Origin of the sequence: Massilia sp. AB1 (assembly GCF_018119385.1) — a bacterium.
In the GTDB taxonomy this organism is placed as follows: domain Bacteria; phylum Pseudomonadota; class Gammaproteobacteria; order Burkholderiales; family Burkholderiaceae_D; genus Telluria.
Genome location: NZ_JAGKSG010000017.1, coordinates 1 through 57,425, shown reverse-complemented (window position 1 = coordinate 57,425; position 57,425 = coordinate 1). Strand labels below are relative to the sequence as shown.

The 57,425-nt window shown below is 67.7% G+C and carries 45 protein-coding genes (1 of these 45 running past the window's edge); 27 read left to right on the top strand and 18 right to left on the bottom strand.

Translation table 11 applies throughout. From position 1 onward, the window contains the following. The 3 genes from J8847_RS11965 to J8847_RS11955 all read left to right on the top strand — a co-directional run. On the top strand, positions 1 to 1,053 hold the 3' end of the coding sequence (locus tag J8847_RS11965) for an MASE4 domain-containing protein (protein ID WP_211524931.1). It extends 1,719 nt beyond the left edge of the window; only the last 1,053 of its 2,772 coding nucleotides appear in the window; the start codon falls outside the window, past its left edge; the stop codon is at positions 1,051 to 1,053. Between the two features lie 80 nt (positions 1,054 to 1,133). Next, on the top strand, positions 1,134 to 1,457 hold the full coding sequence (locus J8847_RS11960) for a hypothetical protein (RefSeq protein WP_211524930.1): 324 nt from the start codon (positions 1,134 to 1,136) through the stop codon (positions 1,455 to 1,457). Between the two features lie 57 nt (positions 1,458 to 1,514). Further along, a complete protein-coding gene (locus tag J8847_RS11955) occupies positions 1,515 to 1,754 on the top strand; it encodes a hypothetical protein (protein WP_211524929.1) in 240 nt (79 codons plus the stop codon). Positions 1,755 to 1,816: 62 nt separating this feature from the next. On the opposite strand, the gene J8847_RS11950 is transcribed toward J8847_RS11955, so the two are convergent. From J8847_RS11950 to J8847_RS11940, 3 genes are read right to left on the bottom strand one after another with little or no spacing between them, the layout of a single operon-like run. Beyond that, a complete protein-coding gene (locus J8847_RS11950) occupies positions 1,817 to 3,136 on the bottom strand; it encodes an MFS transporter (protein ID WP_211524928.1) in 1,320 nt (439 codons plus the stop codon). Further along, the gene (locus tag J8847_RS11945; RefSeq protein ID WP_211524927.1) at positions 3,133 to 5,604 is read right to left on the bottom strand and encodes a family 20 glycosylhydrolase; all 2,472 of its coding nucleotides are present in this window, start codon (positions 5,602 to 5,604) and stop codon (positions 3,133 to 3,135) included. Before J8847_RS11945 ends, J8847_RS11950 begins: the two co-directional genes overlap by 4 nt. A 52-nt stretch (positions 5,605 to 5,656) precedes the next feature. Beyond that, positions 5,657 to 8,296 carry a TonB-dependent receptor gene (locus J8847_RS11940; protein ID WP_229512749.1) on the bottom strand — a complete coding sequence of 880 codons (2,640 nt, stop codon included), beginning with the start codon at positions 8,294 to 8,296 and terminating at the stop codon, positions 5,657 to 5,659. Positions 8,297 to 8,677: 381 nt separating this feature from the next. On the opposite strand from J8847_RS11940, the gene J8847_RS11935 reads away from it, so the two are divergent. Genes J8847_RS11935 through J8847_RS24440 form a run of 3 tightly spaced genes read left to right on the top strand, consistent with a single transcriptional unit; the run spans position 8,678 to position 11,260 of the window. Beyond that, complete coding sequence (locus tag J8847_RS11935) at positions 8,678 to 9,316, top strand: choice-of-anchor J family PEP-CTERM protein (protein ID WP_211524926.1); 639 nt, start codon at positions 8,678 to 8,680, stop codon at positions 9,314 to 9,316. Between the two features lie 58 nt (positions 9,317 to 9,374). Continuing rightward, on the top strand, positions 9,375 to 9,782 hold the full coding sequence (locus J8847_RS11930; RefSeq protein ID WP_211524925.1) for a post-PEP-CTERM-1 domain-containing protein: 408 nt from the start codon (positions 9,375 to 9,377) through the stop codon (positions 9,780 to 9,782). Between the two features lie 2 nt (positions 9,783 to 9,784). Beyond that, complete coding sequence (locus J8847_RS24440; protein WP_307727515.1) at positions 9,785 to 11,260, top strand: PA domain-containing protein; 1,476 nt, start codon at positions 9,785 to 9,787, stop codon at positions 11,258 to 11,260. 9 nt (positions 11,261 to 11,269) lie between these two features. On the opposite strand, the gene J8847_RS11920 is transcribed toward J8847_RS24440, so the two are convergent. Continuing rightward, on the bottom strand, positions 11,270 to 12,646 hold the full coding sequence (locus J8847_RS11920) for an HD-GYP domain-containing protein (RefSeq protein ID WP_211524924.1): 1,377 nt from the start codon (positions 12,644 to 12,646) through the stop codon (positions 11,270 to 11,272). A gap of 169 nt (positions 12,647 to 12,815) precedes the next feature. On the opposite strand from J8847_RS11920, the gene J8847_RS11915 reads away from it, so the two are divergent. Together J8847_RS11915 and J8847_RS24435 are read left to right on the top strand one after the other, a co-directional pair. Next, positions 12,816 to 14,414 carry an FAD-dependent oxidoreductase gene (locus J8847_RS11915; protein WP_211524923.1) on the top strand — a complete coding sequence of 533 codons (1,599 nt, stop codon included), beginning with the start codon at positions 12,816 to 12,818 and terminating at the stop codon, positions 14,412 to 14,414. A 231-nt stretch (positions 14,415 to 14,645) separates the two neighbouring features. Continuing rightward, a complete protein-coding gene (locus tag J8847_RS24435; protein ID WP_307727514.1) occupies positions 14,646 to 16,259 on the top strand; it encodes a methyl-accepting chemotaxis protein in 1,614 nt (537 codons plus the stop codon). Between the two features lie 88 nt (positions 16,260 to 16,347). On the opposite strand, the gene J8847_RS11905 is transcribed toward J8847_RS24435, so the two are convergent. Together J8847_RS11905 and J8847_RS11900 are read right to left on the bottom strand one after the other, a co-directional pair. After that, positions 16,348 to 17,112, bottom strand: coding sequence for a hypothetical protein (locus J8847_RS11905; RefSeq protein WP_211524922.1), 765 nt, complete (start codon positions 17,110 to 17,112; stop codon positions 16,348 to 16,350). Between the two features lie 128 nt (positions 17,113 to 17,240). Further along, a complete protein-coding gene (locus J8847_RS11900) occupies positions 17,241 to 18,476 on the bottom strand; it encodes a serine hydrolase (protein ID WP_229512747.1) in 1,236 nt (411 codons plus the stop codon). Between the two features lie 166 nt (positions 18,477 to 18,642). Here J8847_RS11900 and J8847_RS11895 point away from each other — a divergent pair, with 166 nt between their 5' ends. Further along, entirely contained in the window at positions 18,643 to 19,629 is a 987-nt protein-coding gene (locus tag J8847_RS11895) for an LLM class flavin-dependent oxidoreductase (protein ID WP_211524921.1), read from the top strand. Here J8847_RS11895 and J8847_RS11890 read toward each other — a convergent pair. Further along, positions 19,626 to 20,216 carry an isochorismatase family protein gene (locus J8847_RS11890; RefSeq protein ID WP_211524920.1) on the bottom strand — a complete coding sequence of 197 codons (591 nt, stop codon included), beginning with the start codon at positions 20,214 to 20,216 and terminating at the stop codon, positions 19,626 to 19,628. The two genes, J8847_RS11895 and J8847_RS11890, sit on opposite strands and share 4 nt — an antisense overlap. A gap of 105 nt (positions 20,217 to 20,321) precedes the next feature. On the opposite strand from J8847_RS11890, the gene J8847_RS11885 reads away from it, so the two are divergent. Next, on the top strand, positions 20,322 to 21,404 hold the full coding sequence (locus J8847_RS11885; protein WP_211524919.1) for a serine hydrolase: 1,083 nt from the start codon (positions 20,322 to 20,324) through the stop codon (positions 21,402 to 21,404). A 12-nt stretch (positions 21,405 to 21,416) separates the two neighbouring features. Here J8847_RS11885 and J8847_RS11880 read toward each other — a convergent pair whose 3' ends face one another. Both J8847_RS11880 and J8847_RS11875 read right to left on the bottom strand, forming a co-directional pair. Next, positions 21,417 to 24,194, bottom strand: a complete 2,778-nt coding sequence (locus tag J8847_RS11880; RefSeq protein WP_211524918.1) for a pitrilysin family protein — start codon at positions 24,192 to 24,194, stop codon at positions 21,417 to 21,419. A 145-nt stretch (positions 24,195 to 24,339) separates the two neighbouring features. Next, positions 24,340 to 25,512, bottom strand: coding sequence for a PQQ-dependent sugar dehydrogenase (locus tag J8847_RS11875; RefSeq protein ID WP_211524917.1), 1,173 nt, complete (start codon positions 25,510 to 25,512; stop codon positions 24,340 to 24,342). A 136-nt stretch (positions 25,513 to 25,648) separates the two neighbouring features. Here J8847_RS11875 and J8847_RS11870 point away from each other — a divergent pair, with 136 nt between their 5' ends. From J8847_RS11870 to J8847_RS11830, 9 genes are all read left to right on the top strand, one after another. Then, a complete protein-coding gene (locus tag J8847_RS11870) occupies positions 25,649 to 26,191 on the top strand; it encodes a DUF882 domain-containing protein (protein ID WP_211524916.1) in 543 nt (180 codons plus the stop codon). Between the two features lie 5 nt (positions 26,192 to 26,196). Next, positions 26,197 to 27,006, top strand: coding sequence for a hypothetical protein (locus J8847_RS11865; RefSeq protein ID WP_211524915.1), 810 nt, complete (start codon positions 26,197 to 26,199; stop codon positions 27,004 to 27,006). Beyond that, positions 27,003 to 27,302: a hypothetical protein gene (locus J8847_RS11860; RefSeq protein WP_211524914.1), complete on the top strand. Its 300-nt coding sequence runs from the start codon at positions 27,003 to 27,005 to the stop codon at positions 27,300 to 27,302. The genes J8847_RS11865 and J8847_RS11860 overlap by 4 nt, the downstream gene beginning before the upstream one ends. A gap of 58 nt (positions 27,303 to 27,360) precedes the next feature. Next, the gene (locus J8847_RS11855) at positions 27,361 to 28,665 is read left to right on the top strand and encodes a M20/M25/M40 family metallo-hydrolase (RefSeq protein WP_211524913.1); all 1,305 of its coding nucleotides are present in this window, start codon (positions 27,361 to 27,363) and stop codon (positions 28,663 to 28,665) included. A gap of 162 nt (positions 28,666 to 28,827) precedes the next feature. After that, positions 28,828 to 30,318 (top strand): sorbosone dehydrogenase family protein, encoded by a 1,491-nt coding sequence (locus tag J8847_RS11850; protein ID WP_211524912.1) that lies wholly within the window; start codon positions 28,828 to 28,830, stop codon positions 30,316 to 30,318. Positions 30,319 to 30,333: 15 nt separating this feature from the next. Continuing rightward, positions 30,334 to 30,777, top strand: a complete 444-nt coding sequence (locus J8847_RS11845) for a thioesterase family protein (RefSeq protein WP_211524911.1) — start codon at positions 30,334 to 30,336, stop codon at positions 30,775 to 30,777. Positions 30,778 to 30,939: 162 nt separating this feature from the next. After that, positions 30,940 to 31,539 carry an RNA polymerase sigma factor gene (locus J8847_RS11840; protein WP_229429707.1) on the top strand — a complete coding sequence of 200 codons (600 nt, stop codon included), beginning with the start codon at positions 30,940 to 30,942 and terminating at the stop codon, positions 31,537 to 31,539. Between the two features lie 16 nt (positions 31,540 to 31,555). Then, entirely contained in the window at positions 31,556 to 32,059 is a 504-nt protein-coding gene (locus tag J8847_RS11835) for a hypothetical protein (RefSeq protein ID WP_229429706.1), read from the top strand. A gap of 21 nt (positions 32,060 to 32,080) precedes the next feature. Next, complete coding sequence (locus J8847_RS11830; protein ID WP_229429705.1) at positions 32,081 to 33,181, top strand: hypothetical protein; 1,101 nt, start codon at positions 32,081 to 32,083, stop codon at positions 33,179 to 33,181. 69 nt (positions 33,182 to 33,250) lie between these two features. On the opposite strand, the gene J8847_RS11825 is transcribed toward J8847_RS11830, so the two are convergent. Beyond that, positions 33,251 to 33,742, bottom strand: coding sequence for a DUF3016 domain-containing protein (locus J8847_RS11825; RefSeq protein WP_211524909.1), 492 nt, complete (start codon positions 33,740 to 33,742; stop codon positions 33,251 to 33,253). Positions 33,743 to 33,890: 148 nt separating this feature from the next. Between J8847_RS11825 and J8847_RS11820 the strand changes: the two genes are divergently transcribed. Further along, entirely contained in the window at positions 33,891 to 34,652 is a 762-nt protein-coding gene (locus J8847_RS11820) for a DNA-formamidopyrimidine glycosylase family protein (RefSeq protein ID WP_229512745.1), read from the top strand. 216 nt (positions 34,653 to 34,868) lie between these two features. After that, entirely contained in the window at positions 34,869 to 36,380 is a 1,512-nt protein-coding gene (locus J8847_RS11815; protein ID WP_211524907.1) for a DUF3369 domain-containing protein, read from the top strand. Between the two features lie 165 nt (positions 36,381 to 36,545). On the opposite strand, the gene J8847_RS11810 is transcribed toward J8847_RS11815, so the two are convergent. Beyond that, complete coding sequence (locus tag J8847_RS11810; protein ID WP_211524906.1) at positions 36,546 to 38,477, bottom strand: GAF domain-containing sensor histidine kinase; 1,932 nt, start codon at positions 38,475 to 38,477, stop codon at positions 36,546 to 36,548. A 108-nt stretch (positions 38,478 to 38,585) separates the two neighbouring features. Then, positions 38,586 to 39,086 (bottom strand): hypothetical protein, encoded by a 501-nt coding sequence (locus J8847_RS11805; RefSeq protein ID WP_211524905.1) that lies wholly within the window; start codon positions 39,084 to 39,086, stop codon positions 38,586 to 38,588. 576 nt (positions 39,087 to 39,662) lie between these two features. On the opposite strand from J8847_RS11805, the gene J8847_RS11800 reads away from it, so the two are divergent. Both J8847_RS11800 and J8847_RS11795 read left to right on the top strand, forming a co-directional pair. Further along, positions 39,663 to 40,034: a hypothetical protein gene (locus J8847_RS11800; RefSeq protein ID WP_211524904.1), complete on the top strand. Its 372-nt coding sequence runs from the start codon at positions 39,663 to 39,665 to the stop codon at positions 40,032 to 40,034. A gap of 167 nt (positions 40,035 to 40,201) precedes the next feature. After that, positions 40,202 to 42,862: an EAL domain-containing protein gene (locus J8847_RS11795; RefSeq protein ID WP_211524903.1), complete on the top strand. Its 2,661-nt coding sequence runs from the start codon at positions 40,202 to 40,204 to the stop codon at positions 42,860 to 42,862. Here the strand turns inward: J8847_RS11795 and J8847_RS11790 are convergent. Both J8847_RS11790 and queC read right to left on the bottom strand, forming a co-directional pair. Next, positions 42,859 to 43,602, bottom strand: coding sequence for a metallophosphoesterase (locus J8847_RS11790; RefSeq protein ID WP_211524902.1), 744 nt, complete (start codon positions 43,600 to 43,602; stop codon positions 42,859 to 42,861). The genes J8847_RS11795 and J8847_RS11790 overlap by 4 nt on opposite strands. Before the next feature lie 14 nt (positions 43,603 to 43,616). Continuing rightward, entirely contained in the window at positions 43,617 to 44,327 is a 711-nt protein-coding gene (queC, locus tag J8847_RS11785; protein ID WP_211524901.1) for a 7-cyano-7-deazaguanine synthase QueC, read from the bottom strand. Between the two features lie 162 nt (positions 44,328 to 44,489). On the opposite strand from queC, the gene J8847_RS11780 reads away from it, so the two are divergent. Both J8847_RS11780 and J8847_RS11775 read left to right on the top strand, forming a co-directional pair. After that, entirely contained in the window at positions 44,490 to 46,328 is a 1,839-nt protein-coding gene (locus J8847_RS11780; RefSeq protein WP_211524900.1) for an autotransporter assembly complex family protein, read from the top strand. After that, positions 46,328 to 50,779 carry a translocation/assembly module TamB domain-containing protein gene (locus J8847_RS11775; RefSeq protein ID WP_211524899.1) on the top strand — a complete coding sequence of 1,484 codons (4,452 nt, stop codon included), beginning with the start codon at positions 46,328 to 46,330 and terminating at the stop codon, positions 50,777 to 50,779. Before J8847_RS11780 ends, J8847_RS11775 begins: the two co-directional genes overlap by 1 nt. Here the strand turns inward: J8847_RS11775 and J8847_RS11770 are convergent. After that, positions 50,776 to 50,943, bottom strand: a complete 168-nt coding sequence (locus tag J8847_RS11770; RefSeq protein WP_211524898.1) for a hypothetical protein — start codon at positions 50,941 to 50,943, stop codon at positions 50,776 to 50,778. The genes J8847_RS11775 and J8847_RS11770 overlap by 4 nt on opposite strands. Positions 50,944 to 51,054: 111 nt before the next feature. Between J8847_RS11770 and J8847_RS11765 the strand changes: the two genes are divergently transcribed. Continuing rightward, on the top strand, positions 51,055 to 51,573 hold the full coding sequence (locus J8847_RS11765; protein WP_211524897.1) for a hypothetical protein: 519 nt from the start codon (positions 51,055 to 51,057) through the stop codon (positions 51,571 to 51,573). A gap of 103 nt (positions 51,574 to 51,676) precedes the next feature. Here J8847_RS11765 and J8847_RS11760 read toward each other — a convergent pair whose 3' ends face one another. From J8847_RS11760 to J8847_RS11750, 3 genes are read right to left on the bottom strand one after another with little or no spacing between them, the layout of a single operon-like run. After that, the gene (locus J8847_RS11760) at positions 51,677 to 54,499 is read right to left on the bottom strand and encodes an ATP-binding protein (protein ID WP_211524896.1); all 2,823 of its coding nucleotides are present in this window, start codon (positions 54,497 to 54,499) and stop codon (positions 51,677 to 51,679) included. A gap of 8 nt (positions 54,500 to 54,507) precedes the next feature. Beyond that, positions 54,508 to 55,236, bottom strand: coding sequence for a hypothetical protein (locus J8847_RS11755; protein WP_211524895.1), 729 nt, complete (start codon positions 55,234 to 55,236; stop codon positions 54,508 to 54,510). After that, on the bottom strand, positions 55,229 to 56,602 hold the full coding sequence (locus J8847_RS11750) for a hypothetical protein (protein ID WP_211524894.1): 1,374 nt from the start codon (positions 56,600 to 56,602) through the stop codon (positions 55,229 to 55,231). The genes J8847_RS11755 and J8847_RS11750 overlap by 8 nt, the downstream gene beginning before the upstream one ends. A gap of 244 nt (positions 56,603 to 56,846) precedes the next feature. Here J8847_RS11750 and J8847_RS11745 point away from each other — a divergent pair, with 244 nt between their 5' ends. After that, the gene (locus tag J8847_RS11745; RefSeq protein WP_211524893.1) at positions 56,847 to 57,257 is read left to right on the top strand and encodes a GntR family transcriptional regulator; all 411 of its coding nucleotides are present in this window, start codon (positions 56,847 to 56,849) and stop codon (positions 57,255 to 57,257) included. Positions 57,258 to 57,425: the final 168 nt, after the last annotated feature.

Genomic DNA, 57,425 nt, shown 5'->3' with positions numbered 1-57,425 from the left:
CCCGGCCTGCCGGCCAACGTCGAACGGGCGCTGGCCGTCATCGAGCGCCAGTCGCGGCACCTCGCGCGGCTGGTCGACGACCTGCTGGAGGTGTCGCGTATCACCCAGGGCAAGGTCTCCCTGCGCAAGTCGGAGGTGTCGCTGATCGACTGCCTGTCCGATGCGCTGCACGCAGTGGAAAGCACGCTCAAGGCCGCCGGGCATGAGGTCCTGGTGCACCTGACCGACGATCCCCTGCTTGCGTCCGCGGACGCCACCCGCATGGTCCAGTGCTTCCTCAACCTGCTGAACAATGCGATCAAGTTCACCCCGCGCGGCGGCGTGATCAGCGTGACGGCCGAGCGGCTGCCGGGACAGGCGAGGATCGCGGTCTCCGACAGCGGCATCGGCATCCCGCCGGAACACCTCAAGGATATCTTCGGCCTGTTCTCGCAAGTCACCCCCGCGCTCGAGCGCAGCCAGGGCGGCCTCGGGATCGGGCTGTCGCTGGTGAAGGGCTTCGTCGAGCTGCATGGCGGCAGTGTCGAGGCGGCGAGCGAAGGCCCCGGCTGCGGCAGCACCTTCACGGTATGCCTGCCGCTGCTCGAGCGGCCGGCCGACGCGCCTCCCGCCAGCCACGATGCCGGCCGCGATGCCGGGCGTGAAGCAAGGCATCACCCACGCCGCGTCCTGGTCATCGATGACAACCGCGATGCCGCCAACAGCATGGTGGCCCTGCTGCAGGCCGCGGGCCACGAGGTGCGCGAAGCCCACGACGGGCAAACCGGGCTCGCGCTCGCGTTCGATTTCGAGCCGGAGGTGGTCCTGCTCGACCTGGGCATGCCGGGCATGTCGGGTTTCGACGTGGCGCGCGAACTGCGGGGACGCACGGCGCAGCCGGCGCCGCGCATCATCGCCGTCACCGGCTGGGGCCAGGAAAGCGACCGCCGGCTGACACGCGAGGCCGGATTCGACTTCCACCTGACCAAGCCGGTCAATCACACGGAGCTGGACGTGCTGCTGTCGATGAGCATGCCGGCTCCGGAACAGGCGGCGGCGCCGCTCCGGCGTTAGCCGGCCTCCGTACACTGGACGGCAGCAATGAGCAGGAAGCAGACCTGAAAACGCCTGATCAGGCACCGCGCGGAGAATTGATGAGCTATTACAATTGGGTGAATTTGCAGTACATGGATGATATCGAGCTCGATTTCGCGTTGTTAAAAGAACCGCTGAGGGTTCATCTCGACGACAGCGGCATTCATCAAGCCGTCCTGAAGGATGTCGAAGAGCTGCTGGCGGCCCACGAGGCAACGTTCAAGCTATACACGCCAATGATCGATGAAATCTTTCATCTGGCTTCGCGCTTGCAGCCTGATGCAGTATTCGGCCTGCAGGGACGGGGAGAAGAGTTACGGGATGTCTGGGTCAGGGAGTACAGGGCCGGTGAGGTAACTTTCTCCCAAGGCCCGTTTGAGTAAAGGACTCGTTACGTCGCAGTATGTGGCCGACCGCCGCCATGTCTACAATGAGGCCGAATGAGAGAAATCCGCAGGCAAAACTTCGTGTACACCCTGGTGGAGGACGACGAAGGAAGATATTTTTTCGAACTGCTCCTGCCTGCGCCACGCGCGGCATGTGCACTCTACGAGATCAGGGTAAGGGCCTCGTCGTTCCAGAAATGGATGATAAAAATGCGGCCTGCCGTCGCCGATCGTATCGCCGGGCGTTTGATTCGCGAAGCACAAGATCGTCAACGCGCAGATTCATTGACTTGATCGTCAAAGAAAGCAGGCCCCTTCGCTTCGGGTCGAGACCTGCCGTCCCGGGACTTCTTTGATCACGCTTCGCCCGCATCCCTGCCGCCGGCGGCATCGGCCTCAAGCTTCATGAAGCGGCTCAGCACCAGCACCGGCAGCGCCGACGCCAGTACCCACAGGAAGAAATCGCGGTAGCCCAGCGCCTGCTGGATATCGCCGCTGATCATCTTGAACAGCACGAAGCCCAGCTGCATGAAGCCGGTGCCGAGGGCGTAATGCGCGGTCTGGTAGCGGCCGCTGGCCACCACCTGCATGATGAACAGGATCACGCCGACGAATCCGAAACCGTAGCCGAACATCTCCACGCCCAGCGCCCCGGTGATCACGGCGAGCGACGCCGGCTGGACTTCGCTCAGGTAGCAGAACACCGCGTTCGGCAGGTTCACCGCCAGGATCAGCCACAGCATGGCGCGCCGCAGTCCCAGCCAGGCGGTGAAGTAGCCGCCCGCCACGCTGCCCGCCAGGAAGGCCGCGGTGCCGACGGTGCCGTAGGCGAACCCCACTTCGGCGGTGCTCAAGCCCAGCCCCCCGACCGCGCGCGCATCGCGCAGGAACAGCGGGCCGATGCTCTGGATCTGCCCTTCGGCGGCGCGGAACAGGACGATGAACAGGATCGCCACCCAGATGCCGGGCTTGGCGAAGAAGCTGCGGATCACGTCGACCAGGGTGGCGGCGGCGTCCCTGGCCTTGCCGCCGGCCGGCTTGTCCTGCGCGCCGCGCGGGAGCGCGCGCAGGTGGTACAGGCCGAGCGCCACCAGCAGGCCGCCCAGCAGCGCGAACACGATGGTCCAGGCGGATTCGGTGCCCATGTGCTTTTCCAGGTTGCCGGCCAGGACCAGCAGGCCGCCCAGCGAGAGGAACTTGGCGGCATTGAAGAAGGCCCCCTGGTAGCCGGCATAGGCGGCCTGCTCGCGTGTCGACAGGTTGGCGATGTAGATGCCGTCGGCGACGATGTCGTGGCTGCTCGACGCCAGCGCCACCACCGCCAGCAGCGCGATGCACAGCGCGAACCAGCCGGGCAGCTGGAGCGCCAATGCGACCAGGCCCAGGGCCGCGCCGCCCAGCAGCTGGAAGGCCACCACCGCCAGGCGCTTGCTGGGCGCGAGTTCCAGGAATGGGCTCCACAGCGCCTTGAAGGCCCAGGCCAGGCCGATGGCGCCGGTCCAGTGCATGATCTGGTCGTTCGGCACGCCCATGCTCTTGAGCATCTGGCCCGCCACCAGGGCCACCGCATAGAAAGGCAGGCCCTGGGCCAGGTAGAGGGTCGGGACCCAGGCCAGCGGATGGCGGCGCGCGCCGGGCGCTGCGGTGATCGCGGGGAGGTCGTGCATAACGGTCATGGCGGGTCCAGGGTCAGGCTGACGATGCGGCTGCGGCGGCCGCGGGTATCGAAGCTGGCGATGCGAAACACCGCGCCGCGCGCGAGCGGCACCGGCGCCACATAGCGCGGACCGCCGGCCAGCGGCTCCGAGCCGTCGACAGTGTAATGCAGGGCCAGGCCCGGCAGGGCGACATTCGCATGCGCCGCGCCGTCATGCAGGCAGACGCCGGGCGGCGGCAGGCGGTAGCCGTAGGGCGTGGGCGCGCGGTCCAGGCGCGGCAGCTCGCGCCGCGCCAGGCGGTTGGCGAATTCGTTCCAGTCGGCTTCGATGGCGGCAGTGCGCGCGTCCTTGTCCACGATGCGCTGCCAGCCGGGATCGGGCGACCAGGCCCGCTCGGCCAGCGCGATCATGCGCGGCAGGGCCAGGTAGTCGATGCGGGCGGCGTCGCGCGCATTCTCGCCCCACAGCTGTCCCTGCAGGCCGGCGACGCGCTCCCGCCCGGCGGCGTCGAGCGGCTGCATGGCGGCGCGCAGTCCCGGATCGAGTGGGCGGCCCATGGGATCCAGGTCGGCGCTGGCCAGCGCGTCCAGCGGGCAGAAGGAAAAAGCGTGGCGGGTCTCGACGAAGCCGGCCCAGTAATAGCCCGGCTCCTCGGGGTGCTTGGCGTAGGCCAGGTCGAAATACAGGTTGGCGGCGTTGGCCAGCACCACGCGGTAGCCGGCATTGGCCAGCCGGTAGGCGCAGTCTTCCTGGCCGGAGCCCCAGGCGTTGTTCCACACATAGGCGTGGAAGTCCTTGCCGGCGAAGCGGGGATTCGGACGCATGCCCTCCCCCTCCATTTCCACCAGCGCGGTTTCTTCCCAGCCCGCGAATTCGACGCCGTGGCGCGCCAGGATGGCGCGGCAGCGCGCCACGAAGTCGCCGTGCAGCTGCGCGACCCGGGTCCAGCCCTGTTCGTGCATCTTCGCGGAGCAGGCGGGCGACCCGAGCCAGGCGCCGGCCGGCACCTCGTCGCCGCCGGTATGGATCGCGCGCAGGGGCACGCCCGCTTCGCGATACAGGGAGCAGACTTCCTCCACGACGGTGTCGATGAAGCGGTCCACCGACGGCAGCGCGATGCAGATCACGTTGTCCTGCCACAGCTGGACCGACTCGTACTCGGAGCGGTCGTCCGGATCGCTGAGCAGGTATTCCAGCGCGCCCCGCAGGTCGCCGGCGGCGCGCAGGCGCTCGTAGCGCGCCCGCATCGCCACTACCGCCGCGCGCGCATGGCCCGGCATGTTGAATTCTGGGATGACTTCGATGTGGCGCGCATGGGCGTAGCGCAGGATGGCGATGAAATCGTGGGCGCTGTAATTACCCGTGCCCGCCGAAGCCTCGACCGACGCCCCGGAACCGAAGGACGGCGGCAGGCAGGGCGCGCCATCGGCCGCCACGCCGCGCCGCGCACCGATATCGGTCAGTTCGGGCAGCGCGGCGATGTCCAGGCGCCAGCCCTCGTCGTCGGTCAGGTGGAAGTGAAAGCGGTTGAGCTTATAGGCGGCCATGCAGTCGAGCAGGCGCAGCACCGTGCCGACGGGCGCGAAATGGCGCGCCACGTCGAGCATCATGCCGCGGTAGGAAAAGCGCGGCGCGTCCAGTACCGTGCCGAGCGGCAGGCTGCCGTCGGCTTCCAGCAGCTGCGCCAGGCTTTGCAGGCCGTTGAAGACGCCGTGCGCGCTGCGTCCGCACACGCGCACCTTGCGCGCCGTGATCTCGAGCTCGTAGGCTTCCTCGCTCTCCCCCTCGAGCGTCACCCTGCCCACCTGCAGCTCCACGCCGGCCTCGCCCGGCGGACCGTCCGGCAGCGCGGCCAGCATCGCCGACAGCAGGGCCGCCTCGTTGGCCAGCAGCGGCCCGTGCACGATGGGCGCGCCGGGCGCCAGGCGGCAGCAGCCGCCGCCGAAGCGGACGAAGCGCGGCTGCGGCGTGATGCGCCCGGTCTCGGATTCCGGCAGCTCCCGCAGGCCCGCATTGCGCAGGTAGCGCCGGGCTGCGTCCTCGGTCGGCAGCAGGTCGAAGCCGGCGCGGCGGCGCTGTTCTTCGCGGACGAAAGGCGCGATCCGTGGGTCGCCCAGGTCGATCGCCCTGCCGTCGGCAGTCACCAGGTAGAAGCCCAGCGGCGCATCGGTGATGCTGATCGCCCAGTGCAGCGAATCGTAGTCGATGCGGTAGCGCTGCTGCGGCAGCCAGGGTTCGGCGACGGTCATGCTCAGCCGAAACAGGTCGCCGTTGATGTGTTCGATGGCGAAGCCGGGGCTGACGCTGGCGGCCAGCGCCTTGCGGCAGGTGTTGAAGTACAGCGCCCAGCCGGGTGCGATGGACTGTGCGGAGACGTTGGCCAGCACCAGGCGCGAACGGAAGATCTCGTCGCGCGCGGTATTGGTCAGGCATTCCCAGGACACAGCCACCGGCACCGCGCCTGGCGTCGGGGGAAGAGTCGGCATCGGCGTCAATGATTCAGGTGCGCCGCGGGCCGGGGCCCGCGGCTGGAGGGTGTTACAGCTTGCCGCGCAGGCCGAGGTAGAAGGTGCGGCCGTTCGAGTAGAAGGCGCGCGGACGGTCCTCGTTCTCGGCGTACATGCGGATCGTCTCGTTGGTGAGGTTGAGCGCATCGAAGGTCAGGGTCAGGCGCTCCGTCAGCTTCAGGTTGACCGAGGCCGCCACGTTCTTCATGCCGGCCACGTGCTGGCTGGCGCCGCGGTCCACGCCCGCCTTGTAGCGCGAGCGGTAGTTGTAGGCCAGGCGCGCCGAGAAGCGCTCGTTCTCGTAGTAGCCGGTGACGTTCCAGGTGTTCTTCGATGAGTTGAGCAGCTCGCCGCCGTCATCCAGTTCGCCGTCGGCGTGGGTGTAGTTCACCAGGGTGCCGAAGTTGTTCATGAAAGGCTGCTGCCAGCTCAGCTCCAGGCCCTTGTTGCTGCCGGTGGTGTTGAACGGCGACGTGATCTGGTACTCGGTCATGGCCGAGCGCTTGTTGTTGTAATAGGTGCCGGTCGAGGTGCCCTGGGCCACGATCGAGCGCAGGTCCATGTAGAACAGGCCGGCCGACAGCAGCGCCTTGGGCGCGTAGTACCACTCGGCGCCGATGTCGAAGTTGGTCGAACGCACCGGGTCCAGGTTGACGTTGCCGCCGCTGCCGCTCAGGGCGTCGTCGTTGAGCGAGACCGAGCCGCCCAGGGCGCTGTAGTCCGGACGCGCGATGGTCTTGGCGAGCGCGCTGCGCAGGGTCAGTTCCGGCGTCGCTTCGTACTTGAGGTTCACGCTCGGCAGGTAGTCGCGGTAGGTGCGCTTGAAGGTGGTCGGGGTGTAGGGACCGAAGGCCGAGCCGGTGATCGGGGCCGGGCCGCCCGGCAGGTTGACCACCGTGGTCTGGCGCGTCTCGACGGCGCGCAGGCCGAGGTTGCCGCTCCAGTCGGCGCCGCCGAAGTCCAGCATGCCGTACAGCGCCGCGGTCTTCTCGCCCACCTGGAATTCGTCCATCCAGTTGTGGCGCACCACGTAGTCGAGCAGGCGGTTGCCCGGGATCGCGCCCCACACGCCCAGCGCCGCGCCGTTATATTTGAAGTAGTTGGACGAGAGATTGCCGCCCAGGTCGTTGGCGAAGTCGGTCGGGTACATCTCGCCGTTCCACACCGGGCCCGGGTTGGTGAAGCCCAGCGGGCCCGGACGGGTTTCCAGCGGGTGTTCGGCAGTGCGGTGGTGGTCGGTCCAGCGCGCGCCGAAGCGCAATGCCTGCATCAGCGGATGATCCAGGCGCCACTGGCCGTCGACCTGGGCGTACTTTTCCTGGTCGACCGACTGCGCCTCGCCGCCGCCGGCCCAGGCGGTGCTGCCCGGCGAGGTGGTGTTCCCGCCCGGGTAGCTGACCGAGGCCGGGGACAAACCGTTCAGCGCGTAGACCATGCCGCCGTCGACGTTGTTCTGGTAGAAGACGTCGTCGCGGTCCCAGCCTACGCCGTGGGTCTTGCCGACCTTGCCGGACAGGGTCAGGCGGTCGCTGACCTTCCACTTGCCGTTCAGGTCCAGGTACCAGGATTCGCCGCCGGCGTCCGGGCGGTAGATGTTGTCGACCTCGCCCGCGTTGCGATCGAAGCCCGCCGCCACCAGGGTGCCGTTGCGCACGACCGGGTTGGCCGGGATCAGGTTCATGCTGTTGATCGAGTTGGCCGGCGCGGCCAGCCAGTTGGTGTTCAGGTGCGGCGCTTCGAGCTTGGAATAGAAGCCGTTCAGGTCCACGCTCATGCCGGGCGCGGGACGCGCCTCGATGTCGAAGGCGCCGCCCCGGCGCTTCTTGGTCTGCTCGAACAGGCTGGCGCCGATGAAGGTCGGCACCACCACCCCGCGCAGCGAGGGATCGGCCACCGCCGCCGCGCTGGTGGCGCTGATCGGGGTGTAGCCGAGGATCTCCTGGCCGTCGCGGCGCACGGTAGCCTTCTCCGAGAAGGCCTGCACCAGCACGCCGAAGGTGCTGGCCGCGTTCTTCCAGCTCACCAGGCCGGACAGGTGCGGCTCGGCCTGATCGGACAAGTCGTTGTAGTTGGCCTGCACCGAGCCCTCCACCGTCAGCGGCTGGCGGAAGTCGAGCGGACGGCGGGTGATCACGTTGATGGCGCCGGACACGCCGCCTTCGACCAGGTCGGCGGTGGGGCTCTTCTGCACCACGATCGAGCCCACCAGTTCGGAAGGCAGCAGCGAGAAGCTGCTGGAGCGTCCCACGTTGCCGCCGATCTGGTTCAGCAGGAACCAGTCGCCGGTGCTGATCGCGTGGCCGTTGAACAGGGTCTGCTGCAGGCTGGGGCTGGTGCCGCGCAGGCTGACGCGGTCGTTCTCGCCGAAGCCGCCTTCGCCGCCGGCCGAGGACTGGGTGTTCACGCCCGGCAGGCGCTGGATGGCGTCGGCCACGTTCTTGTCGGGCATCTTGCCGATGTCCTCGGCCGTCACCACCTCGACCACGGCGTCGGCGTTGCGCTTCTGGCGCAGCGACTGCTCCAGCGCGGCGCGCACGCCCGTCACCACCACCGTCTGCGGCGCGGCGCCAGCCTGTTCCTGGGCCCAGCCCTGGCCTGAAGTCATCGCGCAAACCGCCACCGCGCCCGCGATCGCGGTGCGCTTGTACTGCCGTGCCATCCCTTGGTTCATGTGCTCTCCAAAACGTCGATATGTGTTTTTGTTCCGCCCTCCGTGCGCGGCAGCGCGGACGGTCGGCCTTCTTTTCTCATGGTGAGGCGCATTGTGGCGGCAGTTGCCGGCCGATGTTTGTCAAATCTTGCTATCACGCCGGGCGTTTTACACAGCGGACATCATCGCTGTCAGGTGTCATCTTTCTTTACAGCCTCACGAATTCGCACGGCTGTCGAAAAAATTTTTTCAACAAAATCAAGGCGCTAAAAATCTGGCATGTTTGATGCTTAACTATTGGATTGTCCGCAGCGGAAATCCCGCTCGGCAACATGTTCGGGGTGATCCGGTTCCCGAAGTCCCGCGTCGCCCCGCAGTCCAACTCTTTCGGAGGCGTACTACATGAATAGATCAGTTCTGGTTGGCCTGGCGTTTGCCGGGCTCATGGGCACCGCGCAGGCGGACGTGTTGCTGAGCGAAGACTTCAATAATGTCGCGGCCTTGCCCGGCCAAGGCTGGGTATTCGACAACCAGAGCGATCCACCCGGCCCTGTCGCCACCTGGTTCCAGGGCACGCCGGAAATCTTCCCGGCCCACATGGGCGCACCCGAGGCCTACATCGCCTCCAACTTCAACGTCGCCGCGCCCGGCGGCATCATCGAGAACTGGCTGATCACGCCGGAGTTCTCGACCGAGATGAACGTCGAGGTCTCGTTCTACCTGCGCGCCGAAGCCTTCGAAAACTTCTTCGACCAGCTGGCCTTCGGCTTCAGCTCGGGCAGCGCCGACCTCGACGCCTTCACCCTGGCCGATCCGATCGTGGTGCCGACCGATGGCTGGACCCGCTTCACCGTCCAGCTGAGCGCCCAGGGCGCCGGCACCACCGGCCGCTTCGCCTTCGTGCACACGGGCAACGCCGACGACTCCAACTACGTCGGCCTGGACACGCTGAGGATCAATTCGGTGCCCGAGCCGACCACCCTGATGATCCTCGGGATCGGACTGGCGGGCGCGGCGCTCGTGCGGCGCCGCCGCATCTGATCAGGGGCCCGTCGCGCACACGGCAACAACTTGTCCGTAGTCCAACCAGGAGAATGTGATGTCACTGAAAGTGCAATCCTGCCGACGCCTGCTGGGCGCCGGCCTGGCCCTGCTCGCCCTGAGCGGCCAGGCGCTGGCCCAGCAAGAACAGTCCGCCCCGGCGGCCGACAACATCACCGTGGTGCGCGACGCCGAAACCGGCAAGCTGCGCGACGCCACCCCCGCCGAGCGCGCCGCGCTGCAGGCGTCGGGCGTGCGCCGCACCCTGCGCGCCGCGCCCCAGCCGGTGCTGCAGAAGTACCACGCCAGCGGCGCCCAGGGAGCGCGCCTGACCGACGACTTCATGAGCGCCGCGATGGCCGCGCGCAAGCCGGACGGCAAGCTCGAGACGCAATGCGTCGAGACCCATGGCAGCGACGCCAAGGCGGCTCCCCACAGCCACGCGCCCAACCTGGATCTGGAGTGATCATGACCGTCAAACCTGCTCATACCCTGGTCGCCCTCGCCTGCGCGTTCACCTGCTTCGCCGCCCAGGCGGCCAAGATCACCATCACCAGCCGCGACCCGGCCGGCATCGGCTTCAACGACCCGACCCCGGCGGCGCCGGTCGGCGGCAACATGGGCACCACGCTCGGCCAGCAGCGCATGAACGTGTACCGCTACGTGGCCGACATCTGGGAAAAGAACCTCGCTAGCGACATCGACATCGTCGTCAGCGCCGGCTGGGAACCGCTGAGCTGCACCGCCAGCAGCGCCGTGCTGGGCAGCGCCGGCGCCTGGAACATCTGGCGCGACTTCCCGAACGGCGTGCCGGGCACCTGGTACCCGCAAGCCCTGGCCAACAAGCTGGCCGGGACCAACCTCAGCGCCGGCACGCCGGACGACGGCAGCGGCTTCGGCAACGCCGACATCAAGACCCAGTTCAACATCAATCTCGGCAATCCCGACTGCCTGGCCGGCAGCCCCTTCTACCTCGGGCTGGACGGCAATGCCGGGACCAAGGTCAACTTCGTGGCGACCCTGCTGCACGAACTGGGCCACGGCCTGGGCTTCTCGGTCATGACGGTCACCACCGGCAACGGGCGGCGCCTGAATGCGCAAGGCACCGCCTTCACCGACAACGGCCTGCCCAGCATCTGGGAACGCCACATGTACGACAACACGGCGGGCAAGACCTGGCTGGCCATGAACAGCGCCGAGCGCGCCGCCTCGGCCATCAATCCGCTCCAGCTGGCCTGGATCGGCCCCAATGCCGCCGGCGCCGCCCCCACCCTGCTCAAGCCGATCGGCGTGGCCAAGGCCATTTCGCCGGCGCCGGGCACCAGCCGCACCGCCGACTACATCCCGGCCAGCTTCGGCCCTGCGCCCAAGCCGAGCGCCACCATGGGCGCCCTGGCCCTGGTCGCGCCGCAGTCCGGCGAAGCCGGCCCCGGCTGCAGCCCCTTCGACAGCGCCAACACGGCGGCGGTCAAGAACAAGGTCGCCCTGATCAGCCGCGGCGGCTGCACCTTCGCGATCAAGGCCAAGAACGCCCAGGACGCGGGCGCAGTGGGGGTGATCGTGGCCAACAACGTGGCCGGGGCCTTCACCGTGGGCGGTTCCGATCCGTCGATCAAGATCACGACCATCGGCATCTCCAAGGACGACGGCGACGCCTTCAAGGCGGCGGTGGCGGCGGCGATCCCCTACGGCAGCCGCAACAAGCCGGGCGCGGTGACCGTCACCCTGGGCCAGGATCCGGTGCGCCTGTCCGGCGCCGACGGCGCCCGCCGTCCGCTGCTGTACACGCCGAGCACGCTGGCATCCGGGTCCTCGGTCTCGCACTGGGACGTGACCGCCACGCCGAACCTGCTGATGGAGCCGAGCATCAACGGCGACCTCACCATCAACCTGAAGCCGCCGTACGACCTCACCGTGCCGCTGCTGAAGGACCTCGGCTGGTAAGCCCGCGGCTCAGGCCGGGAACGGCACCCGCGCCACGGCCTGCTTCAGCGCATCGAAGCAGGCCGGGTCGAGCGCCGTCCCGACCGTCTTTTCCATCATCGCCAGGGCCTGGGGAATCGGGATCGCCCCGCGGTAGGGCCGGGCTGCCGTGATGGCGTCGAAGATGTCGGCGGTCGTGATGATGCGTGTCTCCAGCCGGATATCCTCGCCACGCAATCCGCGCGGATAGCCGCCGCCGTCCAGGCGCTCGTGGTGGCTGCCGGCGATGGCCGCCAGTTCGGCAAAGGCCCCGATGCGGCCCAGGATGGTCTCGGTGTACTCCGCATGCAGCCGCACCGCCTGCCACTCGTCGCGGTCGAGCGAACCCGCCTTGTCCAGCACACTGTTGCTCACGCCCAGCTTGCCCACGTCGTGCAGCAACGCGCCGCGCTTGAGCCAGCGGCGCCGCTGCGCCGGCAGCCCGAGCGCTTCGCCGATCATGTCGGTATACAGCGCCACGCGCGCGCTGTGGCCGCTGGTGTAGGGACTCTTGGCGTCCACCACCTGGCCGAAGGCGGCGGCGATGTCGTCCAGGTAGTCCTCGTCGAGCGCCACTTCGCGCCCGGGCGGCTCCAGCGCGAACACGGCGGCGTCGATGTCCGGCGCGGCCAGGGTGGTCCAGAATCCATCGTGGCGCGCCACCTCGTCGAAGGCCGCGACCAGGCGCGGATCGAACCAGCTCCCGGCGCGCTTCCTTGCCTCCCGCAGGGCCGCGTCGCGCCCGCCGGCGGTATGGAAGACGTCGATCACCTGGGCCAGCAGCGCGATGCGCGCGTAGACGGGAATCGCCTCGCCCGCCAGGCGCGCCGGCTTGCCATGCCCGTCGAAATGCTCGTCGAGCGAATAGACGCCTTCGGCCACGCCATCCGGGAAGCGCAGCAGGCGGGCGATCTCGGCGCCGCGCTGGCAGCGGGTGGCGATCAGGTCCTGGGCGATGGCGGGACCGTCCCTGAGGATGGTCATCACGCTGCGGAAGCGCTCCGTCAGGCCCGCCTTCAGCCCGGTGTGGGTGAGCACGAAGGACAGGACCTGCGGCAGGCTGTCGCCAACAGTCTTGAAGTCGCGCTTGAAGCCCAGGTCGTCGGTCAGATAGAGTTCGCAGATGCGGGCGGCGTTGCTGCTGCAGCCCAGGTCCTTGAGCAGGAGCGTGTAGTAAAGCTCCCATAGCTGTTCCTGCGGCAGGCCGGCAGCGCGCCCGATGTGCATGCCGATCCAGCAGCAGCGCACGCAATGTCCGGCCGGCTGCCCCTCGGTGATGTCGAGCGCGTAGCTGAGCGCGCCGATCAGTTCGGACAGCTTCATGGCGCTGGGCGACAGCGCATCGGGTGGGGCGGCGACCAGGTCCATGATTTAGTTCCAATATGCAATATAAATTGATTCTACGCCACAAATGCGCCCGGCGGACCATGGGCGCCGGGAGGAATTTCCTGGCGCGGCATGTACGCCACGCCATCGTGCTCCAGCCCATCCGCCATCGCAGTAGACTTGGCTCCACCATGACGATACGGAGGCCAGCATGATCGGAGCGACCAATGGCAGTTCCACTTCGGTATGGATGGACACCGCTTCGGTGCCCGTCTTCCCGCCCCTGCAAGGGGACATCGACACCCAGGTATGCGTCATCGGCGCCGGCATCGCCGGACTGACCACGGCCTACCTGCTCGCGCGCGAGGGACGCGAGGTAGTGCTGATCGACGCCCTCGGTATCGGCGCCGGCGAGACCGGGCGCACCACCGCCCACCTGTTTCCGCCCGACGAATGGTATGGCTTCATCGAGGACAAGTTCGGCGCGGCCCAGGCGCGCCTGGTGGCCGACAGCTATGCGCGCTCCATCGACATGGTGGAATCCATCGTGCGCGACGAGGGCATCGGCTGCGAGTTCGAGCGCGTCGACGGCTACCTGTACGCCCTGCCGGGAAACGGGATGAAAGGCACCCACGACCTCGGCAAGGAACAGGCCTGCGCGGCCCGCACCGGCGTCCAGGCCGAACTCCTGGCGCGCGTGCCGGGACTGCCTTTCGACACCGGGCCCTGCGTGCGCTACGCCAACCAGGCCCAGTTCCATCCGCTGAAATACCTCGATGGGCTGGCGCGCGCCTTCGCCGCCAGGGGCGGCAGGATCTACGGCGGCACCCATGCGCACCGCATCCGCGGCGACCACCAGCGCCAGGCCGTCTCGACCGCCGGCGGCGAGATCCGCGCCCAGGCGGTGGTGGTGGCCACCCACACCCCGTTCAACGACCGGGTCGTGATGCACACCAAGCAGGCCGGCTACCGCACCTATGTGGTGGGCCTGCGCGTGCCGCGCGGGACGGTGCCGCGCATCCTGCTGTGGGATACGGGCGATCCCTACTACTACATCCGCCTGGAAACGCCGGACAGCGCGCGCGGGCACGACGTGCTGATCGTCGGCGGCGCCGACCACAAGGTGGGCCAGGACGACCATCCCGAACACCGCTACGACGAGATCGAGCGCTGGGCGCGCGAACGCTTCCCGATGGCCCAGGAAACGCTGTACCGCTGGTCGGGCGAGGTGATGGAGCCCTCGGACGGGATGGCCTACCTGGGACGCAATCCGATGGACGACGACAACGTCTACGTGATCACCGGCGACTCCGGCAACGGCATGACCCACTGCACCATCGGCGCCATGCTGGTGACGGACCTGATCATGGGCCGCCCCAATCCCTGGAGCGCGCTCTACGACCCGGCGCGCAAGCCGGTGCATGGCCTGGGCGACTTCGCTTCCGAGCAGGCTAATGTCATGGCCCGCTACGGCGACTGGCTGACCGGCGGCGACGTCGACTCGGTGCAGGAGATCCCGGCCGGCGAGGGCGCGGTAGTGCGCGACGGCCTGCGCCGCATCGCCGTCTACCGCGATCCGGGCGGCGCCCTGCACGCGGTCTCGGCCAAGTGCACCCACCTGGGCTGCGCGGTGCACTGGAATTCGGCCGAGCGCTCCTGGGACTGCCCCTGCCACGCCTCGCGCTTCGACACCGAAGGCAATGTGCTGCACGGCCCGGCGCCGACGCCGCTCGAGAAGGTGGAGCTGGCGGTCGAACCGGCGCCGCGGCCGGATGCGCCGCGCGGCGGGGTGCGCCGCCCGCTGCGCTGAGCGACGGACGTGGCCGCGCCGGCGGCCACGTCCCGTACTGTGCTGTTTCCTTCTTTGCATCGCCCCCTCGCGTCGCTGCGAAGCTGGCCCCGCTTGACGTTATCTCTTCTATAAAGAAACGTTGTTTGTGCGCAAAATAGACAGGAAGAAATAGACAGTTTCTTCTAAATGCGGATACTCGCACATGAGGTCGCGCTCAGTTGCGCGCCCGATGCAACAGAGGAATCCGCGATGACACTCCACAAGATGAAGATCGGTCCCCTGCTCTCGCTGGGTTTCGGAGCAGTGTTGACACTGATGCTGCTACTGGTCGGCGTCGGCCTGGCGAAAATGCACGCGATCGGCGGCATGACCCGCGAACTTACTGGCGACGGTGTGCGCAAGGCCAGCATGCTGCAGGAGTGGAAAGGCGTCATCGAAGTCAACGCGGCGCGCACCATCGCCGTGGCCAAGTCCACCGACCCGGCCGCCGACAAATTCTTCCTCGACGCCGTCGCCGCGTCCTCGAAGCGCGCCGACGCGTTCCAGAAAGCGATCAAGGAATCCCTGGACGGCGATCCGGAAGGCATGCGCCTGTTCGAGCGCGTGGTCGCGGCGCGCGAGGCCTACCGCAACGCGCGACAGCAAGCCTTCAAGCAGAAGGCCGGCGGCGAGCTGGAAGCAGCAGCGAGCTTCTTCGAGACCGACATGCTGCCGCGCGTGAACGAGTACGTCGGCAGCCTGGACGCGCTCGTCGAGCACCAGAAACGGGTAGTGGCCGCGCAGGCCGCCGCCATCGACGACGGCTTCGCGACCAGCCGCCAGGTGCAGTTGGCGCTGACGGCGGCGGCGCTGTGCACCGGCGCCGCCTTCGCCTGGCTGATCGCACGCGCCATCACCGTGCCGCTGCGGGAAGCGCTGCGTGTCGCCAGGACCGTCGCGCAAGGCGACCTGGGCAGCGAAATCGCTGTGTCCTCGGACAACGAGACCGGGCGGCTGATGCAGGCGCTCAAAGACATGAACGCTCACTTGCGCGGCATCGTCGGCCAGGTGCGCCACGGCACGGATACCATCGCCAGCGCCGCGCACCAGATTGCCGGCGGCAACCTCGAATTGTCTGCGCGCACCGAACAGCAGGCCAGCGCGCTGGAAGAAACCGCGTCCTCGATGGAAGAACTGACCGCGACCGTGAAGCAGAACGCCGAGCATGCCAACCGCGCCAACACGCTGGCGCTGGACGCCTCGGCCATTGCCGCACGCGGCGGCTCCACCGTGGAGAAAGTGGTCGCCACCATGGACGATATCAGCGCCGCCTCGCAGCGCATCAACGACATCGTCTCGGTTATCGACGGCATTGCCTTCCAAACCAATATCCTGGCGCTGAACGCCGCCGTCGAGGCGGCGCGCGCCGGCGAACAGGGACGCGGCTTCGCCGTCGTCGCTTCGGAAGTGCGCGCGCTGGCCCAGCGCTCGGCGGGTGCCGCCAAGGAGATCAAGATCCTGATCGGCGATTCGGCCGGCAGGGTCGAGGAAGGCAGCCGCCTGGTGCGCGAAGCCGGAACCACGATGGACGAGATCGTCGGCAGCATCGGGCGCGTGGCCGGCATCATGGCCGAGATCGCCGCCGCCAGCAGCGAACAATCCGCCGGCATCGGGCAGGTCAGCCAGGCTGTGGCGCAGATGGACCAGGCGACCCAGCAGAACGCTGCGCTAGTGGAGGAAGCGGCAGCCGCATCGGATGCCTTGCACGAGCAGGCCCAAGCCCTCGCCAGCTTGGTCGGGGGCTTCCGTCTCGAAACACAGGACGCGGGCGCGACGCTACGCACCCAGCCTGCGCGGCTGCTGGTCCGCGAGGTCGCCGCCTGAACCTGCCGTAAACGACGACGCCGGGCTGGGGCCCGGTGTCACGACGGCGGCCGCAGCCGCCGTGGTCCTGCCTGGGAACGCGCCTGAATCAGTAGCCGCGGCCGGTGGTGCCGGTGGTTGGGGTGGTGGTACCGGTGCCGGTGGTGCCAGTACCGGTGCCGGTGGTGCCAGTACCGGTGCCGCTAGAGCCAGTGCCGGTTGCGCCGGTGCCCATCGAGCCGCTGCTGGTGCCGGTCGCGCCGGTGCCGCTCGAGCCGCTGGTACCCGTCCCCATCGAACCGCTAGTGCCGGTGCCCATCGAACCGCTGGTCGTGCCCGTGCCGGTACCCATCGAGCCGCTGGAGCCGCTCGATCCGCTGGAACCACTGGTCCCCATCGAACCGCTGGAACGGGTTTCCGGCTCGCTGGAATTGCCGGTCGCGGTACGGCCGGCCTCGACGCCCGAGCTGCTGCCGCTCATGCCGCTCGAACCGCTGTAGCCGCTGGTCGTGCCGGTGCTGCTGGAACCGCTGGTGCTGCCCATGTCGCTGGCGCCGCTGGTGGTGCCCGAGGTGCTGGACGAGCCGCTGGTGTCATGGCCGCTGTGGGCGCCGCTCTTCATGTGCTTCTTGTGCTTCTTGTCTTTCTTGTCCATCCGGTCCTGGCCCTGCGAGCTGCCGGTGGCGCTCGCGGACGAGCTGCCGCTGCTCTGGTCGTTCATGCTGCTGCCGCTTTGGGAACCCGTGCTCTGGGAGCCGGTCGCCGTGGTCTGGCCGGTCGTGGCGGTCGATTGCGCCTGGACGGCGGTGGCGCCGAACATGGCGGCGGCGACGGATGCGCCCAGCAGGCCTTTCAGAAGCTTATTCATTTTCATGTCGATCTCCTAATATTTTCCGGGGCTCAAAAAATCTCAGCAATATCAATGAGATATCGCAGTGGGGCCGAGTTTAGTGAGGCCGACTCAAAAGGAGCGCACGGTAGCCGAATGGCAATGACTGTCTGTTACCGCAAAGCGGGGCCGGCGGAGGCCTGCGCCGCCAGCGTGCCGAGCTCGGTGTACAGGTGCAGGATATTGCTCTTGTCGTCAGGGTAGACGCGGTTCGACAGGAACACGTAGAAGCTGCGCGACACAGGATCGATCCACAGGATGCAGCCGGTGAAGCCGGTGTGGCCGTAGCTGCCGATCGGATATACATTGCCGCGCGGACGCTTGGCGTAGGGCGAATCGATGTCCATGCCCAGCCCGCGCAGCGCGTCGATGCCGGGCGGCGTCTGCGCCGTGGTCAGCAGGCGCACGCTGTCCTTGCCGAGCACGCGCACGCCGTCCAGCTCGCCGCCGTTCAGCAGCATGCGGGCGAAGCGCGCGATGTCGCGCGCGGTCGAGAACACCCCGGCCGAGCCGGCCACGCCGCCCATGCGGCGCACGGTCGGGTCGTGCACCACGCCCTGCAGCAGCCGGCCCGGCGCGAGATCGCCATGCAAGCCCTCGGGACCGCCCTTCTGGGTCGGCGCGATCGCCGCCGCGGACACGCGCGCCAGCGGCAAATAGCCGGTGTCGCTCATGCCCAAGGGCGTGAAGATGCGGCGCTGCGCGAACTCGTGCAGCGGCATGCCGGACACGCGCCGCACCAGCTGGCCCAGCAGCACGTAATTGATGTCCGAGTAGCGGAAGAAGCTTCCCGGCGGATGGGTGGTCTGCTGGGCGCAGGCGAGCGCGTGGGCGCTGTCGTCGCCGCGCCAGCCGGGCTTGGCCGGCAGTCCCGAGGCCAGGCCCGAGGTATGGCTCAGCAGGTGGCGCACGGTGATCGCATCCTTGCCGCCGCCGGCGCACTCCGGGAAATAGCGCACCAGGGGTGCGTCGAGCGCGATGCGGCCCTCCTCGGCCAGCATCAGCACCGCGGGCGCCGTGACGAGCACCTTGGTCAGCGAGGCGGCGTCGAAGATGGTGTCGGGCGTGACCGGCACGGCGTCCGCCTCGTAGCTGGTCTTGCCGTAGCCGCGTTCGTAGACGGCGCCCTCGCGCTCGAGGCGGAACACCGCGCCCGGCAGCTTGCGCGCCGCCACCGCCTCGTTCACGGCGCGGTCGATGGCCGCCAGGCGGCCCCCGTCAAAACGCTGTTCGGCCAGCATGGCGGACGGGTTCCCTGCAGGCGTGGTGGCGCAGCCTGCGGCGCAGAGCGCAGCAAAGAGCGCGGCAAAGAGCGCGGCAAGGATGGTTGGGCGCGGAAATCGGAACATGGCAGGCTCGCGGGCAGGTCCAGGACGAGGGCAGATTGCCCGGCGTCATTACCCAGCCATCATAAGGATGGGCCTGGCGAGGGTCAATCTTTACGCCCCGGCAAGGCCGCCCTGCGAAAACGGACCAGCGCGCACGCGAAAATGTGCATCGGCGTATCATGCCCCCATGATTCCTTTCTCGATCCTCGACCTGTCGCCCATCGCCGAAGGCAGCGATGCGGCCACCTCCTTCCACCGCTCCCTCGACCTCGCCCAGCATGGCGAACGCTGGGGCTACCAGCGCTTCTGGCTGGCGGAACATCATGGCATGCCGGGCATCGCCAGCGCCGCCACCGCGGTGCTGATCGGCCATGTGGCGGCCGGCACCGAACGCATCCGGGTCGGCGCGGGCGGCATCATGCTGCCCAACCATTCGCCGCTGGTGATCGCCGAGCAGTTCGGCACGCTCGAGGCGCTGTTCCCGGGACGCATCGACCTGGGCCTGGGCCGCGCGCCCGGCTCGGACCACGTGACCGCGCGCGCCCTGCGCCGCAACCTGGCCTCGGATGCCGACGAGTTCCCGCAGGACGTGGTGGAGCTGATGGATTATTTCGCCGGCTCGACCCGCGGCCCGGTGCGCGCGGTGCCCGGCGAAGGCCTGGACGTGCCGCTGTGGATCCTCGGTTCGAGCCTGTTCGGGGCCCAGCTTGCCGCCCAGCTCGGCCTGCCCTACGCCTTCGCCTCGCATTTTGCCCCGCAAATGATGATGCAGGCGATCGAGCTGTACCGGGCCAACTTCCGCCCCTCGGCCAAGCTGGCCCGGCCCTATGTGATGCTTGGCTTCAACGTGTTCGCCGCCGACAGCGATGCCGAAGCCCAGCTGCTGGCGACCTCGATGCAGCAGGCCTTCGTGAACCTGCGCAGCGGCCGTCCGGGCCGGCTCAAGCCGCCCAAGGCCGGCTACTACGAGAGCCTGGACTTGCCTGAACGCATGATGCTCGACAGCGTGCTGTCCTGCTCGGCCATCGGTTCGCCGGCCTCGGTGAAGGAACAGCTGCAGGCCTTCATCGCGCGCACCCGCCCGGACGAGCTGATGATCACCTCGCAGATCTTCGACCACGCGGCGCGCCTGCGCTCCTACGAGATCACGGCGGAGCTCCAGCGCGCGGGCTAGGCGTCGCCCGTCCCCGCCTGCAGCATGTCGATCAGGGTGCGCGTCGAGCGCACCCTGCCCATGCGCGGGAAGATCGTGCGGCAGGCGAAAGCGTGGGCCTCGGCCTCGAAGCTGCTCATCGCGTCCTCCGCGAACACCAGCGCATAGCCGCGGTCGAAGGCCGCGCGCGCCGTCGATTCCACGCCGAAATTCGTAGCGATGCCGCCCAGCACCAGGGTGCTGATGCCGCGCCGCCGCAGCAGCTGGTCGAGTTCGGTCCCGTAGAAGGCGCCCCACTGGCGCTTGGTGATTACGGTGTCCTGGGCCTCGATCCCGGACGTGGGCGCCAGGCGCGAGGCGTCCGGCGGCGCCGCCGGCGCCCCCGGCGGACGCATCGGCATGTCGGCAAGCGGCGCCGGCAGCTCGTTGACCAGCACGTGCACATAAATGACCATTGCGCCGCGCCCGCGCATTTCCTGGGCCAGCAGGACGCAGTTGCCGACCGTCTGCTCGGCGCTGTAGGGCGCCAGCTGGCGGCTGACGTTGCTGTTTTGCAAGTCGATCAGGACCAGGGCGGTGCGCGCCGGGTCGAATGCGTGTTCGTCCATGGTAGCCTCCTGCCGGCAGTATTCACCAATCCGGATGCCGGGGGCGCACGCGCCGGCTTTGCGCGCGCCGTCCTACAATGCGGTTTTGCCTACCAACCTGGAGCCATGATGCGCGTTTTCCATCCTCGCCTGTTTGCCTCCCTGCTGCTCTCCGCCACGCTCGGCCTGCTGTCCGGCTGCACCTTGCTCGCCACCGCCACGACGCAGCCCCTGATCGACCGGCACCTGCCCGCCAGCTACAGCGGCGTGGCCGCCGTGCGCAAGGACGCGGCCTCGCCCCTGGTCGTCAGCGCGCGCGGCCAGGCCCTGCGCGAAGAAGCGCAGGCCAACACCAGGGACACGCGCTTCATGATCGGCTCCTCCACCAAGTGGATCACCGCCGTCACCGTGCTGCGCCTGGCCGAGCTGGGCAAGCTGGAGCTGGATGCGCCGATCGCCCGCCACCTGCCGGAACTGCCGGCGCCGAACGGCGCGGTGACGCTGCGCCAGCTGCTCTCGCACCGCAGCGGCATCCCGAACGGCTTGTCCGAGGCGATGCGCAAGGACAGCAAGGTCGAGGGCCTGGAGATCGGCCCGGTGCAGGCCGCGCTGCGTTTCGGCGCGGGCGCGCCGGGCTTCGCGCCGGGCGAGCGCTTCGAGTACTCGGGCACCAATTACCTGCTGGCGGCGGCGGTGGTCGAGCGCGCGATGAAGAAACCGTTCACGGAAGTGGTGGAGGAACAGGTATTCGCCCCTGCCGGCGTGCGCGACACCAGCTTCGCCGCGACCGGCTACGAGGACAGCGTCGGCATGGCGGTCGGCTACGGCGCCGACGGCAAGCGCAAGTCGCCGCCCGCCGCGCCCATGCTGGCCGCCAACGGCACCGTCTACAGCACCGCGCGCGACCTGGTCGACCTGATGGACGCCGTCTACCGCAACAAGCTGCTGTCGGAGAGCAGCCTGCGCGCCCTGTCGACCGTGCACGACGCGGCGGAACACTACGCCCTGGGCGGACGGGTGCGTCCCCTCGCGACGGACAAAGGCGCCCGTTCCCTGGCATGGGAAGCGGGCGCCTTCGGCGGCTACAAGAGCCTGGTCGCCTACGACCCGGCGGATGGCCGGGCCGTGGTCTTGCTGAACAACGCGGACATGGCGCAGGACGACATGGCCGCCGTGGCCACCGCCCTGTTCCAGTCGCTCGACCGGTAAGGGCGGTTCGCTTTACTGCACCGGGTTGCCGTCCGCATCGATCTTGCGCACTTCACCCAGGTTCAGGGCGCGGATGCCGGATTCGACCTTGCTCATGTCGCCGACCACCACCCACACCAGGTGGTCCGGCGTGAAGCTGCGCGCGGCCAGGTTATTGGCCTGGGCCGGGGTCAGGGACAGCGCCTTCTCGGTGAAGGTGTTGTAGTAGTCCTCCGGCAAGCCATACTGCAGGATGGTCGAGTAAGCGCCGGCCAGCTGGCCTGCGGTCTCGAAGCGGCCCGGCAGGCCCAGCGTGTTGTTGTCCAGCGCATCCTTCAGTTCCGCGGCGCCGATCGGCTTGCCGCCGGCGATGTCGCGGTACTCGCGCACCAGCTCCTTCAGCGCGTCCTGGGTCTTGTCGGTCTGCACCGGCGAGACGCTCATGAAGGGACGCTGGCCGATGGCCGGATGCAGCGAGCTGCGCACGCCATACGACCAGTGCTTGTCTTCGCGCAGGTTCATGTTGATGCGCGAGCTGAAGGTGCCGCCGAACACGTCATTGACCATCTCCAGCGGAACTGCCTCGGGGCTGTTGCGCGGCGGGGCCAGCTGGGCGCCGACGATCACGCTCTGCAGCGCGCCCGGGCGGTCGACCAGGTAGACCAGGCTCTTGGCCGGCGCCTGGACCGGCGCGATGACCTTCTTCGGCACCTCGCCCGGCTTCCATGAAGCGAAGGCCTTCTCGAGCAGCGGCTTGATCTCGGCCAGGTTGGTGTCGCCCACCACCAGCAGGGTGGCGTTGTTCGGCTTGAACCAGGTGGCGTGGTACTTCGCCAGGTCGGCGCGGGTCATGCGCTTGACCGCTGCCTCGGTGCCGCTGCCGGTGAGCGGGTGGGCGTAGACGTGGTCCTTGCCGTACAAGAGGCCAGGCAGCACCCGCATCGCGGTCAGCTGGGGCACCGATTTCTCGCGCGCGATCGCGGCCAGGCGGTCCTGCTGCAGGCGTGCGAACTCGTTCTGCGGGAAGGCCGGATGCAGGACCAGGTCGGCGTACAGGTCCAGCGCCCGCGGCATGGTGGCCTTGAGCGTGTTCATGCTGACGGTGGCGCCGTCCAGGTTGGTGCCGGTATTGAAGGTGGCGCCCAGGCTTTCCAGCTCCTCGCTGATCTTCAGCGACTGGCGGGTCGGGGTGCCTTCTTCCAGCATGCGCAGGGCCAGGCTGGCCACGCCCGGCATGTCCTTGGCGTCCGAGGCGTAGCCGCTGTCGACCAGCAGCTGCAGGTTCACCACCGGCGCCTCATGGCGCTCGGCCAGCACCACTTTCAGGCCATTCGACAGGGTGGTCTTCTGCATGGCGGGCAGCTTGAGCGACATCGGCTTGCCCAGCGCCGGCTCCTTGCTGCGGTCCAGGGTCGACGGCGTGGCCACCAGGGTGGTCGGGTAAGGGTCGATCTGCAGGACGAAGTCGCCGTCGCTCAGCCAGTCGTTCATGGCCTTCTGGACCGAGGCCGGGGTGGCGTCCTTGATGCGCTGCAGGTAGACCTTGTAGCAGTCCGGATTGCCGGTATAGGTCTCGCACGAGGCCAGCAGGTCGCTCTTGCCGCCGAAGCCGCCGACGCGCTCGATCATGCGCGTGTAGTGGGCCAGGATCGAGGTCTTGGCCAGGCGCAGTTCTTCCGCCGTGGGGCCGTTCTTCAGCAGCGCGCGCAGTTCCTCGTCGGCCGCCTGCTCCATCTTCCTGACGTCGGCGCCCGGCCTGGCGGTGAGCGTCACGTCGAACTGGCCGCCGATCTCGGAGGTGGAGTCGCTGGCGCTGGCGCTGGTGGCCAGCTGGTCCTTGTAGACCAGGCGCTTGTACAGGCGCGAGGTCTTGCCGCCGCCCAGGATGTGGGCGCCCAGGTCGAGCTGGACTTCTTCCGGGGTGTGCGCGGCCGGCACATTCCAGGTGCGGTAGATGCGCGACTGCGGCACGCGGTCCTGGGCCACCGTGCGGTGGGTGCCGGTGCGCTTGGCCACCCAGGTTTCATGCTTGGCCAGCGGCGGGCCCGGCGGGATGGCGCCGTAGTACTGCTCCACCTTGCGGCGCGCCTCCTCGGGCGTGATGTCGCCCGACAGCACCAGCACGGTGTTGTTGGGACCGTAGTTGGTCTTGAACCAGTCGCGCACGTCCGTCATCGAGGCCGCGTCCAGGTCTTCCATCTTGCCGATCACGGTCCAGGAATACGGGTGGCCGGCCGGGTAGGTGTTGGTCACCAGCAGCTCGTAGGCGATGCCGTAGGGCTGGTTCTCGCGCTGGCGCTTCTCGTTCTGGACCACGCCGCGCTGCAGGTCGAGCTTCTGCTGGTCCACGGTGCCCAGCAGGTGGCCCATGCGGTCGCTCTCGGCGAACAACGCATAGTCCAGCATCGAGGTCGGCACGTTTTGGAAGTAGTTAGTGCGGTCGGTGTTGGTGGTGCCGTTCAGGTCGGTCGCCCCGATGCGCTCCATCGCGTTCAGGTAGGTCTTGTTGAAGTTGTCGCTGCCGCTGAACATCAGGTGCTCGAACAGGTGCGCGAAGCCGGTCTTGCCGGGCTTCTCGTTCTTCGAGCCCACGTGGTACCAGGTGTTGATCGCCACCACCGGGGTCTTGTGGTCTTCGTGCACCAGCACCGTCAGCCCGTTCTTGAGCGTGAACTTGGTGTAGGGGATGTTCGGGATCGGGATGTCTGGGGCCGGGGCCGGCTTGGCCGGCGCGGCCTGCAGGGAGCTGCCGCCCAGGGCCAGCGCGAGCGCTGCGGCCAGGCGGATACTGCGACGAACGGTGACTGCCATACTGCTCCTCCAATGGGAAGGACGAGAAAGGGAAGACCTGCGCTTTACGCGCGGCTTCGGCATTCTAGGCAGTTTTCAGTCTGGCAACAAAGAAAAAAGCGCATGGAGCGGAACTCCATGCGCCCGGCATCCACCGGCAGGACGTTTATCGGGGAACGATGCGCAGCAGCTTGCCGCTGGCTTCGTCGGTCAGCGCATACAGGTAGCCGTCCGGCCCCTGGCGCACGTCGCGCACGCGCTTGCCGATATCCAGCTTTTCCTGCCGGATCGGCTTGCCATCCGCATCGAGCGCCACGCGGCGGATGTCCTCGCCCGCCAGGCTGCCGCTGAACAGGCTGCCCTGCCATTGCGGGAAGGCCTTGCCGGTATACACCACCAGGCCCGAGGGCGCGGGCGACGGCACCCAGACCACCAGCGGCTGCACCATGCCCGGCACCACCTTCATGCCGACCGGTTCGCGCGTCTTGTAGTCCGCGCCATAGCTCTGCAGCGGCCAGCCGTAGTTCTTGCCGCCTTCGACCAGGTTGATCTCGTCGCCGCCGCGCGGGCCGTGCTCGCTGGCCCAGACCCGGCCCGAGACCGGATCGACCGCCAGGCCCTGGATATTGCGGTGGCCATAGCTCCAGATCTCGGGCAGCGCGCCCTGCTTGCTTGCAAGCGGATTGCCGGGCGCCGGCTTGCCCTCGGTGGTCAGGCGCAGGATGGAACCGTGGTGGCTGCCCAGGTTCTGGGCCTGCTCGCGCGCCAGCATGTTGCCCACGCGCTGGGGCGGATTGCCGCCGTCGCCGATGCTCATCAACAAGCTGCCGTCCTTCATCCAGGCCAGGCGCGAGCCGAAGTGCTGGCCGCCGCTCTTGGCGGGCGTCACGCTGAACAGGGTCCTTACGCCGTGCACGCGCTTGCCGTCGAAGATGCCCTGCACCAGCACGGTCCGGTTCTCATCGGCGGTGCCGCTGGCCATGGTCAGGTAGACGCGCTGGTTGGCCTTGTCGGCGGGATGCAGCGCGATGTCGAGCAGGCCGCCCTGGCCGCCCGTGAACAACTGCGGCAGGCCTTCGATGGGGATCGCCTGGCGCTGCTTGCCGCTCAGCAGGTGCAGCGTGCCCTGCTTGCCGGTGACCAGGATGCGGCCGTCGGGCAGCCAGGCCATGCCCCAGGGTTGCGGGAGATCCTCGGCCACGGTCTCCATCTTCCAGCCCCTGGCGGCAGGCGGCTGGTCGACCGGTTCGACCTGGGCGAAGGCGCTGTGTGTACTGCCCGCCAGCAAGGTAGCGGCCAGCACGGCCCGCCATGTTGGGAATCGTTCAATACTCGGCATGCGGATCTCCCGAAAAGTTGTTAAAAGCATTAATATCGTAGCCTATTTGCCGCATTTTGCTTCATTTTATCTGCACGTTCAGCACAACCGGCGTATGATGGACTTCTTCAGCGAACCACCACAAGGACCGACTCCGATGATGCAACGCCGAGCCTTCCTCAAAAGTTCCATCCTCCTCGCAGCGCCCACCCTCAGCATCCCAGCACTTGCCAAAACGGCACAAGCCGCCCCCGGCGAACGTACACTGCGCCTGTATAACACGCACACCGGCGAATCGGTGCGCACCGTGTTCTGGGCCGAAGGCCAGTTCATTCCGGACGGGCTGAAGGACCTCAACAAGGTCTTGCGCGACCACCGCAACAACAAGGTCGCCGAGATGGATCCGCAGTTGCTGCTGCTGCTCGACGAAGTGAATGGCAAGCTCGGCAACAACAACAAGGAGCTGCACATCATTTCGGGCTACCGCTCGCCGGAATCGAACGCCAAGCTGCACGCCAACAGCAACGGCGTGGCCAAGCACAGCATGCACATGGACGGCAAGGCGATCGATATCCGCCTGCCGGGCAAGGACCTCAAGATGGTGCACAAGGCCGCGATGTCCCTGAAGGGCGGCGGCGTCGGCTACTATCCCGACTCCCAGTTCGTCCACATGGACACTGGCCGGGTCCGCTACTGGTAAGCAGCATGGCGCGGAACCTGCTCCGCGTCGTTCTCCTGGGACTGGCCGTCCTGGCCGGTCCCGTCGGCTTTGCGCTTGCGGCGCAACAGCCCAGCACCGTCACCGTCAGGTCGACCCGCGATCCGGTCGACAAATCTTATAAAAAAATGATCCGCGGCATGGAGCGCTTCGAGCGCGAGCATGCGCTGGCGCCTGGCGCCAGCCTGCGTTTCCAGCTGCTGCCGCGCTCGCGTACCGTGGACATGCGCGGCATCACCCTGCGCATCGCCGGCGACAGCGTCAGCATCCCGGTGCCGGTGGGCGAAGACAATAGCTTCGTCTTGCCGCGCAACGACACCGCCCTGCGCGAAGACGCGGCCGTGCTCGCCAACCGCAAGACCACCAGCATGACCTGGCGCGCCCTGATCCAGTCGCCCGGCGTCCCGGCGGGCAAGCGCCGCCTGGGCGACCTGCGCCTCGAATGCCTGGTCGGCAAGGAAGCGGGCCTGGTCTCGAACAGTTCCCCCCTGTTCGGCTGGATCTCGAATGTCCTCGACACGCCCGAGGGGGTGTGCAACAGCCCGGACGGCAACTACCTGTTCTTCACCGAGCGGCCCGTGTTCGCCGTGACCCTGCGCGCCGGCGAGCGCGTGGAAACCCTGCCCTTCCGCATGCTCTACGCCGGCGGCGAACAGACGCCGGCCGAGCTCGAATACTGCGATTGCCAGGTGATGCTTGACCGCACTTATTACGTGCCGATCTGGGACCGTTCCTGGCCCGACGACACCCTGGTCGAGTTCGAGTACATGACCGCCCCGCCGCAGGAGGCGCCATGAAGGCCCTTCCCTTGCTGTGTGCACTGCTGCTGGCCGCCTGCGCCAGCCAGCCCGTGCCGCCCGGCACCCAGGCGCCGCTCGAACGCCTGAGCCAGGGCGTGGTGCCGGGGCGCACCACCAAGGCCGAACTGATCGCCACTTTCGGCGCCACCCGGAGCGTGCGCTTCGACAGCGGCTACGAGGCCTGGGTCTACCAGTCGCCCGCTGGCGGCGGACGCTACGCCGAATTCGTGATCCTGCTCGACCCGTCCGGCGTCGTCAGCAAGACCCGCACACGCGAGCCGGCTTTACCCTAGCCTCGGACACGACTTGTTCATAGTAAAGTTGCATATCCTTATCTCACCAGGAAGCGATATGCAAGGCAAGCTCGTATTGACGCTGGCGCTCGCCGCCGCCTTCGCCGCACCGGTCCATGCGGCGGAACTGAATCCCACCGAACAGCGCATCGTCGCCGAAGTGCGCGCCTGGTCCGGCGACGCGATCGATCTGCTCGAACGCAGCGCGCGCATCAACAGCGGCACCATGAACGTGGCCGGCGTGCGCGCCGTGGGAGAGGTGTTCGCGAAGGAGTTCGAACAGATCGGCATGCGCACCGCCTGGCTCGACATGCCGGCCGGCATGCGGCGCGCCGGCCACCTGGTAGCGCTCAGCGAAGGCAAGCAGGGCAAGCGCCTGCTCTTGCTCGGCCACCTGGACACCGTGTTCGAACCGGATGCGCCCGGTCCGCTGTGGGAACGCGATGGCGCGGGTGGAGAATATGCGCGCGGCCAGGGCGTCGGCGACATGAAGGGCGGCAATGTGGTGGTGGTGGCGGCCCTGCGCGCCCTGCACCGCGCGGGCGTGCTCGGCAACACCCGCATCACCGTGATGTTCACCGGCGACGAGGAAGACGCGGGCGAGCCGCGCTCGGTGTCGCGCCGCGACATGATCGAACTGGCCAAGCGCAGCGACATCGCCCTCGCCTTCGAAGGCGCGGTCATCGACCAGGGCCAGGCCACCGCCACCGTCGGGCGCCGCGCCACCGCCTCCTTCGACCTCGAGGTCAAGGCGCGCCAGGGGCACTCGCAGGGCGTGTTCGGCCCCGGCGGCTACGGCGCCGTGTACGAGGCGGCGCGCATCCTGGACGGCTTCCGCCGGCAGGTGGTGGAACCGGGCCTGACTTTCAATCCGGGCGTGATCCTGGGCGGCACGGATGTCGCCTACTACGAAGGCAAGGCGGGCGGCACGGCGGCCGGCAAGACCAATGTGATCGCCAACACCGTCACCGTGAAGAGCGACCTGCGCTACCTCGACTACGCCCAGCGCGACCGCGCCCAAGCCAGGATGCGCGAGATCGTCGCGCAAAGCCTGCCGGGCGCCAGCGCCAGCATCAGCTTCCGCGATTCCTATCCGCCGATGGCCGTCACGCCTGGCAACCTGAAGCTGCTGGATGTCTATTCGCAAGCCAGCAGCGATGCCGGCTTGGGCACGATCACCGCCCTGCCCGCCACCGCGCGCGGCGCGGGCGACATCCAGTTCGTCGCACCCTATGTGGACAGCCTGGACGGACTGGGCGCGAGCGGCGCCGGCGCCCACTCGCCGGCCGAGCGGGTCGAGCTGGCCTCGATCGAGCGCGCCGCGATCCGCACCGCCCTGCTGATCTACCGCCTGACCCGCTGAGCGCGCAGCCAGTGTTTAGTGCCGGCTGCCCGCTCGACCTGCGTCAAACGGAAGGCCAGGCCAATCCCGCTACACTGTTCGCACGCTTCGCCGTGTGCGCGGCGGCGGCCGGCGTTCGCTGGCACAATGGTGTCAGCGAATTCTTCGGCAACGGAGGCGGACATGCTGCTCGAACACATGCGCAAGTGGATGCTGCTGTTGTTGCCGCGCTTGTCGGCGCCCTTCCTCGTCCTGTGCCTGGCGACGCTGGGCGCCTGCGGTGGTGGCGGCGGCAGTGCGGGCACGCCCGGGCCGGTGACGCCGCCCTCCGCCACCACGGGCTCGCTGACGGTCACGGCGACCGGGCTGCCATCCGGGGTGAATGCCGCCATGCGCGTCACCGGTCCCAATAATTACCTCCAAGACCTGACCCAGACTCAAACCCTGACCGGACTGGCGCCCGGCAGCTACAACGTGGCCGCCACGGCCGTCACCAGCGGCAACACCACCTACACGCCTTCGCCCGCGTCGCAGAGCGCGGTGGTGAGCGCGGGCGCCACCGCCAATGCGACGGTGGCCTACGGCAGTCCCGCGCTCACGCTCGCCCTGTCCACCGTCGCCACCAACCTCGACAACCCCACCTGGCTGAGCGCGCCGCCGGGCGACACGCGCCTGTTCGTCACCGAGCGTGCGGGACGGGTGCGCATCATCCAGAACGGCGCGGTGCTGAGCACGCCCTTCCTCGACATCAGCGCACGCGTGCTCACCGAGGGCGAAGGCGGCCTGCTATCGCTGGCCTTCGACCCGCAGTACGCGCGCAATGGCTACGTCTACCTGTATTACACCGACCCGCAGCGCAATATCGTCGTCGAGCGCTTTACCACCGGCGCCAGCGCCAACATCGCCGATCCCACTTCAGGCCTGGAGATCATCAGCATTCCGCATCCTACCTTCACCAATCATTTCGGCGGCCTGGTGAGCTTCGGCCCGGATGGCTACCTGTATGTGGGAACAGGCGACGGCGGCGGCGCGGGCGACCCGCAGGGCAATGCCCAGAACCTGAACTCGCTGCTGGGCAAGCTGCTGCGCATCGATGTCTCCCTTTCGGTTCCCGCAGAAAGCTATGCGATCCCGGGCAGCAATCCCTTTGTCAACATGAGCGGCCGGCGCCCCGAGATCTGGGCCTACGGCCTGCGCAATCCCTGGCGCTACGCATTCGACGGCAACCAGCTCTACCTGAGCGATGTGGGCCAGGACCGGCGCGAGGAAGTCAACATCGCCGACAACCGCCAGGGCGGACAGAACTATGGCTGGAACGTCATGGAGGGCACGCTGTGCTACAACACGGCCAGCTGCAACCAGGCCGGCCTCACCCTGCCCGCCTTCGAATACGACCACGGCAGCAACGACGCCAACGGCTGCTCGATCACCGGCGGCTTCGTCTACCGCGGACGCGCCCTGCCCGAGCTGGCCGGACGCTATTTCTATTCCGATTTCTGCACCGGCTTCCTGAAGAGCTTTAGCGCGACCGGCGCCGGCATCGTCGAGCAGCGCGACTGGAATCTTCCCGATATCGGACGGGTCGTCTCCTTCGGCCAGGACGCGGAAGGGGAACTTTACCTGGTGGCGGCCTCCGGAACCATCCATAAAATTGGGCGGAATGGCACCCAGTAAGTTTAGAATGAAGAAATGGCACGCTTACAACTCAACTTCCCCGAAGACCAGTTCTATTATTCGACGCCGCTGACCGTGAGGGTCACCGACATCAACGCCGCCAACCACCTCGGCAACGACTCGATGATCTCGATGATCTCCGAGGCCCGGGCGCGCTTCCTGTTCGAATTCGGCGTACCCGAGACCGAACGCGACGGAACCGGCATCATCGTCACCGACCTCGCCACCACCTACCGCGCCGAAGCCCATGCCCGCGACGAGCTGCTGTTCGAAGTCGGCGTCATGGACTTCAATAAATACGGCGGCGACATCACCTTCCGCATCACCCGCCCGCGCGACCGCAAGCTGATCGCCATGGCCAAGTCCGGCTTCGTGTTCTTCAACTACAAGAGCAGCGAGGTCATGGCCATGCCGGAAGAATTCCGCGCGAAATTCGACCGGGTGAACTGGATCGACTGAGCTCGATCGACCGCACACCTTCCTCCTGGGACGCCGGAGTGCTCCGGCGTCCCACCCCGCATCCCGGGCTGCTTCTTTACTCTCCTTCCATTTTTTTCATTCTTTGGAAAAAAGTTGGAACTTTTCCGCCACCCCGGCGGAATACGGGTAAAGATGACCGCCATGACCACGCACACCGACCATTCCGATGCTGAATTGCTGCGCCAGATGCACGCCGGCGCGGCGAGCGCGTTCGCGGCGCTGTACCGGCGGCACCAGGGCCCGCTTTACCGCTTCGCGCTGCTGCGCTGCGGTTCGGGCGACGCCGCCGCCGATATCGTCCAGGACACCTTCATGGGCCTGCTGACGGGGCGCTTCGGCTACGACCCGCTGCGCGGGCAGCTGCAGCACTTCCTGTTCGGCGTCGTGCGCAACCTGGTGCTGAAGTGGGAAGCGCCGCGCCGGCGCCACAGCGCGCTGCCAGAGCCCGGCGAGGACGGTGCGGACGAAGGCGAGCTGGAACTGGCCAGCGAGGAGGCGGAGCCGCTCGGGCGCCTGCTGGACAACGAAATGGCGGAGCAAGTGCGCCGCGCGCTGGCCCTGCTGCCGCCGCACTACCGCGACCCGGTCATCCTGTACGAACTGCACGAGCTGTCCTACCAGGAGATCGCCGCGATCTGCCAGGTCGACATCGGCACGGTGCGCTCGCGCCTGGCGCGCGGCCGGGCGGCGCTGGCCAGGCGCCTGAAGGCCCTGCACCCGGCCGCCCACGCGGCGGCCTGAAAGGAAGGAACACGAGATGAACATGAACGACGACAAGGACATGCTGGAACCGCTGCTGGCGCCCCACTTCGAGGCCCTGCGCGGCGAGCTGGCCGGCCGCGATGCGCCGCGCTGCGTCGAGAAGGAACTGATGCAGGCCTTCGCCCGCCAGTTCCCGAAGAAGCGCCACTGGTACCAGCGGCTGTCGCTGCCCCAGTGGGGCGCGGCCGGCGCGCTGTGCTCCCTGAGCGCGGTGGCGATGCTGCTGGCCCTGTCGCCGCACCGCGCCGTCACCGTGGGCGCGCCGCCGCTGGTCGGGATCGACAACGGCGCCGCCTTCATCGCCCTCGATACGCTCGAACGGATCGAGCAGGAACCCGGCGCCCGCGTGGTCGAAGCCGAGCTGCCCCGCACCGCCCTGGCGCCGCTGGGCATGCCGGTCGACCCGGCCAATGCCGCCGACACGGTGCGCGCCGAAATGCTGGTGGCGGCCGACGGCCACCCGCTGGCGGTGCGCCTGAGCGATACCGATATCGAATAACCACCCCACCCGAAGGAAGCCATGATGACCAAGAAGATCCTGATTGCAGCACTGCTGGCCTGCGCGTTCGCTCCCGCCCTGGCCGCCGGCATGGGCGAGGCCGAACTCGACCAGGCTGCCAATGCCGAACGCGGCGAGCGCGCGGAGCGCGTGGAGCGCCGCATCGTCACCCGCCTGGACGGCATGGAAGACCTGCACGTGCTCGACACCATGCCGATGCTGCACGGCGCGATCCTGCCGCTGCACGGCGGCCGGGTGGTCAAGAACGCACCTTACAGCGCGCTGGCGGTGTCCGAGCGTGTCCAGCAGCTGGCCGACGGCAACCAGATCGTGCGCAAGAACAGCACCATGAATTACCGCGACAGCGCCGGCCGCACCCGCACCGAAGTGCGCGACGACAATGGCGAGGTGCGCGTCGTGACCATCCACGATCCGGTCGAGGGCGTGCGCTACATCCTGCGCCCCAAGAACAAGACCGCGACCAAGGTCGGCGCGCCGGGCGACATCGCCCGCGCCGCGGCGGAGCAGGCGCGCGCCGCCGCCGCCCAGGCCCGCGCCTCGGGCGAGCACGCCCGGATCGCGGGCGAGCGGGCGCGCGAGCGCATCGAACAGCTGCGCAAGGAAGGCAAGCTGCCTGAAGGCGGACGCTTCATCGTCAAGGAAGTGGAGCGCGACGGCGAGCACAAGGACGTGCGCATCCGCATCGCCCAGCCCGGCCTTGAGGCCGCCCGCGCCACGCGCGAGATGTCGGTGCAGCTGGGTCCGATCATCGCCGGCGCGATCGGCGACGCCAGGTGGTCGGCCAAGGCCGCCAGCCGCGACCTGGGTACGCGCGATTTCTCGGGCGTGAAGGCGCAAGGCCAGCAGCGCAGCTACGAGATCCCGGCCGGCGAGATCGGCAACCGCAATCCGATCACGGTCTCGAGCGAGACCTGGACCTCGCCCGACCTGCAGATGCTGGTCTACCACAAGCGCAGCGATCCGCGCAGCGGCGAGATGGTGTATCGCCTGGAAGAGCTGAAGCGCGAGGAGCCGGCGGCCAGCCTGTTCGCGGTGCCGGCCGACTATACGGTCACTGAAGCGGCGCGTCCCAAGCGCACGGCGGTCAAAAAAGGCGAGTGAAAGACGAGCAAGGACGCTCCATGAAAAACGGCGCCCCGCGGGGCGCCGTTGTTTTTGATGCGGCGGTCTTCAGCCGCGCCGCTTCGGCGCGATGTTCTTGGCGAACCATTCGTCGATCATGCGCTTTTCGTAGCGCAGGCGGTCGCCGTCCGACCACCGGTTGATGCGCTGCAGGTAGTTCATGTCCGCGATCTTGGCGTCGCCCGTCTTCAGCACCTGGCCGTTCTCGCTCAGGGTGTAGCGCAGCTTGACGACCGGCCAGTCGGCCATGCCGCGCAGGATGCGCAGGTCGCGCGCGGCGCGCGAGCTCGGGTACTCGCGGCCGGCCATGTCGATGTCGGTCACTTCCAGGAGCAGGTCCTGGCCGGGCGGCAAGGCCTTGCCCAGCTCGGTGAAATGCTCGCTCAGGTCCTTCAGCACTTCCTCGCGCTCCCAGGGCGCGAACGGCAGGTCGGAAAACTTGTCCGGCTCGATGTACTTCACCGTGACCCCTGCCGATGCGGCGCCCGCACTCAGCGCGAGCAGGCCCGCCAGGGCCAGGTTGCGAATCAGGGTATCCATGGTATTTACCTCATTGAGAAACTGATCGTGTCGATCATGTTACGACTAAATATACGCCCCTTTACCTGGCTGTGCTTGTCTGTCTTCGTCGGAGTTTTGTATCGAAATGTTAGGCTCCGAACACGGCATTTTCCCGCGCCCGGATACGATGGCACAAGGGAGGTCAGCCGTGCCGGAAGGTCCATCGCTTTACTTGCTGAAAGAACAAACCGCGCGCTTCGTCGGGCAGGAGATCGTGCGCGCCGAGGGCAACACCTGGGCCATCGACAAGGCGCGCCTGGTGGGCCAGCCCATCCTGGCCATCCACACCTGGGGCAAGCATCTCCTGATCGAGACGCCGGCCATGGTCTTGCGCATCCACTTCCTCCTGTTCGGCACCTACCGCATCGACGAGCGGCGCGACAAGCAGGCGCGCCTGTCGCTGGCGACCGGCGACGGCGGCGAGCTGAACTTCTATGCCTGCTCGGTCAAGGAGATCGACCGCGACACCTACGCCGCCTACGATTTCAGCGCGGACGTGATGTCCGACCAGTGGGACCCGAAGAAGGCGCGCAAGAAGCTGCGCGCCCAGCCCGGACTGCTGGCCTGCGACGCCCTGCTCGACCAGGACATCTTTTCCGGCGTGGGCAACATCATCAAGAACGAAGTCTTGTTCCGCATCCGCCTGCATCCCCTCTCCACCATCGGCGCCCTGGCGCCGGCCAAGCTGCGCCAGCTGGTCGACGAGGCGCGTCAATACAGCTTCGACTTCCTGGAATGGAAACGCCAGTTCGTGCTCAAGCAGCACTGGCAGGCCCATGCCCAGCGCACCTGCCCACGGTGCAAGATCCCTTTCCACAAGGCGAACCTGGGTCAGACCAAGCGCCGCAGCTTCTGGTGCGAGCGTTGCCAGAAACGCTACGGCGCCTAGCATCTGCCATCAAGGCGCACTACGACGGCGCATTTTCCTGCCGCGGCTGAATCCGTTATTTCGTATGCATGCCGGATGTGACATCTTTCGCCAACACTTTTAATATTGCCTGTTGTTAATGATCATGAGCCATACTACAATCAACTTGACTCGCGGCTATCTTTTTCCCAGGCACGCGCCCCGTTAACTCCATCATCACGGTATCGGAACACGTTTATGTCCTTCCTGTCCTCCGCCGCGCCCAAGCTGGCACCATGGAAAGTGTTGTTGGTCGACGATGAACCCGATATCCATGACATCACCAAGCTGACCCTGTCGCGCTTCCGCCTGGACGGCCGTGCGTTGTCCTTCGTGCATGCCTACAGCGGGGAAGAGGCGAAGCAGGTGCTGGCGCGCGAGAAGGACATTGCCCTGGTGTTCCTGGACGTGGTGATGGAGCGCGAGGACAGCGGCCTGGAAGTGGCGCGCTGGATGCGCCAGGAGCTGGATAACCAGTTTACCCGCATCGTGCTGCGCACCGGCCAGCCGGGCCAGGCGCCGGAAGAGCGCGTGATCGTCGACTACGACATCAACGACTACAAGGAAAAGACCGAGCTCGATCGCACCAAGCTGTTCACGACCACCTTCGCCGCCCTGCGCGCCTACCGCGACATCATGAAGGTCGAGGAAGCGCGCCGCGTGCAGCACAGCTACCGCGAAGGCCTGGAGCGCGTGATCGCGGCCTCGAGCCACCTGTTCAAGCAGCGCAGCCTGAAAGACTTCGCCAACGGCCTGCTGCAGCAGGTGGTGGCGCTGCTGCGCCTTGAACAGAGCATGCTGCTGCGCCTGAAGGGCGCCAGCGTGATCACGGGCGAGAGCCAGTACGAAGTGCTGGCCCAGATCGGGGACCTGGGCGGCGACGAGATCGGCCCGGAACTGGTGGCCCAGCTCGACGACGCACGCCACAACCGCATCTCGCGCCTGCACGGCGACACCTATGTCGGCTACTTCCCGAACAACAGCGGCAAGGCGTCGCTGCTGGTGCTCAAGGGCGTGGAAGAGATCTCCGAAATCGACGCCCAGCTGCTCGAAGTATTCTGCTCGGGCGTGACGATCGCCTTCGACAACATCCTGCTGAACCAGGAAATCACCGATACCCAGGCCGAGCTGATCCTGCGCCTGGGCGACGTGGTCGAATCGCGCTCGAACGAAGCCGGCAACCACGTGCGCCGCATGTCCCAGGTCTGCCACCTGCTGGCCCAGGCCTCGGGCATGCCGGACGAAGAGACGGCGGTGCTGATGCACGCCGCGCCGATGCACGACGTCGGCAAGATCGCGACCCCGGACGCGGTGCTGCTCAAGCCGGGCCGCCTGACCGAGGGAGAATGGGAAATCATGCGCCAGCACCCGACGGTCGGCCTGCAGATCCTGGACGGCTCCTCGCGTCCGATCCTGAAGGCGGCGGCGGTGATCGCGCACCAGCACCACGAGAAATTCGACGGAACCGGCTATCCGCAGGGGCTGAAGGGCGCGGACATCCACCCGTACGCGCGCATCGTGGCCGTGGCCGATGTGTTCGACGCGCTGAGCCACAAGCGCTGCTACAAGGACGCCTGGCCGGCCGAGAAGGTCACCGAGCACCTGCGCGAGGTGGCGGGGCATCATCTCGATCCGTATTACGTCGACCTGCTCATCAAGAACATGGACAAGGCGATCGCGATCAACAAGAACTGGCCTGACGCGGATTAATCAACCGCCTGCGTCACCTTTCACCACCAGCTTCAAAACCGTCATCCCGGCGAAGGCCGGGACCCAAGTTTGCCCGCAGACCCACTGCGTTTGACTAAGTGGCTGCGCTACGGACTTGGGTCCCGGCCTTCGCCGGGATGACGTTTACAAGGAGCGGGCTGACGTTTAGGCCGCAGCCTTTTCCTTGCGCTGCGAACGCGGGAACTTCAGGTGGTACTGCAAGCCCTTCCCCGGCGCGCTCTCCACACGCACGGTGCCACCGAGCGCCCCCGTCACCAGGTTGTACAAAATATGCGCCCCCAGCCCGCTGCCGCCCGCGCCGCGCTTGGTGGTGAAGAAGGGATCGAACAGCTTGTCCAGCGTGTCCTGGTCCATCCCCATCCCGTCGTCCGCGTAGTCGAAGGCCACCATGTCGTCCTCCACCACCGCGCGGATCGCAATCGTTCCCGCCTGCTCGCGCTCGAAGCCGTGCACCAGCGAATTGACCACCATGTTGGTGAGGATCTGCGACACCGCGCCCGGGAAGCTGTCCAGCACCAGGTCCTTCGGGCAGTCCAGCTCGACCTTGACCGGCCGTCCCTTGAGCTTGGGCTGCAGCGACAGCAGCACTTCGTTCAGGTAGGTGTTCAGGTTGAAGCTGCGGATGTCGTCCGAGGACTGGTCCACCGCCACCTGCTTGAAGCTGCGCACCAGGGCCGCCGCGCGCTGGGTGTTGGTGGTCATGATGCGCAGCGACTGGTCGACGATGTCGAGGAAGGCGTTCAGGCTGTCCTCGGTCATCTCGCCCGCCGCCAGCTCCTCGCGCGTGAGCTTGAGCTCCTGCACCAGGTGGCTGGTCGCCGTCACGCAGATGCCCAGCGGCGTGTTGATCTCGTGCGCCACGCCCGCCACCAGGCGGCCCAGCGAGGCCAGCTTTTCCTGGCGCACCAGCTCGGCCTGGGCCTCGACCAGGACAGCGTTCTGCTCTTCCAGGCGCTCCTTGGCCTTGCGGATCGCGCGGTCGGCCTGCATGCGCGCGATCGCCACCGCCACGTGGCTGGCCATGAAGGCCAGCAGGTCGAGGTCGGCTTTCGTATAGACGATGGACGGGTCGTAGCTCTGCACCACCAGCACGCCGTAGGGCTGCTCGTGGACCAGCATCGGCGCGCCCATCCAGCTGGCGATGTCGGTATTGCCCAGCGGTTCCTTGACCAGGCCGCTCGCCACCAGGCGGCGGAAACTGCCGGTGTCGTGCAGCTGGGCCTGCTTGCTCGACAGTACATAGGAACACATCGCCTTGCCGAAGGGGAAGCGCTTGAGCGGCGCCTCGTCGTCCTTCTGGTCGACGAAATAGGGAATGCTGATTTCCTGGGTCTCCGGGTGATACAGGCCGATCAGGAAATTTTCCGCCACCATCAGCTCGCCGATGATGCGGTGCAGGCTGGCGCTCAGGATTTCGGTGTCGAGCGCCTGGGCCGACAGGTTGGCGATCTGGTACAGCGCGTGCTGCACCTGCTCGGCGCGGCGGCGCTCGGCCACTTCGACGGCAAGCGCGGTGGTGCGCTCCTGCACCGCGCGCTCCAGCCGGTCCATGCTCTGCAGGCCCTGGAGGGCGTTCGACACATGGTTGGCGATCTGGGTGAACAGCGCCTGGTCTTCCTCGCTGTAGCGGATGCCCTCGGTGTAGCTCTGGATCACCATGGCGCCCAGCGCCTGGTGGTGCTGGTCCAGCAAGGGCGCACCCATCCAGTGCTCGGCGGCGCTGCCCTGTCCCCACTTGATGCCCTTGGCCTCGGCAGCCGCGAAGTCGTCGGCCGTGATCATCAGGCGCTGGCGGTTGACCAGCACCCAGGCGGTGGGCGACTCGTCGGGCGCGGCCAGGGTGATGCGCTCGAAGGCGTCCGGCGTCTCGTCCTCTTCGTCGACGAAATAGACGAAGCGCACCGAACCGTCTTCCTGATCCGACAAGGCCACGTAGAAGTTGGCCGCATACATGATGCGGCCCAGCGCGCGGTGCACCGCGGCGATGAATTCGACGATGTCGCTGCAGCTGGTCGACAGTTGCCCGATCTCGAGCAGCATCGACTGGACCGCTTCCAGCCGGTCAAGACGTTCCATTGCTTCCCCATGTAATAGTTGATTCCCAGGGGAAATAGTACCAGCTTGCACCGCGCCGGAGGAGGTCCGGCGTGGCCGATGTGGCGGATTGCTTACTTATTTATTGAGTCATGCGCGCGGGGCGCGGAAGCCGCTCTCGATCCAGGCCTCGGCCGAGGAGGGCGTCAGCTTGAAGCTGGCCGGCACGCGCACCTTCGCCACCTGCTCGCCCATCTCGTCGGTGGCCGCGAGCATGCCGTAGGGATCGTCGTCGTCCGGCACGATGTCCAAGGTCACCTTGAGCTCGCCCTGTTCGGTCGAGACCACGGTGCTCTTGTGCAGGATCGCGTGCAGGTGCTGTTCGTGGCGGCGGATGACTTCCGAGGCCGTCTTGATCAGGGTGTTGAATGCGTTCACATCGAGCGGCTTGGGGTTCTTCTTGTCGCGCCCCATGGTCCAGGGCCCGACCAGGGCCGGCTCCGGCTCGCCGTCCTTGTACATCGCCACGGCCCAGCCCTCGTCGTCTTCGTTCTTGATGACGCGCGCGGTCCAGCCATTGCCCTGCCACAGGCGGGCTTCCTGGACCGGCGCGTCGTCGTCGGATTGGTGATCGTGGATGTCGTCGTTCATGTTTCGGTTTCCTTCCGCGGGCCGCAGCCCAAAGCAGAGATCATAGAGGAAACCGGGCACATGAAGAAGCCCGCTTAGCTAGCCCGCTTCGCTACCTTTTCGTGCGGACAATATTAACTAGTGTGCAACGCGCGGGCAACGCCAGTCCGGCCCCCGCGGCGGGCGCAGCGGCGGGCCCGGCGGCACCGGGCGCGGATCGACGGCCGGTGGCGGTGTGTGCCGATTGAAGGGATTGATGATGATCGGCGGTATCGTAGGCGGCGCCGATGGCGGGCCTTTGGGACCGCTGTTGGCCAGCACCGGATGCGGTTCAGCCAGGTGGTCCCGGATTCCATGAAACTCAGCGTACATAGGATCCCCCTGTCACAGAGCAGGCTGTCAGTATAGGAAACAATCTGCGCATTACAAGGAAAAATCGGCGCCTGCTCGGCCTGTCGCGCGGGCTGGCCGCTCGCCCCGCAAAAAATGCATTTTGTCGCATACCGATGGTTCGCCGCGGCGCCCGGGCCTACAGTAGAACCATGCAAAGCGCACTGTCCGAAACCGCTGCGATGCCCTAACCTCAAGAGGACCGCCATGAAAAAGTATGCCCCGTATATCCTGATCGCCCTGTTTGCCGTACTGCTGTGGGACATGTTCGACACCGGCATGCACTTCCATCTCGATGGCGAAGAATTCGACGGTCCTTTCGGCGCGCTGCTCGGCATGCTGCTGGCGGGCGGCGGCACCCTCCTCGGCCTGCTGGTGATGACGGTGGTCGGCGTAGTGCTGGCAGTGGTGTTCGCCGGCGTCGGCGTGATCCTGCTGGGCGCGCTGGGCCTGGGCGCGGTCTCGCTGGCGGTCCTGATCTCGCCGCTGCTGCTGCCCCTGCTGCTGCCGGTCGCCCTGGTCTGGTACCTGGCCAGCCGCTCGCGCAAGGCGCGCCTGGCCAAGCCTGTCGCCGCCTGACCGACTTACTGATCGCTTCACCGATTTCCTCGCTTACCTCCTCCTTCACGGCCGGGTTCATCCCGGCCGTTTTTTTCGCCCCCTGCCGCCAGGCATCCCGCGTGCCTCCAAAGCAAGCGCCGATGTAAAATCGACACACCGGTCGATCGACCACTCGGCGGACAGGCATGCACACACCGGACCATCCAGCACGATCACGAACCCGCCCCTATCCGATGGCCAGGCTGGTCATCATCGCCTCCGGGCTCATCGCCGCGCTGGGCATGGTCACGGCCTCGATGCTGTACGCCAGCTACGAGGACACGCTGCGCGACCAGAAGACCAACCTGCGCAACATCGCCATCATCTTCGCCGCCCAGACCACCGGCGTCGCGCAAGCCGTCGACAGCGCGCTGCAGCGCGCCGCGAGCGCCGTGCGGCGCGGCGACCCGGCTGCGCTGGCGCCCCTGCTGGCCGAGGAAAGCGCTGGCCCGGCCCATGCCTACCTGCTGCGCATCGCCGCTTTCGACGCCTCCGGCAAGCTGCTGGCCAGCTCGCGCGCGGACCACAGCGCCGCCCGCGCCCTGCCCGCGCTCAGCGCCCCGCCGCCGGGCGGACCGAGTCCGCAAATCGCCATCCACGCGGTCGACCGCATGAGCGGCCGCGGGGTCATCAACTTCACGCGCCATGTGTTCGACAACGCCAGCCGCCACATCGGCACCGTGGTGGCGCAGGTGGACTCCGCCCACTTCGAACGGATCTACCGCCTGATCGACCTGGGGCCGGGCGGCTCGGTCACCCTGTTCCACCGCGACGGCACCATGCTGATCCGGGGCCCGAGCTTTCCGGAAGGGATAGGCCGCTCCTTCCTGGATACGCCGCTGTTCAAGAGCTATTTGCCGCAGGCGCCGCGCGGCAGCATCGAGACGCTCAGCCCGCTCGACGGCATCCCCCGCCTGTACGGCTACGATACGGTGGAAGGCTTCCCGCTGGTGATCATCACGGGCCTGAACCGCGAGGCCGCGCTCGAATCCTGGTACGGCCGCCTGTGGACGGCGCTGGCCTTCTACCTGCTGCTGTCCGCCGTGCTGTCGGTACTGGCCTGGCGCGTGGGCAGCGACACCCGCCGCCAGTTCCGCCTGATCGAACTGCTGTCGGCCAGCGAATCGCGGCTGGCGCGCCGCTTCGATTACCTGGCCTCCCTGATCAACGCGGTCGGCGCCCCGATCTGGGTGCTGGACAGCGCTCGCCGCATCGTGCTGGCCAATGAAGCCTTCGGGCGCCTGGTCGGACGGCGCCCGGAAGACCTGATGGAGATGGAGGAGCGCGCCGTGCTCGGCGAGGACGCGCAGCGCGAACGGCGCTACCAGGCGGTGCTGGAACAAGGCAGCAGCGCCGAGTCGATCAGCACCATGCGCGACGGCGGCGGCGAAGCGCGCACCGTGATCGAGCTCACCGCCCGCCTCACTGGCGAAGGGGGCGACGCGCAGCTGGTCACGGTCCTGACCGACATCACCGAGCGCGAACGGGCCGAGGCGCGCCTGGCCTACCTGGCCGAATTCGACGTGCTCACCGGACTGCCGAACCAGAGCCAGTTCTGGCGCCTGCTCGAGACGCGCCTGCCCGCCGCGGCCACGGGCGAACGCAGCCTGGCCGCCATGGTGCTGGTGTTCCAGCGCCTGCACGAGATCGTCGACCTGCTGGGACGCGACGCCGGCGACCGCGCGCTGCGCCGCATCGGCGACCAGCTGCGCGCGGCCTGCGGCGAAGCCGGCGCGGTTGCGGGTATAGTGGCCCGGATTCGCGGCGCCGAATTCGCCTTCCTGCTCGACGCCGCCGCCAGCCGCGGCGCGGTGGAGCGCTTCGCCATGCAGGTGCACGACCTGCTGTCCGCGCCCTTCTCCCTCGACGGACGCGACTTCTACCTGGAGCCGGTGCTGGGCGTGGCCATGTTCCCCCAGGACGGCCACAGCGCCGACGAACTGTACCGCGCCGCCCAGAACGCCTGCAGCGGCCATGGCGTGGAGGTCGGCGAGGCGGTGCACTTCTTCTCGGCCAGCATGCACAGCAGCCTGGACCAGCGCCTGACCGTGGAAGCGCATTTGCGGCGCGCGCTGGAGCGGCGCGAACTGCGCCTGGTGTTTCAGCCCAAGGTCACCATCGACGGCGAACGGATCGTCGGCTTCGAGGCCCTGATGCGCTGGAACAGCGCCGAACTGGGCGAGGTGTCGCCGGCCCAGTTCATCCCGATCGCCGAGCGCACCGGCCTGATCATCCCGATCGGCGCCTGGGCGCTGGAGGAAACCTGCCGCCGGATGCGCGACTGGGCCACGCAGCTGGGACGCCCGGTGAAGGTGGCGGTGAACCTGTCGCCGCGCCAGCTGTACCAGAAAACCCTGCTGGACACGATCCGCCGCTGCATCGCCGAGTACGGCGTCGGCGGCGGCTGCCTGGAGCTGGAGATCACCGAGACCGCCCTCATGAGCCGCGAGGAAGAAGTGGACGTGCTGATGCACGAGATCCGCGCCCTGGGCGTGGAGCTGTCGATCGACGACTTCGGCACCGGCTATTCGAGCCTGGCCTACCTGAAGCGCTTCCCGGTGGCGCGCCTGAAGGTGGACCGCGCCTTCGTGCGCGACCTCGACCGCGACGGCGACAGCGCGGCCATCGCCCTGTCGATCGTCAACCTGGCGCGCGGCCTCAAGCTCAAGGTGGTGGCCGAGGGCGTGGAGACGGCCGGGCAGCTGGCGATCCTGCGCGGCATGGCCTGCGACGAATACCAGGGCTTCCTGTTCAGCCCTCCGGTGGAGCGCGATGCGGTGCCGGAGCTGGTCCGGCGCTACTGCTAGATACCTTCGATCAGCCGCATCGCGAACACCAGCGGCAAGCCGGCCGCGATCACGCGGCGCGCGGCCGCGCCGTGGTCGTAGGGCACCCGGAAGAAGCACAGCTCGCGCGTACTGTCGTCGTAGATGGCGTAGCAGGCGGCATTGTTGGCGTCGCGCGGCTGCCCCGCGGCCCCGACGATCGCCAGATAGCGGTAGCGGGGATCCAGCGCGATGCAGCTGCCGGCTTCCGGCACCAGGGTGCCGAGGCGGCCGTCGTCGGCCAGCCGGTACAGGGCCGGCACGTGCACGTGGCCCGAGAACACCAGGCGGCAGGACGTCGCGCCCAGGCTGCGCATCGCCTGGGCGGAACCGGTCACGTATTCCCATTTTTCAGGCTGCCAGGCGCTGGCGTGCACGAACAGCGCGTGGCCATGCTGCTGCATCAGCGGCAGGCCGGCCAGGAAGCCGGCCTGTTCGGGAGAGAGCTGGGCGCGCGTCCATTCCAGCACGTGCAGCGCTTCCGGATGCATGCCGGGGCGTTCGCTGTGGGTGGCGGCGTAGTCGTGGTTGCCCTGGATCGCCAGCGCGCCCCGCGCGACGTAGTCCATCACGGTATCGACCACCCAGCCGGGATTGGCCCCGTAGCCCACCAGGTCGCCCAGGAAGGCATACTGGTCGGCGCGCTGGCGCTGGGCGTGCGCCAGGCAGGCCTCGACCGCCTCGCGATTGGCGTGCAGGTCGGTGAGGATGGCCAGGCGCATCGGGCGGCCCCGTGTCAGGCTGCTTTGCGCGCCTTGTACTGGGCGTAGCCGCGCGCGCGCAGTTCGCAGGCCGGGCAGGCGCCGCAGCCGTGGCCCCAGTCGTGCGCGGCGCCGCGCTCGCCCAGGTAGCAGGTGTGGGTATCGAAGCGGACCAGGTCGACCAGGGCTTCGCCGCCTTCCTGCTCGGCCAGCTCCCAGGTCTGGGCCTTGTCGATCCACATCAGCGGCGTCTCGACCTTCAGGCGCGTGGCCATGCCCAGGTTCAGGGCCACCTGCAGCGCCTTCATGGTGTCGTCGCGGCAGTCCGGATAGCCCGAGAAATCGGTCTCGCACATGCCGCCCACCAGCACGTTCAGGCCGCGGCGGTAGGCGACCGTGGCGGCCACCGTCATGAACAGAAGGTTGCGGCCAGGGACGAAGGTGTTCGGCAAGCCGTTTTCCTGCATCGCGATCGCCACGTTGCTGGTGAGCGCGGTGTCCGAGATCTTCGAGATCAAGGACAGGTCGATCATGTGGTCCTCGCCCAGGCGCGCATCCCATGCCGGGTCCAGGGCGCGCATCTTGGTGAGCAGGTCGGGGCGCACCTCCAGTTCGATCGCATGGCGCTGGCCATAGTCGAAGCCGATCGTTTCCACGCGGGCATAGCGTTGCAGGGCCCAGGCGAGGCAGGTGGTGGAGTCCTGGCCGCCGCTGAACAGGACGAGTGCGGTGTCTTGGGAAAGCATGATCGATCTCTGGAGAAAGTAGCCCGAACGGGCGCGGAAAACCAGGAATTCTGGCACAAAACGGGCGTACCGTGTGCTCCGGCAGGCGCACTGCACCGTTTAGCGTTCGCCATCAATTTTGCCAATCCATTAAGATTGCAGAAGCATTCACATTGGAGGAATATGTTTCCCGAAAGATCGATCATCCGCCCATGCCCGGCGCCCCGCTTAGTGCTCGGCGTCGGCGCTCTATTATGCGCGTCGGCCGCAGCGGCGCAGGGGATCGATTACACGGTGCGCATCGACGCGCCGCGTCAGCTCGAAGAGCTGCTGGAAGACAACCTGGACCTGGTGCGCTGGCGCGGGAATGCGCGCGTGGACCTGGAGCAGCTGCAGCGCCTGGTCAAGGAAGCGCCCGAGCAGGTCAAGACCCTGATCGCCACCGAAGGCTATTACTCGCCCAAGGTCTCGGCCGGGCTCGACACCAGCGGCGGCCGCCCGGTGGCGCGCGTGATCGTCGATCCGGGCGAGCCGGTGCTGGTGGGCGACGTCGACCTGGTGCTGCGCGGCTTCGTCCCCTTCGACAAGGGCGCGGCGCCTTTCGATGCGAACGCCCTGCGCCAGCGCTGGAGCCTGCCGGTGGGCGCGCGCTTCGTCCAGGGCGACTGGGAGGGCGCCAAGCGCGACCTGCTGCGCGCGGTGGCGCAGACCCGCTTCCCGCGCGCCCAGCTGGTCGAGACCAGCGCCACCGTCGATCCGGACGAGCGCCGCGCCCTGCTGCGCGTGGTGATCGACAGCGGTCCCGAGATGCGCTTCGGCGAGCTGCGCATCCGCGGCCTGAAGCGTTATCCGCGCAACGTCATCACCAACCTGAACCAGATCAAGCCGGGCGACGAATACAGCGAAGCCGCGCTGCAGGCCTTGCAGTCGCGCCTGCAGGACACCGGCTACTTCAGCAGCGTCGAGGTGAGCGCCGACATGCGCGCCGTGCTCAACGCCGAGCTGGAAGACCTCAAGGACGGCGACGAGGACGGCGCCTCCAGCCCCCAGACCCCGGTCGGCCCCACGGTGCTGCCGGTGCTGGTGCGCGTGACCGAGAACAAGCGCAAGAACGTCGAGGTCGGCGTCGGCTTCTCGACCGACACCGGCGCCCGCGCCCAGCTCAGCTACGACGACCTGAACGTGCTGGGCAAGCGCATGAAGAGCGACCTGCTGTACGAGCAGAAGCGCCAGACGGCGCGGGTCGACTTCTTCTGGCCCACCAAGCCGAAGGGCTACAACGACAGTGTCGGCGCCGGCATCGAGCGCAACGACGTGCGCGGCGAGATCACCACCACGGCCACCGTGGCGGCGCGCCGCAGCTGGGGCTCGCCGCTGCTGGAGCGCAGCCTGGTCCTGGAAGCCCTGTTCGAGGAACGCCAGGTGCCGCCACAGCCCAAGACCCGCACGCGCAGCATACCGCTCACCTACACCATCACCAAGCGCAAGCTCGACAGCCTGATCCAGCCGACCAACGGCTATGTGATCAGCGGCCAGCTGGGCGGCGCGGCGCTGCCGATCCTGACCGACGAAAAATTCCTGCGCCTCTACCTGCGCGGCCAGGCGTTCAAGCCCATGGGCGAAAGCGGCACCCTGGTGCTGCGCGGCGAGTTCGGCGCGGTGGCGGCCAAGGAAAAGCTGGGCGTGCCCTCGGTCTTCCTGTTCCGCGCCGGCGGCGACCAGTCGGTGCGCGGCTACGGCTACCGCGAGCTGGGCGTGCGCGAGAACGGCGCCATCGTCGGCGGCAAATACCTGGCCACGGCCAGCGCCGAATACCAGTACTGGTTCCGCCCGCCCTGGGGCGTGGCCGTGTTCTACGACGCCGGCAACGCCGCCGACAAGGTCGGCGACCTCAAGCCCAAGTCGGGCTACGGCGTCGGCGCGCGCTGGCGCAGCCCGGTCGGCCCGATCAACGTCGACCTGGCCTATGGCCACGCATTGCGCAAGGCGCGTCTGCACTTCTCACTCGGGTTCACGTTCTGATGGATACCAAGGACACTCCTCCTGACCAGGCCCAGGCTCCTGCTCCCGCGCCGCGCAAGCGCAAGTGGCCGCGCCGCGTGGCGATCGGCGTCGCCATCACCGGCGTGCTGGTCGGCGGCGCGCTGTGGTACCTCGGACGCGAGACCACCCTGCAGATGATCGCCCAGCGCGTGGCCAAGGCCAGCGGCGGCAAGCTGACCCTGAGCGGCGTGTCCGGCTCGCTGTACGGCGCCATGCACATCGAGCGCATGGTGTGGCGCACCGACGAGCAGCTGGTAATCGCCAACAAGATCGACCTGCAATGGTCGCCGCGCCAGATCGTCTCCAGCGGCGTGCTGGTCGACAGCCTGCACGCCGCCAGCCTGCGCATGGAGACCTTGAAGGAAAGCGACGAGCCCACGACGATGCCGGCTTCGCTCGCCCCGCCCTTCCCGATCGCCGTCAACGACGCGCGCCTGGCCCAGGCGACCTTCGTGAACCAGGGCGCCGAGACCCGCATCGACAACATCCGCCTCAAGCTCAAGGGCGACAAGCAGAGCTGGGTGCTGCGCGACGCCAGCGCATCCACGCCCTGGGGCCTGGTGGCGGCCAACGCCAGTATCGGCTCGCAGCGTCCGTTCAAGCTCGATGGCGCCGCCAGCCTGACGCAATCGGAGGCACTAGCCGGGGCACGGGCCGCCCAGCTCAAGCTCAAGGTCGGCGGCGACCTGAATACCACGCTGGTGGACGCCAGCGGCCAGGCCGGGCGCGCCGTCGGCGACGGCCGCCTGGAGCTGTCGCCCTTCGCACCCATCCCCTTGCGCGCCGTGCGCATCAACGCCCGCAACATCGATCCGGGTTTCTTCAACCCGGCCCTGCCGACCGCCGACCTGACCCTGGCCGTGAACGGCCGGCTGGACGACAAGCGCAATGGACAATATACAATCGGCGGCAGCGTGAATCTCACCAATGACGGCCCGGCCGGCACCATCGACCAGCAACGCCTGCCGCTGCGCGCCATGCGCGGGCAGCTGGGCGGCAGCCTGGATGCGCTGCAGGTATCCGACGTGCTGATGGACTTCGGCGCCGCCGGCCGCTTCACCGGCGTGGGCGGCGTGGAGCGCGGGAAGGACGAGAAAGGCCTGGGCACGGCCCGCTTCACCCTGCATACCGACCGCTTCGACCTGAAGGGCATCCACGGCAGCATGAAGCCGACCGCGATCCGCGGCGGCATCCAGGTGACCAACGAGGCGACGCGCCAGACCCTGCAAGCCAACCTGGCCGACAAGGGCATGCGCCTGGCGGCCCTGGCGACCCTGGAGAACAATGTGCTGACCCTGCGCGAGGCGCGCCTGGCGGCCGGCGCCGGCAGCATCGATGCCAGCGGCAACCTGGACCTGACCGGCAACAAGGCTTTCAAGGGCGTGCTGAACGCCAGCCGCTTCGATCCGTCCGCGCTGGGCGACTATCCGGAAGCCGACATCAACGCCAGCATCAACGCGGCCGGCGCCCTGGCGCCCGCCTGGCGCGTGGACGCCGACTTCGCCGTGCGCCGCAGCCGCCTGTTCGGCCAGCCGCTCGCCGGCAGCGGCAAGCTGCACGCCGACGCCAAACGCATCAGCGGCATCGACGCCGACCTGGCCCTGGGCCGGAACACGGTCGCCCTGAACGGCGCCTTCGGCGGCAAGGGCGACCGCCTGCAATGGCGCGTCGACGGCCGCGAACTGGCCGCCGTGCGCAGCGACCTGTATGGCGCGGTGACGGCCAGCGGCGTCGCCACCGGCACCATGGCGGCGCCGCGTACCACTTTCGAAGTGAACGCCCAGGGCCTGGGCTGGGTGGCGAAGCAGCGCCAGAACAATGCGGGCAGCCTGCGCGCCACCGGCGAGGCTTGGCTGGCCGGGCCGGAAGGCGCCAAGGCGGTCGAGGTCAAGGCCAGCGGCACGGCCCAGCGCTTCAACCCGGCCGCCTTCGGCTCGCCGCTGGCGGGCGACATCAACGCCGTATTCGACGCCAGCGGCCGCGCCGGCAAGGACTGGCGCGGCGCGCTCGACCTGCGCGTGCAGGACTCGACCCTGGCCAAGTCGCCCTTCTGGGGCCATGCGAAGCTGGCCGCCGACCGGCGCCATGTATCGAACGCCGACGTCGACCTGCATGTCGGCCCTAATATCGTGGCGGCGACGGGCAGCTTCGGCGCAGGGAGCGACCGCCTCGACTGGCGTGTCGACGCGCCCCAGCTGGCCGCCCTCGGCCCCGACTACGGCGGCGCGCTGCGCGGCGCGGGCACGGTCTCCGGCACCATGGACACGCCTTCGCTGAACGCCAGCCTGAACGGCGAGAACCTCAAGCTGCTCGGCAAGCACACGGTGCGCTCGCTGCGCGCCAGCGCCAACCTGGGTTCGGGCCGCGGCGCACGCGATCCTTTCGTCACCGACGTGCAAGTCCTGGACTATGCGAGCGGTGAAACGCGGGTGGCGGTGCTGAGCCTGAAGTCGGAAGGCACGCGCGGCGCCCATACCGTTCGCCTGGCGGCGCGCGGCGAAACCTTCGACGCCAACACCGAGGTGCGCGGCGCCCTGGCCGGCGACACCTGGAACGGCACCCTGGCGGCCCTGCAGAACCGCGGCCGCTACGCCATGAACCTGGCTGCGCCGGTGCCCCTGCGCATCGGCGGCGCGCCCGGCTCCGGCATCATGGGCCTGGCCAAGCCGGAACGCATCGCCTTCAATGGCGCCGTGATCAAGCTCCCCTCGGGCAGCGTCACGGTCGACCTTCTTACCAAGAACGGCCCGCGCTGGACCAGCCGCGGCCACGCCGACAACGTGCCGCTCACCTGGCTGGCCCAGTTCTCGCCGGCGCTGCGCGAGAACGCACGCGGCGACCTGACCCTGGGCGCCCAATGGGCGCTCGACCTGCGCGCTCCGGCCGTGGCCGGCGGCGCGCCCGCGCTGGACGGCAATGTGCGCGTGTTCCGCGAACGCGGCGACGCCATCGTGGGTGGCGACACGCCGGTACCGCTCGGCCTGCGCCAGTTCGAGGCCAGCGCCAACGTGGTCGGCAGCAAGCTGCGCGTGCGTCTCGACCTGGATGGCGCCCGCACCGGCAAGGCCAATGTCGAAGCCAACGCGCAGCTGCTGCGCGGCCGCCTGGACCGCGACAGCCCGCTGCGCATGTCGGCCAATGCCGACATGGCCTCGATCGCCTGGCTGGCGCCGCTGGCGGGGCAGCCGGGACTGGAACTGGACGGCGCGCTGCGCCTGGCCCTGACGGGCGGCGGCACCATCGGCACGCCCAGCCTGAACGGCAATGTCAGCGGCGACAACCTGGCGGTGCGCTGGGCCGAGCAAGGCGTACGCCTGCAGAACGGCCAGCTGCGCGCCCAGCTCGCGGGCGACCGCCTGGAGCTGCAGCGCCTGGCCTTCCAGGGCCGCCAGGGCAGTGCCTCGGCCGAAGGCTTCCTGCGCTTCTCGAGCGGCCTGGCGGCCGCCGACCTGCGCCTGACGGCGGACAAGCTGGAAGCCCTGTCGCGCCCCGACCGTACGGTGGTGGTGAGCGGCCAGGCCTCGCTGGTGCGCGACGCCAGCCGCTTCGAACTCGAAGGACGCTTCAAGGCCGACCGCGCCCTGATCGAACTGGCGCCGCAAGGCCGCCCGACCATGTCCGACGACGTGATCGTGCTGGGCCGCGGCACCAGGATCGTGCCGTCCAACGAAGAAAAGGAGATGCCGCTCGCGGTCGACCTGCGGGTCGACCTGGGCGACGAGTTCCGCCTGCGCGGCATGGGCATCGACGCCACCCTCGCCGGCAATGCGCGGGTGCGCAAGACCGGCGCGCGCCCGCCTCGCGTGAACGGCACCATCCGCGCCGTGGACGGCACCTATGCCGCCTACGGCCAGCGCCTGGCGATCGAGCGCGCCGTGATCACCTTCAGCGGCGCCTACGACAACCCGGCGCTCGACATCCTGGCGGTGCGCAAGCGCCCCGAGGGCGAGCAGCTGTCCGAGACCAATGTGGAAGCCGGCGTCCAGGTGCGCGGCACCGCCCAGGCGCCGCAGGCGCGGCTGGTGTCGACGCCGAACGTGCCGGACAGCGAAAAGCTGTCCTGGCTGGTGCTGGGCCACGGCATGGAGGGCACCAGCGGCAACGAGAAGGACGTGCTGGCCGCCGCGGCCGGCGCCCTGCTCGGCGGCAAGGGCGGCAGCGGCGGGATTACCTCGAAGCTGAAGAATTCGCTCAACGTGGACGAGCTGGGCCTGAAGCAGGCCAATGGCCAGGCGAATGGCCTGGAAGGAACGGTGGTGACGGTGGGCAAACGCATTTCCTCGCGCGCCTACCTGAGCTTCGAGCAGGGCGCGACCACGGCCACGAGCCTGGTGCGCCTGCGCTACAAGCTCAATCCGCGCATTACCCTGCAGTTCCAAACCGGCACCAATACCGCCCTGGATATCCTGTATTCCTGGGCCTTCGATTAGTGCAGGATACTCGGTTTGTGATCGGGTATCGGCTCTTCGTTTTGCGGGGTATGGTGGCCGGGCTGGTGGTGCGGATGCGGCGCATCGAAGGGTTCGGGCGCCGGTTCTTCGATCGGAACCGGGTCGGGTGCGCGGTGGGCTTGCACGGGAACAACTGTGTACATGGCCGGGATCTCCTCGAATCTAGGGGAAAGATCACCTTACCATGATGGGCCCCGGCCCGGCGCTTGCCTTACAATGCCGGATTCCTCATCAACGCACTTCTTCGAAGCACCATGGAACTCACGATCACCACCCTGGCCCTGCTCGTCCTGACGCCCCTGCTCGTCTGGCGCATCTACCGCCGCATCAAGGACCGCATGGCGCGCCAGCGCTCGATCGTGTCGCGCCATTACACCGGCATCCTGGTGTTCGGGGCGATGATCCTGGTGCCGGCGGCGCAGTTGCTGGGCAATCCATACAACTTGGCGGCGCTGCTGGTGGGGGCGGCGGGCGGGATTGGCTATGGGGTATGGGGACTCAAGCTCTCGCGCTTCGAGGATACGCCGCAAGGCTACTATTTCACGCCGAATGCGCGTCTTGGGATTGTGATGGCCATGATCTTCGTGGCGCGGATTCTCTACATTGGTGTCGAGATCTATTCGAACCAGGGCAAGGGGGTGACGCCGGAGCGCTTGACGGATTCGCCGCTGACCATGCTTTGCGTGGGGCTCACCGCGGGGTATTTTGGGTGCTATTCGGCGGGGCTGCTGCGCTGGCGCCGGAAGATGCGCAAAGAGATCGATATGGTGTAAGTTCACACTGTTCTTGCAAACTTGGGTTCCGGCCTTCGCCGGAACCCAAGTTTCTCAGCACGCCACGAACATAAAAAAGGGACCCTCACGGGTCCCTCCTGCATCAAGCAGCCTTCGCCGCCTCTTTCCTCCGCTGCAGCACGAAGATCGGCTGCGCCCACTGCACATCCTTCTTCTTCTTGCTCGTAATGAGCGTCAGCTCCGAAGGATCGTAGACGTCCGTGTTATGTGTCAGCGGCGTGGTCATCAGGTACTGCGCATCGGTATTCTTCAGGAACTCGCCCACCAGCTGGATGTTGCGGATATCCAGGTGCGCAAACGGTTCGTCGATGAACACGAAGCCGCCCGAGCCTTCCTCCGACTTCAGCAAGCCGATCAGGAGCACCAGCGACTTCATCACCTGCTGGCCGCCCGATGCCTCGCCGTCGTTCATGCCGATCTGGTCCTTGCCGTCGAACTTGAAGCGCACGTGCAGTCCGGCCTGGGCCAGCTGGACGTCGTCGTTCTCCAGGCGCACCGGGTCGGCCTGCACGTCGATGCCGGCCAGTTCGCCCAGTTCCTTGATGTTCTTGGTATAGGTCTTGATCGTGTAGCGCAGGCGCTCGATGTAGGCCCCGCGCGCATTGCTCGTGGCCTCGATCGCGCGGTTGTTCTGGTAGCGGCGCTCTTCGGTCTCGGTCTGGCGGTTCTGCAGCTGGTCGTTCAGGCGCTGGTACTGGTCGATCACGGTCGGATCGAGTTCCCAGTCGTCGCGCGCCAGCGCGTGTTCCAGCGACTGCAGGCGCAGGTTGACCTGGTGCGCATTCTGGTGCTTGGCCACCAGGTCGCCGCGCCAGTTGGCGTTCTTCCAGTTGGCCGGCACGTGGCGCCAGCTGCGGCGCATGTCCAGCAGCGCCTTGGCGTGCTCGGTGCGTTGTTCCAGCTGGCGGCGGTGGTTCAGGCGCATGCCCGCTTCCGCTTCCGACAGCGCCATGCGCGCGTTCTGCCACACGGTGTCGGCGCGGGTGCGCGCTACCGTCGCGTTCTTGCTCAGGGTTTGCAGCTCGCCCAGGCGCGCGCCCACTTCCAGGCGCTCGGTGCGCAGCGGCGCCACCGAGCGCGCGGCTTCCTCGAACTCGGCCTGGCGCGCGGTCAGTTCCTTGGCCGCGTCCACCCCCGCCAGGCGCGCCTTCAGGCCGCCCACTTCCGCGGCCAGCTTGGAGATGGCCAGGGTCAGCGCGTCTTCCTGCGCTTCCAGGTTCGGCAGCAGTTTCTGGATCGCTTCCAGGCGCTGGGTCTTGCCCGCCGCGCCGAAACGGTAGCGCGAGGGCTCGACGAACAGCGAGCGGCCGCCGCGGCGTTCGCGGTGGTAGGCGTCCGGCGTGATCCATTCCTCGGCGCGGGTCTTGAAGCCTTCGTCCACCGAATCCACGCGCTCGATGCGCGCCAGCTGGTCGATCAGCCAGCCCGGCGCCTTGCTGGAGAAGTTCACCACCGACAGCAGGCTGTCGTCCTTCACGACCGGCGCCTCGACGCAGTCCGGCACGATGAAGTGGCGATAGCGTTCCTTCTCCGCCAGGCGGTAAGCCGCCGGGGCATCCTTGGCTTTCTCGAGCAGCACCACCGAGGCGTAGCCGCCCAGCACGCCCTCGACGGCGCCCTGCCACTTCGGATCGGTCACTTCGACGATATCCGAGAGCATGGCGTGGGCGATGCCTTCGTCGCGCAGGGCGCGGCGCATCAGGCGCTGGGCTTCCGGTTCCGGCATCGCGCTCTTGCCCTGCAGGGCCGAGATGGTCGCCATTTCGCCGGCGATCTTGGCCGAGATGGCGTCGCGCTTACCCTTCTGGCGCGCCAGTTCCGCTTCCTTTTCTTCGAGCTGCTTGGCGACTTCCGCAATGTCGGCGCCGGCGTCCGCCGCCAGCTTCTGCAGGCGGTCGCGCTGTTCCAGCACGCTTTCCATCGGCTTGAGGCGGGCGTTGACCTGGTTCAGGCGGCTCGCCAGCTCGGTGCCTTCCTGCTCCAGCTGGGTTTCCAGCTTCTGGGCCTCGGTCAGGGCGCGCTGCTGGGCCGCGAGCTGGTTGCGCTTCTCGGTCAGCATGCTGTCGGCCTGGACCAGCGGCTTGCGTGCCTCGCGCAGGTTGCGGCTCATGGTCGCGGCCTTCTCGCGCGCCTCGTGGTATTCCAGCGCCGGCAGCACTTCTTCCTTCAGGTCGCGCTTTTCCTTGTGCAGGTCTTCCCACTGGTGGTAGTTGGCGACGCGCAGGCGCAGGCCTTCCAGGTTGATGCGCGAGGTTTCCAGCTCGGCCTCGAAGCGCTTCAGTTCCGTCTCGGTGTCGCGCTGGTGGCGCTTGGCTTCGTCGTAGGCGTCCAGCACTTCCTTGTCGCCGAAGACCTGGAACACCAGGTCGAGCAACTGGCGCGGCGCGTATTCGCACAGCTTGTCGGTCTCGCCCTGCTCCAGCGCCAGCACTTTCGACATGGCCGGCGACAGGCCGGCCGAGGCCAGGCGCTTGCGATAGTTTTCCACGCCGAGCCAGTCGGTGGCTTCGGTGACTTCCTCGATCTCGACGTTACCCGGGCGCATCAGGTACTGGCGCTTCCAGTCGCCGCCGTTCTTCTGCACCTGGCAGAACAGCGTCACCTCGTCGTCCGAGAAGAAGCCCGAATGGCGGAACGGACGGTTCGACAGCTGGCGGCCGACCGTCGCGTTGTCGACCACGGCGCGGATCCAGGCGCTTTGCTGGCCCGAGTGGCGCGCATAGTGCTTGTAGGTGCGCCCCATCGAGCAGTCCAGGCCGAACAGGGTGCGCAGCGCATCCAGCAAAGTGGTCTTGCCCGAGCCGTTCTGGCCCGCGATGGTGATGATCTTGGCGTCCAGCGGGATGTTCTTGATCCGCTGCCAGTAATCCCAGTGGACCAGTTCGAGTGATTTAATGTGGAACATCGGCTATCTCAATTCGGGGTATCGGTTGCTGCTTCGTCGGCCGGAGGGTTCTCGACGACCGGATCGTTGGCCGCTTCGGCGTCGACCGGCGCACGGCGCGGGGCGGCGGCCAGCGGGGCGCGCTTGAACACCTCGGCCAGCGCGCCGTTGATGATGCGCTCCTTGAGCACGTCGGTGTCCATCAGGAGGTCCAGCAGCGGGCCTTCCAGGATCACGTCGCCGCGGCGCTCGATGAAGCCCAGCTTGGCCAGCACGCCCAGGTTCATGTCCATGCGCGTCTTCTTGCCCAGCTTGTCGCCGAAGTCCGACAGCAGCGCGGTGTAGGAGATGCCGATCGAGGTGTCCTCGGCGCGCGGGATCGGCGCTTCCTTGTCGAACATGTCGGTCTGGTCGTCGTCCACCGTGGTGTGGGTTTCCTGGCGCTCGCGCTTGGGCAGGATGATCTGTGCCCACAGCACCACCAGCAGGGCCACGCCGTCGCGGGTCAGGCCGAAGTTGTTGTTCTGCCAGATGTCCTTGGCGCCGAAGATCTTCGGCTCGACGTTGCGGTGCAGGGCGATGGTCACGTGGTCGGCGTACACGTTGTCGAGCAGCTTCAGGCCCGATTCCAGCAGGCGCTTGTCGACCTCGATGCGGAACTGCTCGTCCGACAGGGCGCGCTTGACCATCTTGTCGTCGCGGCGCAGGGTCTGGTGCGTCAGCAGGCGCGCGATCAGGATTTGTGCATCGTCATTCATTGGGCGTACTGCTTTCGGAAGAATTCAAGGAGAGGGTGGCGACCGACATGGCGGCCACTTCCGGGTCATCCAGCGGGATCATCTCGTCCACCGGTTCGAAGTTCAGCGGCAGGCGCGCCAGTTCGGCGGTCGGGCCCTGCAGGCTGGCCTCGGCGGCGTCGCCCAGCAGCGGCAGCAGCGAGGCGCGGTAGGACGCCACGGCGAAACTGGCCGGCAGCAGCGACTCGTGCAGCTGGACTTTCTTCGGGCCGCTCTCGGAAAACTCGGGGAAGTTGCCCAGGTTGGCGAAGTCGGCCAGCTTGTTGATCCAGTCGTTCAGCTCCAGCTGACCGGCCGGGTTGTCGTTGATCGTGGTGGGCGCATCCTGGCCGCTCGGCAGGCCTTTCGGGCCGGTCGAGGTGACGCGCTCGGCCAGCAGCTCGGTCTCGGCCACGTCGATCATCTCGGCCGGGGTGGTGAACAGCGGCACCACCGGGCGGTCGATCGCGCCTTCGGCCAGGCTGGCCAGGTCGTCGTGGGCCAGCAGCCAGCGCTTGACGTCGGTGGTCGACAGGCCGGACTGGCCCAGGTGCACGCGCTGGCGCTCGATCTGGTTCAGGGCGCGCGAGAACATGCCCTGCATGTTCAGCAGCGCCGACTGGGCGCGGCCGATGGCCTGGGCCGCTTTATGGGTGGCGGAGTCGGCGCGCTCGTCGGTGGTGATGGCGCGCAGGATGGCCGAGCCCTTCTCCACCCAGTCGCAGGCCATGTGCCACTTGGCCTGCGAGGTGCGAAGGCGGAATTCGGAACCGGAAGCGATCGCGTCGCGGAATTCCTCGGTCAGTTCCACCAGGCGGCCCAGCAGGTGCTTGAGCTGGTCCACCGTGACCCCGCCCACGGCCTGGGCGCCGGCCACCTGCGACAGCAGGAAGCCCATCTCGGCGTCGTCGTCCTCGGGCTTGCCCAGGGCCAGCAGCGTATCGAGGGCGGACAGCACGTTGCGCGCCAGCGGGGTGATGCGGTACACCGCTGCCGGGGCGTCCCAGGCCAGCAGGCCATGGGTGCGCAGGCGGTTCAGCACCGTCTCCAGGCTTTCCGGGATCAGGTAGGCCAGCTTCTGGTTGATGTCCGCGCGCGAGAAGGCCGAGCTGGCGGTATCCCCGGCCAGCTCGCGCAGCACCAGCAGGCGCACCATGACGCCGTCCTGGGTGCCGTGGAACAGCGCCGTGAACGCCGACAGCATCGGCTGTGCGCGCTTGAGGTGGAACACCTGCTCGATCTCGTCGGGGGCCACGCCTTCATGAAAGTGGGCCTGCAGCGGATCGTCTTCCTGCGCTGTCGTAAAGGAGTCTGCGGCCAGAACCGCGCCGCCAAGGTGGTCGATCATCGTGTGGAATACCAGTCTTCTTGCGCGGCCAGACCTGCTCCGCGGGGGCGTCAGTATAACAGTTAAGCCCAGGCAATTTGCAGTTTGGCAGGCCTTGGAAGCCTGTCAATGGCAGGAATGACACAGGAAAACAAGTTGGCAACATTTCAATGATGGCAAGCTTCACTGGGGCATGCAGGGTGTATTGACTGCCTGGCAAGCGAGTGCTACTGTACTACCCGTAATAGTACAGATAGGAGACAGCATGAGCCGCCGCGCCCCTTTGATGTTAAGCATCGCCACCGGCGATGCCCGCCCGATCAACCGCCAGATCGTCGACGGCGTGCGGCGCCTGATCGCCACCGGCGAACTGCCCGTCGGCGCCGTCCTGCCCAGCGTACGCGGCCTGGCCCAGCAGCTGTCGATCAATCCGAACACGGTGGCCAAGGCCTACGGCGAGCTGGCGGCCGAAGGCTGGGTCGAGTCGCGCGCCGGCCTCGGCCTGTTCGTGCTGCCGCCGCGCCAGCTGCTGTCCGACGCCGAGCGCGCGCGCCGCCTGGACGACGCCGTCGGCCGCTTTACCGCCGATGTGATCGGCCTCGGCTACAGCGGCCCCGAGGTGCTGGACCGGGTCGCGGCCGAGCTGGCCGACTGCCTGCCGCGCCAGGTCGCCTGAGGAGCCCGCGATGAACGATTACGTGATCCATACCGAAGGCCTGTGCCTGTCCTACAAGGGCAAACTGGCCCTCGACCACCTGAGCCTGCGGCTGCCGCGCGGCGGCGTGCACGCCATCGTGGGGGCCCCCCCGGCCCGGGGGGGGCCCCGCGGGCGGGGGGGGGGGGG

Bases quoted from the DNA above. Each gene is read 5' to 3' on its own strand.
- J8847_RS11960 (WP_211524930.1), top strand. From the start codon at position 1,134: ATGAGCTATTACAATTGGGTGAATTTGCAGTACATGGATGATATCGAG.
- J8847_RS11955 (WP_211524929.1), top strand. From the start codon at position 1,515: ATGAGAGAAATCCGCAGGCAAAACTTCGTGTACACCCTGGTGGAGGAC.
- J8847_RS11950 (WP_211524928.1), bottom strand. From the start codon at position 3,136: ATGACCGTTATGCACGACCTCCCCGCGATCACCGCAGCGCCCGGCGCG.
- J8847_RS11945 (WP_211524927.1), bottom strand. From the start codon at position 5,604: ATGCCGACTCTTCCCCCGACGCCAGGCGCGGTGCCGGTGGCTGTGTCC.
- J8847_RS11940 (WP_229512749.1), bottom strand. From the start codon at position 8,296: ATGAACCAAGGGATGGCACGGCAGTACAAGCGCACCGCGATCGCGGGC.
- J8847_RS11935 (WP_211524926.1), top strand. From the start codon at position 8,678: ATGAATAGATCAGTTCTGGTTGGCCTGGCGTTTGCCGGGCTCATGGGC.
- J8847_RS11930 (WP_211524925.1), top strand. From the start codon at position 9,375: ATGTCACTGAAAGTGCAATCCTGCCGACGCCTGCTGGGCGCCGGCCTG.
- J8847_RS24440 (WP_307727515.1), top strand. From the start codon at position 9,785: ATGACCGTCAAACCTGCTCATACCCTGGTCGCCCTCGCCTGCGCGTTC.
- J8847_RS11920 (WP_211524924.1), bottom strand. From the start codon at position 12,646: ATGGACCTGGTCGCCGCCCCACCCGATGCGCTGTCGCCCAGCGCCATG.
- J8847_RS11915 (WP_211524923.1), top strand. From the start codon at position 12,816: ATGATCGGAGCGACCAATGGCAGTTCCACTTCGGTATGGATGGACACC.
- J8847_RS24435 (WP_307727514.1), top strand. From the start codon at position 14,646: ATGACACTCCACAAGATGAAGATCGGTCCCCTGCTCTCGCTGGGTTTC.
- J8847_RS11905 (WP_211524922.1), bottom strand. From the start codon at position 17,112: ATGAAAATGAATAAGCTTCTGAAAGGCCTGCTGGGCGCATCCGTCGCC.
- J8847_RS11900 (WP_229512747.1), bottom strand. From the start codon at position 18,476: ATGTTCCGATTTCCGCGCCCAACCATCCTTGCCGCGCTCTTTGCCGCG.
- J8847_RS11895 (WP_211524921.1), top strand. From the start codon at position 18,643: ATGATTCCTTTCTCGATCCTCGACCTGTCGCCCATCGCCGAAGGCAGC.
- J8847_RS11890 (WP_211524920.1), bottom strand. From the start codon at position 20,216: ATGGACGAACACGCATTCGACCCGGCGCGCACCGCCCTGGTCCTGATC.
- J8847_RS11885 (WP_211524919.1), top strand. From the start codon at position 20,322: ATGATGCGCGTTTTCCATCCTCGCCTGTTTGCCTCCCTGCTGCTCTCC.
- J8847_RS11880 (WP_211524918.1), bottom strand. From the start codon at position 24,194: ATGGCAGTCACCGTTCGTCGCAGTATCCGCCTGGCCGCAGCGCTCGCG.
- J8847_RS11875 (WP_211524917.1), bottom strand. From the start codon at position 25,512: ATGCCGAGTATTGAACGATTCCCAACATGGCGGGCCGTGCTGGCCGCT.
- J8847_RS11870 (WP_211524916.1), top strand. From the start codon at position 25,649: ATGATGCAACGCCGAGCCTTCCTCAAAAGTTCCATCCTCCTCGCAGCG.
- J8847_RS11865 (WP_211524915.1), top strand. From the start codon at position 26,197: ATGGCGCGGAACCTGCTCCGCGTCGTTCTCCTGGGACTGGCCGTCCTG.
- J8847_RS11860 (WP_211524914.1), top strand. From the start codon at position 27,003: ATGAAGGCCCTTCCCTTGCTGTGTGCACTGCTGCTGGCCGCCTGCGCC.
- J8847_RS11855 (WP_211524913.1), top strand. From the start codon at position 27,361: ATGCAAGGCAAGCTCGTATTGACGCTGGCGCTCGCCGCCGCCTTCGCC.
- J8847_RS11850 (WP_211524912.1), top strand. From the start codon at position 28,828: ATGCTGCTCGAACACATGCGCAAGTGGATGCTGCTGTTGTTGCCGCGC.
- J8847_RS11845 (WP_211524911.1), top strand. From the start codon at position 30,334: ATGGCACGCTTACAACTCAACTTCCCCGAAGACCAGTTCTATTATTCG.
- J8847_RS11840 (WP_229429707.1), top strand. From the start codon at position 30,940: ATGACCACGCACACCGACCATTCCGATGCTGAATTGCTGCGCCAGATG.
- J8847_RS11835 (WP_229429706.1), top strand. From the start codon at position 31,556: ATGAACATGAACGACGACAAGGACATGCTGGAACCGCTGCTGGCGCCC.
- J8847_RS11830 (WP_229429705.1), top strand. From the start codon at position 32,081: ATGATGACCAAGAAGATCCTGATTGCAGCACTGCTGGCCTGCGCGTTC.
- J8847_RS11825 (WP_211524909.1), bottom strand. From the start codon at position 33,742: ATGGATACCCTGATTCGCAACCTGGCCCTGGCGGGCCTGCTCGCGCTG.
- J8847_RS11820 (WP_229512745.1), top strand. From the start codon at position 33,891: ATGGCACAAGGGAGGTCAGCCGTGCCGGAAGGTCCATCGCTTTACTTG.
- J8847_RS11815 (WP_211524907.1), top strand. From the start codon at position 34,869: ATGTCCTTCCTGTCCTCCGCCGCGCCCAAGCTGGCACCATGGAAAGTG.
- J8847_RS11810 (WP_211524906.1), bottom strand. From the start codon at position 38,477: ATGGAACGTCTTGACCGGCTGGAAGCGGTCCAGTCGATGCTGCTCGAG.
- J8847_RS11805 (WP_211524905.1), bottom strand. From the start codon at position 39,086: ATGAACGACGACATCCACGATCACCAATCCGACGACGACGCGCCGGTC.
- J8847_RS11800 (WP_211524904.1), top strand. From the start codon at position 39,663: ATGAAAAAGTATGCCCCGTATATCCTGATCGCCCTGTTTGCCGTACTG.
- J8847_RS11795 (WP_211524903.1), top strand. From the start codon at position 40,202: ATGCACACACCGGACCATCCAGCACGATCACGAACCCGCCCCTATCCG.
- J8847_RS11790 (WP_211524902.1), bottom strand. From the start codon at position 43,602: ATGCGCCTGGCCATCCTCACCGACCTGCACGCCAATCGCGAGGCGGTC.
- queC (WP_211524901.1), bottom strand. From the start codon at position 44,327: ATGCTTTCCCAAGACACCGCACTCGTCCTGTTCAGCGGCGGCCAGGAC.
- J8847_RS11780 (WP_211524900.1), top strand. From the start codon at position 44,490: ATGTTTCCCGAAAGATCGATCATCCGCCCATGCCCGGCGCCCCGCTTA.
- J8847_RS11775 (WP_211524899.1), top strand. From the start codon at position 46,328: ATGGATACCAAGGACACTCCTCCTGACCAGGCCCAGGCTCCTGCTCCC.
- J8847_RS11770 (WP_211524898.1), bottom strand. From the start codon at position 50,943: ATGTACACAGTTGTTCCCGTGCAAGCCCACCGCGCACCCGACCCGGTT.
- J8847_RS11765 (WP_211524897.1), top strand. From the start codon at position 51,055: ATGGAACTCACGATCACCACCCTGGCCCTGCTCGTCCTGACGCCCCTG.
- J8847_RS11760 (WP_211524896.1), bottom strand. From the start codon at position 54,499: ATGTTCCACATTAAATCACTCGAACTGGTCCACTGGGATTACTGGCAG.
- J8847_RS11755 (WP_211524895.1), bottom strand. From the start codon at position 55,236: ATGAATGACGATGCACAAATCCTGATCGCGCGCCTGCTGACGCACCAG.
- J8847_RS11750 (WP_211524894.1), bottom strand. From the start codon at position 56,602: ATGATCGACCACCTTGGCGGCGCGGTTCTGGCCGCAGACTCCTTTACG.
- J8847_RS11745 (WP_211524893.1), top strand. From the start codon at position 56,847: ATGAGCCGCCGCGCCCCTTTGATGTTAAGCATCGCCACCGGCGATGCC.